This window comes from Bariatricus massiliensis (genome assembly GCF_900086725.1).
GTDB classification, from domain to species: Bacteria; Bacillota; Clostridia; order Lachnospirales; family Lachnospiraceae; genus Allocoprococcus; species Allocoprococcus massiliensis.
The window spans coordinates 1-50126 of record NZ_LT574832.1; the positions used below are offsets into that span (position 1 = coordinate 1).

General features: G+C 39.2%; 48 protein-coding genes, 2 tRNA genes, 1 rRNA gene and 3 pseudogenes. 31 read left to right on the top strand and 23 right to left on the bottom strand.

What is annotated here, in order from left to right; all coding sequences use genetic code 11:
* Positions 1-153: 153 nt before the first annotated feature.
* From BN6465_RS00090 to BN6465_RS00155, 15 genes and pseudogenes are all read right to left on the bottom strand, one after another.
* Positions 154-267: pseudogene (locus BN6465_RS00090) on the bottom strand (helix-turn-helix domain-containing protein); the annotation flags it as partial.
* Positions 268-321: 54 nt separating this feature from the next.
* Positions 322-882, bottom strand: coding sequence for a GNAT family N-acetyltransferase (locus BN6465_RS00095; protein ID WP_066730581.1), 561 nt, complete (start codon positions 880-882; stop codon positions 322-324).
* A complete protein-coding gene (locus BN6465_RS00100) occupies positions 863-1111 on the bottom strand; it encodes a hypothetical protein (protein WP_066730582.1) in 249 nt (82 codons plus the stop codon). The genes BN6465_RS00095 and BN6465_RS00100 overlap by 20 nt, the downstream gene beginning before the upstream one ends.
* Positions 1112-1190: 79 nt before the next feature.
* Positions 1191-1973: a hypothetical protein gene (locus BN6465_RS00105; protein WP_066730583.1), complete on the bottom strand. Its 783-nt coding sequence runs from the start codon at positions 1971-1973 to the stop codon at positions 1191-1193.
* Positions 1960-2688 (bottom strand): ABC transporter ATP-binding protein, encoded by a 729-nt coding sequence (locus BN6465_RS00110; protein WP_066730584.1) that lies wholly within the window; start codon positions 2686-2688, stop codon positions 1960-1962. Before BN6465_RS00110 ends, BN6465_RS00105 begins: the two co-directional genes overlap by 14 nt.
* 381 nt (positions 2689-3069) lie before the next feature.
* Positions 3070-3156: pseudogene (locus BN6465_RS21520) on the bottom strand (Fic family protein); the annotation flags it as partial.
* 222 nt (positions 3157-3378) lie between these two features.
* Positions 3379-3579 (bottom strand): hypothetical protein, encoded by a 201-nt coding sequence (locus tag BN6465_RS21765; RefSeq protein ID WP_066730585.1) that lies wholly within the window; start codon positions 3577-3579, stop codon positions 3379-3381.
* Positions 3580-3838: 259 nt separating this feature from the next.
* Positions 3839-4300, bottom strand: a complete 462-nt coding sequence (locus tag BN6465_RS00120) for a hypothetical protein (RefSeq protein WP_066730586.1) — start codon at positions 4298-4300, stop codon at positions 3839-3841.
* A gap of 56 nt (positions 4301-4356) precedes the next feature.
* The gene (locus BN6465_RS00125; RefSeq protein WP_066730587.1) at positions 4357-4554 is read right to left on the bottom strand and encodes a hypothetical protein; all 198 of its coding nucleotides are present in this window, start codon (positions 4552-4554) and stop codon (positions 4357-4359) included.
* Between the two features lie 267 nt (positions 4555-4821).
* Positions 4822-4895: transfer RNA gene (locus BN6465_RS00130), tRNA-Arg, on the bottom strand.
* Between the two features lie 97 nt (positions 4896-4992).
* On the bottom strand, positions 4993-5868 hold the full coding sequence (locus BN6465_RS00135) for a DUF3881 family protein (protein WP_066730588.1): 876 nt from the start codon (positions 5866-5868) through the stop codon (positions 4993-4995).
* Between the two features lie 22 nt (positions 5869-5890).
* The gene (serS, locus tag BN6465_RS00140) at positions 5891-7171 is read right to left on the bottom strand and encodes a serine--tRNA ligase (RefSeq protein WP_066730589.1); all 1281 of its coding nucleotides are present in this window, start codon (positions 7169-7171) and stop codon (positions 5891-5893) included.
* Between the two features lie 54 nt (positions 7172-7225).
* On the bottom strand, positions 7226-7771 hold the full coding sequence (locus BN6465_RS00145; protein WP_066730590.1) for a DUF4446 family protein: 546 nt from the start codon (positions 7769-7771) through the stop codon (positions 7226-7228).
* A gap of 5 nt (positions 7772-7776) precedes the next feature.
* Complete coding sequence (locus BN6465_RS00150) at positions 7777-8691, bottom strand: ParB/RepB/Spo0J family partition protein (RefSeq protein WP_066730591.1); 915 nt, start codon at positions 8689-8691, stop codon at positions 7777-7779.
* Positions 8692-8693: 2 nt separating this feature from the next.
* On the bottom strand, positions 8694-9461 hold the full coding sequence (locus BN6465_RS00155; RefSeq protein WP_066730592.1) for a ParA family protein: 768 nt from the start codon (positions 9459-9461) through the stop codon (positions 8694-8696).
* Between the two features lie 313 nt (positions 9462-9774).
* Between BN6465_RS00155 and BN6465_RS00160 the strand changes: the two genes are divergently transcribed.
* Positions 9775-10728 (top strand): alpha/beta fold hydrolase, encoded by a 954-nt coding sequence (locus BN6465_RS00160; RefSeq protein WP_264466746.1) that lies wholly within the window; start codon positions 9775-9777, stop codon positions 10726-10728.
* A gap of 33 nt (positions 10729-10761) precedes the next feature.
* On the opposite strand, the gene rsmG is transcribed toward BN6465_RS00160, so the two are convergent.
* The 8 genes from rsmG to rpmH form a co-directional block, all read right to left on the bottom strand.
* On the bottom strand, positions 10762-11475 hold the full coding sequence (rsmG, locus tag BN6465_RS00165; protein WP_066730593.1) for a 16S rRNA (guanine(527)-N(7))-methyltransferase RsmG: 714 nt from the start codon (positions 11473-11475) through the stop codon (positions 10762-10764).
* Positions 11476-11525: 50 nt separating this feature from the next.
* A complete protein-coding gene (gene mnmG / locus BN6465_RS00170; protein ID WP_066730594.1) occupies positions 11526-13418 on the bottom strand; it encodes a tRNA uridine-5-carboxymethylaminomethyl(34) synthesis enzyme MnmG in 1893 nt (630 codons plus the stop codon).
* A complete protein-coding gene (gene mnmE, locus BN6465_RS00175) occupies positions 13384-14763 on the bottom strand; it encodes a tRNA uridine-5-carboxymethylaminomethyl(34) synthesis GTPase MnmE (protein ID WP_066730595.1) in 1380 nt (459 codons plus the stop codon). Before mnmE ends, mnmG begins: the two co-directional genes overlap by 35 nt.
* A gap of 61 nt (positions 14764-14824) precedes the next feature.
* The gene (gene jag / locus BN6465_RS00180) at positions 14825-15649 is read right to left on the bottom strand and encodes an RNA-binding cell elongation regulator Jag/EloR (protein ID WP_066730596.1); all 825 of its coding nucleotides are present in this window, start codon (positions 15647-15649) and stop codon (positions 14825-14827) included.
* Positions 15650-15683: 34 nt separating this feature from the next.
* On the bottom strand, positions 15684-16952 hold the full coding sequence (locus BN6465_RS00185; protein WP_066730597.1) for a YidC/Oxa1 family membrane protein insertase: 1269 nt from the start codon (positions 16950-16952) through the stop codon (positions 15684-15686).
* A 62-nt stretch (positions 16953-17014) separates the two neighbouring features.
* Positions 17015-17227 (bottom strand): membrane protein insertion efficiency factor YidD, encoded by a 213-nt coding sequence (yidD, locus tag BN6465_RS00190; protein WP_066730598.1) that lies wholly within the window; start codon positions 17225-17227, stop codon positions 17015-17017.
* Between the two features lie 72 nt (positions 17228-17299).
* Positions 17300-17638 carry a ribonuclease P protein component gene (rnpA, locus tag BN6465_RS00195; protein ID WP_066730599.1) on the bottom strand — a complete coding sequence of 113 codons (339 nt, stop codon included), beginning with the start codon at positions 17636-17638 and terminating at the stop codon, positions 17300-17302.
* 49 nt (positions 17639-17687) lie between these two features.
* The gene (gene rpmH / locus BN6465_RS00200) at positions 17688-17822 is read right to left on the bottom strand and encodes a 50S ribosomal protein L34 (RefSeq protein WP_066730600.1); all 135 of its coding nucleotides are present in this window, start codon (positions 17820-17822) and stop codon (positions 17688-17690) included.
* A 332-nt stretch (positions 17823-18154) separates the two neighbouring features.
* On the opposite strand from rpmH, the gene dnaA reads away from it, so the two are divergent.
* The 30 genes and pseudogenes from dnaA to BN6465_RS00340 form a co-directional block, all read left to right on the top strand.
* Complete coding sequence (dnaA, locus tag BN6465_RS00210; RefSeq protein ID WP_066730602.1) at positions 18155-19564, top strand: chromosomal replication initiator protein DnaA; 1410 nt, start codon at positions 18155-18157, stop codon at positions 19562-19564.
* A gap of 183 nt (positions 19565-19747) precedes the next feature.
* On the top strand, positions 19748-20857 hold the full coding sequence (gene dnaN / locus BN6465_RS00215) for a DNA polymerase III subunit beta (protein ID WP_066730603.1): 1110 nt from the start codon (positions 19748-19750) through the stop codon (positions 20855-20857).
* 17 nt (positions 20858-20874) lie between these two features.
* Entirely contained in the window at positions 20875-21084 is a 210-nt protein-coding gene (locus BN6465_RS00220; RefSeq protein WP_066730604.1) for an RNA-binding S4 domain-containing protein, read from the top strand.
* A gap of 12 nt (positions 21085-21096) precedes the next feature.
* A complete protein-coding gene (gene recF / locus BN6465_RS00225; protein WP_066730605.1) occupies positions 21097-22182 on the top strand; it encodes a DNA replication/repair protein RecF in 1086 nt (361 codons plus the stop codon).
* A gap of 10 nt (positions 22183-22192) precedes the next feature.
* Entirely contained in the window at positions 22193-24109 is a 1917-nt protein-coding gene (gene gyrB / locus BN6465_RS00230; protein ID WP_154670163.1) for a DNA topoisomerase (ATP-hydrolyzing) subunit B, read from the top strand.
* Positions 24110-24272: 163 nt separating this feature from the next.
* Positions 24273-26771: a DNA gyrase subunit A gene (gyrA, locus tag BN6465_RS00235; protein WP_066730607.1), complete on the top strand. Its 2499-nt coding sequence runs from the start codon at positions 24273-24275 to the stop codon at positions 26769-26771.
* Between the two features lie 322 nt (positions 26772-27093).
* Complete coding sequence (locus BN6465_RS20600) at positions 27094-27240, top strand: hypothetical protein (RefSeq protein ID WP_199882772.1); 147 nt, start codon at positions 27094-27096, stop codon at positions 27238-27240.
* A 141-nt stretch (positions 27241-27381) separates the two neighbouring features.
* Positions 27382-27834, top strand: a complete 453-nt coding sequence (locus BN6465_RS00240) for a DUF2975 domain-containing protein (protein ID WP_066730608.1) — start codon at positions 27382-27384, stop codon at positions 27832-27834.
* 13 nt (positions 27835-27847) lie between these two features.
* Entirely contained in the window at positions 27848-28060 is a 213-nt protein-coding gene (locus tag BN6465_RS00245; protein ID WP_066730609.1) for a helix-turn-helix domain-containing protein, read from the top strand.
* A gap of 40 nt (positions 28061-28100) precedes the next feature.
* Positions 28101-29636: a DUF4153 domain-containing protein gene (locus BN6465_RS00250; protein ID WP_066730610.1), complete on the top strand. Its 1536-nt coding sequence runs from the start codon at positions 28101-28103 to the stop codon at positions 29634-29636.
* Positions 29637-29668: 32 nt separating this feature from the next.
* Complete coding sequence (locus BN6465_RS00255; protein ID WP_066730611.1) at positions 29669-30511, top strand: fumarate hydratase; 843 nt, start codon at positions 29669-29671, stop codon at positions 30509-30511.
* A 13-nt stretch (positions 30512-30524) separates the two neighbouring features.
* Positions 30525-30938 (top strand): annotated as a pseudogene (locus BN6465_RS21530) (C-GCAxxG-C-C family (seleno)protein); the annotation flags it as partial.
* 12 nt (positions 30939-30950) lie between these two features.
* Positions 30951-31523 (top strand): Fe-S-containing hydro-lyase, encoded by a 573-nt coding sequence (locus BN6465_RS21535; RefSeq protein ID WP_066730627.1) that lies wholly within the window; start codon positions 30951-30953, stop codon positions 31521-31523.
* A gap of 30 nt (positions 31524-31553) precedes the next feature.
* Complete coding sequence (locus tag BN6465_RS00265) at positions 31554-32267, top strand: lysophospholipid acyltransferase family protein (RefSeq protein WP_066730612.1); 714 nt, start codon at positions 31554-31556, stop codon at positions 32265-32267.
* Positions 32257-34575 carry a helix-turn-helix domain-containing protein gene (locus BN6465_RS00270; protein WP_066730613.1) on the top strand — a complete coding sequence of 773 codons (2319 nt, stop codon included), beginning with the start codon at positions 32257-32259 and terminating at the stop codon, positions 34573-34575. The genes BN6465_RS00265 and BN6465_RS00270 overlap by 11 nt, the downstream gene beginning before the upstream one ends.
* A gap of 228 nt (positions 34576-34803) precedes the next feature.
* A complete protein-coding gene (locus BN6465_RS00275; protein WP_066730614.1) occupies positions 34804-35505 on the top strand; it encodes a DUF5058 family protein in 702 nt (233 codons plus the stop codon).
* 30 nt (positions 35506-35535) lie between these two features.
* Positions 35536-36222, top strand: a complete 687-nt coding sequence (locus BN6465_RS00280; protein WP_066730615.1) for a hypothetical protein — start codon at positions 35536-35538, stop codon at positions 36220-36222.
* Positions 36223-36240: 18 nt separating this feature from the next.
* Positions 36241-37437 (top strand): M20 metallopeptidase family protein, encoded by a 1197-nt coding sequence (locus BN6465_RS00285; protein WP_066730616.1) that lies wholly within the window; start codon positions 36241-36243, stop codon positions 37435-37437.
* Positions 37438-37605: 168 nt separating this feature from the next.
* On the top strand, positions 37606-37782 hold the full coding sequence (locus tag BN6465_RS20605; protein ID WP_154670165.1) for a hypothetical protein: 177 nt from the start codon (positions 37606-37608) through the stop codon (positions 37780-37782).
* A 131-nt stretch (positions 37783-37913) separates the two neighbouring features.
* The gene (kdpA, locus tag BN6465_RS00290; protein ID WP_066730617.1) at positions 37914-39671 is read left to right on the top strand and encodes a potassium-transporting ATPase subunit KdpA; all 1758 of its coding nucleotides are present in this window, start codon (positions 37914-37916) and stop codon (positions 39669-39671) included.
* 16 nt (positions 39672-39687) lie between these two features.
* Complete coding sequence (gene kdpB, locus BN6465_RS00295; protein ID WP_066730618.1) at positions 39688-41757, top strand: potassium-transporting ATPase subunit KdpB; 2070 nt, start codon at positions 39688-39690, stop codon at positions 41755-41757.
* Between the two features lie 37 nt (positions 41758-41794).
* The gene (gene kdpC / locus BN6465_RS00300; protein WP_066730619.1) at positions 41795-42403 is read left to right on the top strand and encodes a potassium-transporting ATPase subunit KdpC; all 609 of its coding nucleotides are present in this window, start codon (positions 41795-41797) and stop codon (positions 42401-42403) included.
* Between the two features lie 13 nt (positions 42404-42416).
* Positions 42417-44246: a sensor histidine kinase gene (locus BN6465_RS00305; RefSeq protein ID WP_066730620.1), complete on the top strand. Its 1830-nt coding sequence runs from the start codon at positions 42417-42419 to the stop codon at positions 44244-44246.
* 86 nt (positions 44247-44332) lie between these two features.
* Positions 44333-44764 (top strand): potassium channel family protein, encoded by a 432-nt coding sequence (locus BN6465_RS00310; RefSeq protein ID WP_066730621.1) that lies wholly within the window; start codon positions 44333-44335, stop codon positions 44762-44764.
* Positions 44764-45441, top strand: a complete 678-nt coding sequence (locus tag BN6465_RS00315) for a potassium channel family protein (RefSeq protein ID WP_066730622.1) — start codon at positions 44764-44766, stop codon at positions 45439-45441. The genes BN6465_RS00310 and BN6465_RS00315 overlap by 1 nt, the downstream gene beginning before the upstream one ends.
* The gene (locus tag BN6465_RS00320; RefSeq protein ID WP_066730623.1) at positions 45428-46924 is read left to right on the top strand and encodes a TrkH family potassium uptake protein; all 1497 of its coding nucleotides are present in this window, start codon (positions 45428-45430) and stop codon (positions 46922-46924) included. Before BN6465_RS00315 ends, BN6465_RS00320 begins: the two co-directional genes overlap by 14 nt.
* Before the next feature lie 166 nt (positions 46925-47090).
* Entirely contained in the window at positions 47091-48626 is a 1536-nt protein-coding gene (locus BN6465_RS00325) for a DUF4118 domain-containing protein (protein ID WP_066730624.1), read from the top strand.
* Positions 48626-49312: a response regulator transcription factor gene (locus BN6465_RS00330; protein ID WP_066730625.1), complete on the top strand. Its 687-nt coding sequence runs from the start codon at positions 48626-48628 to the stop codon at positions 49310-49312. The genes BN6465_RS00325 and BN6465_RS00330 overlap by 1 nt, the downstream gene beginning before the upstream one ends.
* A 242-nt stretch (positions 49313-49554) precedes the next feature.
* Positions 49555-49642: transfer RNA gene (locus tag BN6465_RS00335), tRNA-Ser, on the top strand.
* Between the two features lie 243 nt (positions 49643-49885).
* Positions 49886-50126, top strand: a 16S ribosomal RNA gene (locus tag BN6465_RS00340); the annotation flags it as partial.

A 50126-nucleotide genomic window follows, 5' to 3' on the forward strand; every position in this document is an offset into this window, starting at 1 on the left:
GCGTTGCCCCCTTTGGAAACCCCCACAAGAAAAGGCGGTACGCTACCCCTCCACGGGGCGCATACCGCCTTTTCTTGTTATCCAGCCCTCCGGCTGTATCGGTTGAGCAAAAGTCCGCGTGGGATTGATGTGGTATCTTTAACTTTGGGAAACTCCAGACTCCCATTTAGATATTGCTGTTCTCGAAACATATAATTCATTTGCAAGTTCTTCTTGCGTCATTCCTTTAGTTTTCCTAAGCTCTTGTAATTTTTCATTAAACTCCAAGGGGTGGTCTCCTTCGCAAATTCAATTTTTCCTCAATGACAAATTGGAAGTTATCTAATACTTAGTGTATGTGTATACATCAACAGTTACAATTTCTTGACCGCCCCAATTTTTTTCTTGCAAAGTAAAATCTTCTTTTACAAATTTATTATTTAATAACACTTTTGATGAATATATATTCTCTGGCATAACAAATGCCTGAAGAGTTGTAATATTAACTTCATTTACTAAATATTCTATCATTAATTTCAAAGCGTTTGTTGCAATTTTTTTATTCCAATAGTCCTCATTTAGACGGTAGCCCACTGTTATTTTATTTTCTTTCTTTTTAAAGTCAAACATTTCTGCTAAACCTACAAGTCTATTAGGGCTATCTTTTAAATAAATCCCTGCAATTATATACTTTTTATTTGCAAAATCTTTTCCGCCAAGATTTTTGATTGCTGTCTCTAATACTTTTTTACTCTTTTTATATAGAAAAGGCGGTATATACTTATACACATTATCATTGTTGCTTATCTCTGACAACGCTGCAATGTCATTTGATTCCATTTTTCTTATAATCACTTTATCGTTTTCTAAATATGGAAATACATCAAATAATTCTGTCATCATAATCTCCTTTAGTTTTTATCAATGCTAAAGTACTGGACACCTTATTTCTTTTACTTTCTAATTTTCTTCCAATTATGTCAAGTAATCCAAATATAATCAGGCTGACAAGTACTGCCCCTAATACTACTGGCTTTACGCTTTCTGTTAAATCTCCAAAAAGCAACATTAGCATAAACTCTGCTCCACCTAAAAGTGTAGAAACTTGAATAATCCTAATAATATATTTCATACTTATATCTCTCCTTCCATAGCTGAAACACTTAATTTTGACAACCTCTAATTTTTTCTCCACATATTGTATTCATGTTTTAATAATTATCAAATGCTCCATATCTCTTTTCATATCGCAAAGCAAACCGGAAACAGACTGTCCCTGCAATCGCCCACAATATATTGACAATAACATATACAAGAATCAGATAATTTGATACTTTATTTCCCAAATAAATGTCTCTTACAATATCGATCCCACTCGTAAATGGTATCAAATATATAACGGACGCCCTTGAAGGTGATATTGCATTTGTTACAAAAAGTAACATTGTTTGTACAACTAAAATTAAAGAGCCCACTTTTTTCTCACATATGCAAATACTCCCAAATATCAGTCCTATTCCGTACATTCCAACAAGTGAAAATAAGCTGACAAATATCGCCAATATAATAATTTTAAGATCGTTACTACTATATCCCACTACCGCATTACCAAAAATAATAATTCCAACGTATGTTACCAAATGGATCAAGCAGCTAATTACTAATTTTATAAACAAGATCCCCTCCATATGAAATTTAGATTGCAGCCTGATTTCAAAAATTCCATGAGACGTTTCGTCGGAGACTGTCCCTACACAATATCCTAAAGCCGCACTCGCATTTTGCCAGAAAATATATCCTATTAGAACTAGAATATATCCACCTGCCTCACTCGTATTATAAAATGATACAAATCCTTGAGTTGACCCCATAAAATAGACAGCGAGAAAGGTTCCTGTAAATACTAGAAAATCCATAAACAATCCTATACGATACTGTAGATATTCTTTTGTATCTAAAATCATCTCCCACTTTATGGCATTAAAATACTTCATTATTGTCCATCCCCCTCCTCTTTTCCAAATAGATTTCTCTTATCTCTTCCGTTCCCATTGCCCGGTCCTCTTCTCCCCCATTTTTTCCCTTGAATATAAAAATATAGTGCTCCACTAACTCATTTAAGAACTCTAGGTCATGGGACGATATTATAAAAGTTTTGTGATATGTCTTCGCCAAATCTTTAATTAAGTTTTTCATTTCTACCTGTGACTCAATATCTAATCCGTTTGACGGTTCATCCATAATCAGGACTTTCATATCAGTACATAGACCACACAATAGCATAGCTTTCTTTTTTTCTCCCGTTGAAAGGGTCTCCACCCTTCTTTTTAAAAACTGGGAGAAATGTAGTTCATTTGCATACTTTTCAATAAGATTCTTTACTTCTTTTTCTTTGCTCCCTTTCATGGCAGCAAAAAACATAATATTGTCATAAACTGTATTTTTATATCGTATTCCTCGTTCTCCTGCTGGAATAAGAACAATATTTTCTTTACACCACTTCATATAATTGTCCTCTTCTCTTACCCGCATGGTCCCAGATGAATAATCCAATAATCCGGTCAATACTTTTAAAAAGGTAGTTTTCCCGGCTCCATTAGGTCCCAGCAATCCATAAATACCATCTTTAGTCAAATCTATTGTTACGCTGAAATCAAAAAGTACCTGTTTGTTTTTATAAAATTTATTAACATTTTTTACTTCAATCATACCTCTCCCCTACACTTTCTTTTTATTCCTTATCAAATTCAAATTTATTGTTTTCATTGTATCACATAACCAAAAGATTTTCTATCCGCATATAAATGATACATCAGTGTATGCCATTGCTTCACGCAGGGCATACTGCTTATCTCTGACAACGCTGGCCTTCCGCTTAGGAGTATGGCTTTTCCGGTATCAAGCAGTTCCCTTATAAGTTTAACTAATCCCTTTATATCCCTACTGTTCCCCAATTACAAATGTTATCTCGTACCTCCACGTTACTCTGATATTAACTAATTTTACCCCGTCATATTAACAAGCAATTAGCAGGGAGCTTACAATAGCAAGAATAGCTTAACCAATTTGACCAAATTAAGTTATGTTAATTTATGAATAGTATTTTTGATTTCTACTTTTTGGTTTATCAGGTATAGTCATTTTAAGTTCACCAGATGCAAGCATTTTATTCAAGTATTATCTTGGCCATATCTTGACTGGGAGATTGGTCATGACGGTTAAGAAGTCCCATATATTTATCACATGTCTTACACAAAACCATTATTCCAGACTTTGAAATCTCATATTCTGGCAATGAGCCGCCATAAACAGCACAAGCAACTTTTATTTTATCAAATCCACGCCCCCCATGCCTCAATCATACCACTTTTTAAAAATACATTTTATCTTCATAAACATTTATCTGAATCGGATTGTAGCTACTATAAATGGATGTTCTGGAAACTCGTCAATCAATAAAAGGGGTATCTCGCTGTCAAAGACTTTGATTTTCTGACCGTATGCACTTTTAACCAGAGTCGTGATTTCTTTTGAAATGTTGGTGCGTGGCATGACCATTGTCATTAAGATACCGTTTTTGAACGTCAACGGGTTTATCATCCATGATGTCCTGCATCACCGTGGAGAGAGTTATGGGAATATCGTCTGGTCTGTTGTAGCCTAAAGCCATTGTAAGATTTGCCTGTGCATCTGCATAAATTAGTAAAACCTTGTTGCCCTGCTTTGTCAGGACGGCTATGTAAGGTTCTTAGAACACAAAAAAGCCGACTGGCTATTTAAACCAATCGGCTATGTATAAACATGTTTTATTAATTTTAGCTCAGTGACAAACTGGAATTTGTAACATTGTGAACTGTGGTTATATGATACGTTCAGCATATATTTCTGCATTTATATACCATTCGCCATTATCTTTTACAGTGATGTTTTCCCAATGAAAACGATTATCTTCTATACTAGTAAAAATCCACTTTCTTTTTTCATCATTGACGAAAGTTAGCATTATCATGTCATCTTGTTTTTTTGCTTCAAGTCGTATTATTTTTCCAGTATAACCATAAGCTACATCCCACGCATGCGTATTGGGATTATAGATACGCAACGATGTCCCATATTCATAATTAGGCAAGATAATAACATCCTGAATAGCCATTCCTTCAAGAACCCATGAGAAATGCCATTCGCCTTTAATTGTAAGAGAATTGCTACTTTCTATATAGTCTATCGACCAACTACCGATAAGTTTTCCAAAATAATTAAATGCTTCTGGTAATGCTTCATTCTTACTTTCACTTGCTAATGCTTCAAAAAAATCCTGCATTGGTAATTCCTCCAGTATAAATAAGTTCTATTACAAATTCTGAATTGTCTTTTTAATTATATCACACACCCACAAGATTTCCTATCCACTTTGACTTTCTTCACAGGTGCTTTTGTCATCTTAAAAATAAGTTCATCAACACAGTCTGTATATCTGCCTTGTTGAATTAGTTCGTTTTTCAATTCCACAAGGCTCTGTAACAAAAATGTTCTTTCTTGGCCATCCACATACAAATAATATTTTTTATCTCTCATAAGTGCACCTCCATCCTTTTTCATCATTATAAAGAAAAATCTATTCAAAGATGCCATGATCAGGACTAATTAATCTTAGAAAGCACCCCTTTGTACTGGCAACTCTCGCCTTTCAAATTAGCAGGAAGGGCATTTCCATTAGCAAGAATCGCTCCTGCTAATCGGAAATTGCTATGGGTTCAAATTTTCTCAGAAAATAGAAAATGCCGAAAACCTTGAAACGAGAAACTGCTTTTCTCACTTCCAGATTTTCGGCGGTGTTCTTAACGTTCCTGAGCGGATTCGAACCGCTGGCCTTCCGCTTAGGAGGCGGACGCTCTATCCTGCTGAGCTACAGAAACATTCAAAATAGCATTATTAACTTTTTCTAAATGATCTTACACAAAACAGTTCATTCATGCAAAATTTATTCTAGCACAAATTCGCTGTTTTGTGAAGTTAAAAATTTATATAACCTTGCAGCCAAATATTAGCCTTAAATCTTCTACCAATTTCAGGCTCCCCAGTTACACTTTTTACAGGCACACATATATCGAATTGAAGCTCATTCACATCGAGAGTCAGTACATAGATTTCTTCCTTTGTCAGCTTATTTTCTACTGTGTCCATATCAAGTATCTCACCGAGAACAGAATACTGGTCGCATTCTACCCCATAAGGCATAAAATAGGTGTCTACGATACTGAAAATATCTTCATCCGCCAAACGCTTTGACACTTGGGAATACGTGTCTATATCATCCAGTGTAAGACTCTCGATTGCCTCGGTGTCCCCCTGCCTTGCGGCGCTCAGCAGCATCATACGGTTTCTTGACTCTTCTTTGCGCATCTGCTCCTGTTCTTTGCTCTTCAGAACGGGGAACAAGACTGTTCCTGATACTGCCAGACCGGCTAGCGTAACGGACGTTGAGCTTTTCGGTATCTGGCCATTCTGCACCTCTTTTATGTAATCCATCCCATTTTGAAGATGGAAAATCAGGCTTACCCCGACTTTCGCATCTTCACAGATACCCACGTAGGACTCTCTGTCAATTCTCCGCTCCACGATAATGTCCGCATAGGATGTAATACCGGTTCCTTCAAAATATGGCAGATAATACTCTCTATCAAATATTTCGTTTTCATCAATCTGACCATAGGAACAGATTCCGATTCCTGTTCCAAACTCTTTCTTCAACTCACAGTAATCCAGATTCTCCTCCAAAGAGATTCTTTCGTACCCGCTGAAGTTCTCCTCGGCCTGATACAAAATTTGATTCCATTCTTTTTCAGAATCAATGTCCTGAAAACCAATTGCCTTAATATATTTATGCACGGTCTATCCTCATCTATTATTATTATCTGATTTCTGATTTGCCGCCCATATACGGCCGAAGCACTTCTGGAATTCTCACAGAACCGTCTTCCTGCAGATTATTTTCCAAGAAAGCAATCAACATTCTAGGTGGTGCAACAACTGTATTGTTTAACGTATGGGCAAAATATTTGCTGCCGTCTGCTCCTTTGACGCGGATTCCAAGCCTTCTGGCCTGAGCGTCCCCAAGGTTGGAACAGCTTCCTACTTCAAAATACTTCTTCTGTCTCGGTGACCATGCTTCTACATCACAGGATTTCACCTTTAAGTCGGCAAGATCTCCGGAGCAGCACTCTAAAGTCCGCACTGGTATATCAAGGGAGCGGAACAAGTCAACCGTATTTTTCCAAAGCTCATCATACCATTTCATGCTTTCTTCCGGTTTGCAGACAACAATCATTTCCTGTTTCTCAAATTGATGAATTCTGTATACCCCTCGTTCCTCGATTCCGTGTGCCCCTTTTTCTTTCCTGAAACATGGGGAATAAGAAGTCAAAGTCTGAGGCAGTGTTTCTTCATCCAACATGGTCTCTATAAACTTACCAATCATAGAGTGTTCACTGGTACCTATTAAATATAGATCCTCACCCTCAATTTTATACATCATAGAGTCCATTTCGGCAAAACTCATAACTCCGGTAACCACGTTGCTGCGAATCATGAACGGAGGAATGCAATAAGTAAAGCCTCTGTCGATCATAAAATCACGGGCATAAGAAATCACAGAAGAGTGGAGTCTTGCGATATCACCCATTAGATAGTAAAAACCATTACCCGCAACCTTCCCGGCGCTCTCAAGATCGATGCCGTTAAATGTCTCCATAATCTCAGTGTGATAGGGAATTTCAAACGCAGGCACTACAGGTTCCCCGTATTTCTGTATTTCTACATTCTCGCTGTCATCCTTTCCTACAGGAACTGACGGGTCGATAATATTGGGGATGCTCATCATGATTTTTTTAATCTGTTCTTCTACTTCTTTTTCCTCCGCTGATAAAGCTTCTACTCTATCCGCATTTGCCTGAACCTGTCTTTTTAACTCTTCAGCTTCTTCCTTTTTTCCCTGAGCCATACAAGCGCCAATTTGTTTAGAAATTTTGTTGCGCTCAGCACGAAGCGCCTCTACTTCCTGCTTAATCTCTCTGTTTTTCTTGTCCAGCTCTATGACTTCATCCACCAGAGGAAGCTTTGCATCTTGAAACTTCTTTTTGATATTTTCCTTTACAACATCTGGATTATTTCTCACAAACTTAATATCTAACATAGTCCTTCTCCTTCTCTTCTCAACTTTCCCATTTCTTTAAACTTTTAATCACTTTTATAAATTCTTTTTCACTACTTCCTGAACATCCGGGTCATAAACTTCTTGATAAATAGCCTGTTCCAGCGACTCTGCCTCTTCGTCCGCCAGTTCTATGTAACTCTGTCCCCTGACGATTTCCTTTATATAAGTATAACATCCCTCGCGGCTGTGCATAGCATTGATAATCCAGCCACTGTTATTTCCGTCCAGCAGAGTGAGGGCGAAGCTCAATTTACCGCCCATTTCATTGAATGCATCGTATTTTACAATACCGACCTTCTGATAATTGCTCTGTATCATATGGAAAATCTCTTTAATATCAAGACGGTTTTTCTTTGCAATATCTGCAATTTCATCCAGTTCATCAAATTTTTCCAGAATGCTCTCCTCAAGATTCTTGCCATCACGGCCTCTCATGAAAGAGGAATAGCTGCTCTTCAGACGGCTGTACTTCATATTTACATTCATATATAATAAAAACATCAATACAATCAGCATAATCAATAGAATAAATATGTAAGCCGGATCTATGCCGATAGCTGTTAATATTTTACTCTCCATTTATTTTATTCTCCTTCACGAATCGTCATAAGTAAATCGAATATACGTTCGAGTTCGTTGTCGGAATAATATTCGATTTCTATCTTTCCTTTGCCATTTGTCTTGTGATTTACATGTACTTTGGTACCTATAATATTTTTGATTTTTTCTTCTAAATCCTCGTAGACAAATGTATTTTTAACTTCTGTCTTAACCGGTTTTTCCTTTTTAGGATTTTTCAACTCTTTTACTAACTTCTCCGTCTCACGAACGCTCAACTTTTCATCAAATATTTTATTGGCAATCATATACTGCTGTTCTTCATCATCAATTGCCAAAAGTGCCCTCGCATGTCCGGTAGATATCATATCATCGATAATCATCTGCTGCACTTTCTCATTCAATTTTAAAAGACGCATAGAGTTTGTCACCGCAGTACGGCTCTTTGATACACGCTCGGCAACCTCATCCTGTTTAAGGTTGAATTCATGAAGCAATTTTCTGAACGCCATGGCTTCTTCAATAGGATTTAAGTTTTCTCTTTGAATATTCTCTATCAAAGAGATTTCTAAAATTTCTTGATTGGTATACTCTTTAATTATGACCGGAACTTCTTTTATTCCTGCCATCTTAGCGGCACGCCAGCGGCGTTCACCGGCTATTATCTCATAATAGTCTTTTCTTTTCTGTACAATTAATGGCTGAAGAATACCAAACTGTTTAATAGAATCTGCCAATTCAAGAAGTGCGTCTTCCTCAAAGTTTTTTCTAGGCTGTTCTCTGTTCGGCTCCACATCATTGATTTTCATCATAATTGGCCCAGAAGATTGGATTTCATCCTTTTTTACATCTTCTGTTCCTCTTCTCGATGTTTTTGCTGATTTATTATCAGGTATAAGACTGTCGAGGCCTTTTCCTAATCCACTACGCTTTACCGCCATACTTACTCTTCTCCTTTATGAATAACTTCATCTGCCAACAACATATAACTTTCCGCTCCCGATGACTTTGGATCATAATAATTAATCGGCAGTCCATGGCTGGGAGCCTCAGCCAAACGTATATTTCTAGGAATTATTGTCTTATAAATCGCTTGATTCAAATTGTCTTTTACATTTTCAACAACCTGTAGTGATAGATTGGTTCTGGCATCATACATAGTGAATACTACCCCTTCCATCTCCAGCCGGTCGTTCAACCGCTCTTTCACAAGATCTATTGTCCTTATTAACTGACTCAGACCTTCCAAAGCATAATATTCACATTGTATAGGTACTAATACTGTGTCTGCTGTAGTCATTGCATTAATTGTTAGCATACTGAGAGACGGCGGACAATCAATTATAATAAAATCATAGTTATCCTTGATTTTATGTACTTCATCACGTAGAATATATTCTTTATTATCAACATCAATTAATTCGATTTCTGCTGCTGACAAATCAATACTGGTGGGTAATACATCCAGATTTTCAAAAACATCCTTCACCAAAACTTGTTCGATAGAAGCCTCCCCAATAATCAAATCATATACTGTATATTCTACTTCATCTTTATTTACACTAAGACCACTCGTCATGTTACCTTGTGGGTCCATATCAACTGCAAGAATCTTTTTGCCTTTTGCTGCCAGACAAGAAGAGAGGTTGATAGCTGTAGTCGTTTTTCCAACACCACCCTTTTGGTTGGCAACAGCAATAATTCTTCCCATAATTTAGTAATACCCCTTTCTAAAAACAAAGTGGATGCTTTTGTTATGCATCCAATTATCCACCATATGTTATCATTATACCACATCATCTTTTTATTATCTATACAATGTTTCACGTGAAACATTATTTTTTACTTTTTTGTTGTTTCATACAATGTTTCACGTGAAACATTTGTTGTATTTTGTAATATTTTTAATAAAATATATTTTTCATATCTCTTTCACCATTAATTGGATTATGTTATAATTGAACAATAAGCTTTACTGTGAACGAGGGATGGTATAACAAGATAATAGAAAGGTGGTCATAATATTGAAAAAGAAACTTAAGGCCTGTGCTATTCTTGCTTCTTTGGCGACAGGTACTATATATGTCATAAATAGAATAATATATTATCTTTCAACGATAGATAATCTTCTTGGCAACACTGAGGGCAATTACTATGAATGGCGCTTCGGAAAAATATTTTACAAAAAGCAAGGAGAAGGAGAGCCTATTCTATTGATTCATGATCTTAATGCTCATAGTTCTGGATATGAATGGAAAAAGGCTGCTTCTATACTGGCAGAACACAACACTGTATATACTATAGACCTTCTCGGATGTGGGCGCTCTGATAAGCCCAATATTACATATACTAATTTTTTGTATGTCCAGATGCTTAATGATTTTATCAAACATATAATAGGTAGAAAAACAGATGTGATTGCAACAGGAGAGTCTGCTTCCTTTGTTATAATGGCATGTAATACAGGGGATGACACTATAGATAAAATAGCGATGGTTAATCCTGTTTCTATGTATGAACTAGCTAAAGTTCCTACAAAGAGAACAAAGACCTTGAAGTTTTTAATAAATATACCTATATTGGGAACATTGCTCTATAATATACTCCAATCACAAAAGTCTTTGAATGAAATTTTCGCGTTTAACTACTTTTATGACAGCGCAAAAATAGATAATACAATCGTAAAAGCATATTATGAAGCAGCTCATACCGATAAAATCAAATCAAAGTATTTGTTTGCAAGTATTAAGGGAAGATTTACGAGAGCAAATATTTCTCCTTGCATCGGCAACATTAATAATAGTATTTTTGTTATATCAGGAAATGGAAATCCTCAATACGAAGAAACTGCAGAACAGTACAAACGCTTTATTCCAGCTATTGAGACTGTTTCGATTCCCGATACTAAATATCTTCCTCAATTAGAAAAACCATATGATTTTGCTGAACAAATTAAAATATTTTTTGATATCAATTAAAAAGAAACCGGTATTTTTTACCGGTTTCTTTTTTTATTTAATTGGTTCTTTGGAAGGAAGCCCAGCTTTTCGTGGGAACTTCTTTCCTGTATTTTTATGTTTATCAATTTTCAAAAGCGAGCGGCTGATATCACTTCCCGGAAGCTGAAATTTTACAATGTCACTCAACTTACCACCTAAAATCTTAATGGCTGTCTTAGACTCATTTACCTCCGCGTCAATGTCACCTGATTTATAAGGTATAAAACTCCCGCTTAATTTTACATATGGCAGACAATATTCGGAGAGGGTTGAAAGATTAGCTACTGCTCTTGATACACAAAGATCATAGCTCTCTCTGTAATTCTCCTTACGTGCAAAATCTTCCGCACGCCCGTGAATTGTGTGGATATCTTCTAAACCTAACTGTCCTATCACTTCATTGAGAAAATTAATTCTTTTATTAAGTGAATCCAGCAATGTTACTTTTACATGTGGAAAAGCAATCTTTAATGGAATGCCTGGAAACCCGGCGCCTGTGCCAATATCTATGATAGTGTCTATTTTATGGATATCTATTATCTTGACTAATGATAAACTGTCTACAAAGTGTTTTTCAATTACTTCTTCATATTCCGTTATACCAGTCAGATTCATTACCTTATTCCATTCAATAAGTAATTCATAATATCTGTCAAACTGATTTATCTGATTTTCTGTCAATGCGATATCCAAATCAGCCAGCTTTTTCTGAAATATTTCACTCATATAAAGGATGTTTCCTTTCAATTAGTATTTTGTATACAATGTACTTATATTTATTTTTGTCCCATATACACTAGCAGCACGGAGATATCTGCAGGGGAAACTCCTGATATTCTGGATGCCTGGCCTATAGAAACGGGACGGTACTGCTTGAGTTTTTGGACAGCTTCTATACGAAGACTGGGTACTTTATCGTAATCCATATTTTCCGGTATTCTGCGGGTCTCCAATTTTTTAAACTGCTCTACCTGTTTTAATTGGCGCTTGATATAACCTTCATACTTAATGTTGATATTGATCTGTTCTTTGATTTCATCACTCAGCGGCCTTCTCTGATAGTCAACTGATTCGAGCAGCTCGTAACTTAATTCAGGGCGGCGTATTAACTCTGCCAAGGTAGTTCCCGATGTAAGCGGCGTGCTTCCCGCACGCTCCAGAATATTCTGCACTTCCTCGCCTGTTCCCATATTCGTATGTTCCAGACGTTCTATTTCTTCTTGAATTATTTGTTCTTTTTCTAATAAGGCATGATAACGTTCTTCAGATATAAGGCCAATCTCATATCCGATTTTGGTCAATCGCTGGTCAGCGTTATCTTGTCTGAGCAGAAGACGGTATTCCGCGCGTGATGTCATCATCCTATAGGGCTCATGACTCTCTTTTGTCACAAGGTCGTCGATCAACACCCCGATATAAGCCTGTGAGCGGTCCAAAATTATCTGCTCTTTTCCCATAATCTCCATGGCCGCATTGATTCCGGCTATCAGACCTTGTGCGGCCGCTTCTTCATAACCAGAACTTCCATTAAACTGCCCGCCGCTGAACAACCCTTTTATATTCTTGAATTCTAGAGTGGGATGCAATTGTCTCGCGTCGATACAATCGTATTCAATGGCATAGGCATTGCGCACGATTTTCACATGCTCGAGACCCGGCACAGTGCGGTACATTGCATATTGTACATCTTCGGGAAGGGAACTGGACATTCCTCCGATATACATTTCATTAGTTTCCAATCCCTCCGGCTCAATAAACACTTGATGCCGGTTTTTGTCCGCGAATTTCACAACTTTGTCTTCGATGGACGGACAATACCGAGGGCCGGTCCCTTCTATCATACCGGAAAATAAGGGAGACCTATCCAGATTATTCTTAATGATTTCATGCGTATGCTCATTCGTATAGGTGAGCCAGCAGGAGACTTGGTCTATCTGCACGTCTTCCGGATTTGTGCTAAAGGAGAAGGGGACAACCCGCTCATCGCCGAATTGTTCCTCCATTTTGCTGAAATCCACACTTCTTCTATCGATTCTGGCCGGTGTTCCTGTCTTGAACCGATACATAGAAATTCCCAATTCCTTCAAACAGTCGGTCAGATAATTGGCAGCCTGAAGACCGTTTGGGCCGGTATTCATACTCACATCTCCATAGATGCATCGCGCCTTCAAATAAGTCCCTGTACACAGTACTACAGCCTTACAATGATAGACTGCTCCGGAATAAGTCTGGACACCGGTTACTTTATTTTCTTCCGTCAAGATATTTACGATTTCACCCTGACGTATCTCCAGATTGTCCTGCTTTTCTAAAGTACGCCGCATCTGCCGGCTATAATTTTCTTTATCTGCCTGAGCACGGAGAGAATGTACCGCAGGGCCTTTTGATTTATTGAGCATTTTTGACTGAATAAAAGTCTTATCTATATTTTTGCCCATCTCACCGCCCAAGGCGTCGATTTCCCGTACAAGATGGCCTTTGGAACTGCCTCCTATATTCGGATTGCACGGCATCATGGCAATACTTTCTATACTGACAGTAAATATGATTGTACTCAGGCCAAGCCTTGCGCACGCAAGGGCGGCCTCACAGCCGGCGTGGCCGGCCCCCACAATCACTACATCATATTTATCATTATTTACCCATGCAGAATTTGCTGAATATTTCATTGACCAAATCTTCTCCTATCGTTTCACCTGTTATACTGCCGAGAGCCTCATACGCATCCATTAGATCGATGGTAAAAAAGTCCTCCGGCATTTGGTTTTCTATACTGTCGTTAACTTTCATAAGGCTTTCATAAGCCGCCTTAAGTGCTGTCTTATGTCTGATATTGGTTATATATACTTGATCGTTAAAAGAGACATTGCCGTGATAGAACATATCTTTTAACGTGTTCTCAAGTTCATGAATGCCCGTTTCCTCTTTTGCTGATATTTCTATCATAGGCTTTTCTATTTTTGTTTTCAACATTTGTTTCGTAATCACTGTGGATAAATCTGTTTTATTGAGGAGGATAATCGCGTTTTTATCTTTAATCATTTCAATTATCTCATAATCATTTTCGTCTAATGGAAGAGAAGCGTCCACTACATAAATAATTAAATCTGCCTGCCCTGCATTTAGTTTCGCCTTATCTACCCCTATTTTTTCCACCAAGTCCTCTGCCTGACGTATTCCTGCGGTATCCATAATATTAAGGGAGATTCCTTGTAACTGGATATTTTCCTCCAGTACATCTCTGGTAGTCCCGGCTATATCGGTCACGATTGCCCTTTCTTCCCCTACAAGTACATTCATAAGTGACGATTTACCGGCATTCGGTTTTCCTACGATAACTGTCTTGATTCCTTCTCTCATGACCCGGCCGTCATCTGCCGTATCTAAGAGCTGTTTGATTCTGAGCAGGTTTTCATCTACCACTACTTTAAGCTTTTTCCCGTATCCGTCAATTTCTATGTGCTCTGGATCGTCGAGTGCTGTTTCGATAAAAGCAGTGTGGTAAATGATATCATTTCTTATAACATCAATTTTTTTCTTAACTGCGCCTTTTAGCTGTTCAACAGAACTTTTCAGAGCATATTCATTTTTAGAATTAATGACATCAATTACTGCTTCGGCCTGCGATAGATCCATTCTTCCATTGAGAAATGCCCTCTTAGAAAATTCTCCGGGTTCTGCCGGGCGGGCGCCATATTTTATAACGGTTTCTAATATCTTTTTTGTCACGTAGACGCCCCCATGACAATCAATCTCCACCGTATCTTCCCCTGTGTAACTGTGAGGCCCCCTCATTAAAAGCACAAGCACCTCATCGATTTCCGCCTCTTCATCCACTATATATCCATAATGTATCGTATGGCTTTTTTCACTTGAAAGCTTTTTTTCCTTCTTTCCCCTATAGATTCGATCGATAATAGAAAATGCTTCTTCGCCGCTCATACGTACAATTCCAATTCCGGATGTAGTCATCGCCGTAGAAATTGCCGCTATTGTATCTGATTTATATCCCATAAATATCTCCTTATTTATAAGGAATGGGAAGTAATTTTTCAATTACTCCCCAATCTTAATTCTATCGTCTGTTCGGAGTTACCACTACGCGTCTGTATGGTTCTTCTCCTTCACTATGTGTGGATACTCTGTCATCTCCTTGAAGAGCAGAGTGAATGATTCTTCTTTCATATGGATTCATAGGCTCTAAAGAAACAGGTCTTCTTGTCCTCTTTACCTTGTAAGCAATTCTTGATGCCAGATTCTCTAAGGTCTCTTTTCTTCTTCTTCTATAGTCCTCTGTATCAAGCTTTACTCTTACATAGCCTTCCTGTGACTTGTTGGCCACACGGTTAGTTAAATATTGGAGAGAATCCAGAGTCTGGCCTCTCTTGCCGATAAGGATACCCATATTAGCACCCTTCATCTCGATACTCAAAGCTCCGTCTTCATCCACTTCAGAAGTAATCTCTACCTCTTCCATACCCATAGCTTTTAAAACATCCATTAAAAAAGCTTCGCAGATTTTCTTTGTTTCTTCTGTTACGGTAGCAACTTCAAGAGATTTTTTTTCTTCATGTACTTCTTCATGTATTTCTTTCTTTACCTCTTGCTTTACTTCCTTTTTAACCTCTTTTTTAACTTCTTTTTTATATTCTTTCTTTTCTTTCTTTGGCTCTTCTTTTATCGTATGATGGAAGACTTCCTTTACCTCGGGCTTTGGCTCTTCTTTTACAACTTTAATGCGTGCCTTGATAACTGCCTGTCTGCTTCCGATGCCCAGAAATCCTGCACTTCCTTTTTCAATAACATCATATTCCATCTGGTCACTTGCAACTCCCAATTGTATGGAAGCTTCTGTAATCGCATCATCTAATGTTTTTGCTGATACTGTAATTTCATTCATAATAAAATGACCTCCTCGCATATTTTGAAAACATTTACTTTTTGCTGTCTTCGTTAAACTGCTTCACCATATTAGCCTTGGATGCTAAACTTCCTGCTTTGGCGTTGGCGTTTGCCCTCTTGGCAGCCGCTATTTTTTCCTCTTTTGCCTTATCAGATTCAATGTTCTTTGCCGGCTCTTTAATATTTCTTACATTCTTCTGAGCCATCTCATTGATATTCTTAGCGTTAACGCCCTTCTTTTCCCTCTTCTTTGCAGCTTTTTCCATGTTCTGCTCAATCAGCTTTTCCATAGGCACTTTAGCAAGATGTCTGTTGATGACAATCTGCTGTATTGTCCTTACGACCGCACTGACAATCCAGTATAATCCGAGACCTGTCGGCAATGTGAAGCACATAAATACTGAGAACAAAGGCATTGTGAGGTTCATTGTCTTCATTGTAGAAGCCATCTGGTTATTTTGATCGTTTCCAGTAGATGCAGCCGGCATCAACTTAATACTAAGATACTGAGTCAAACCTGATAAAATCGGCACAAGAAGAGCCAAGATTCCGATAATAATTGCCCCCGACGCAAAGGAAGTTTTCATTAAATTCCACGGTGATTCAGCGATATTCAGCCCGAGGAAATTATTCATATGCTCAAGCTGTTTCATAGTGCTTTCAATCGTTGTTTCCAATGAAGGGAATTTATCGATCAAAGTATCCCATGTAGTAGTCTGGAATTTGTACAATACGTCAATCAACGTATTTGTCTTTGTATAATCATATCTGGAAGGATCCATAAGGATTGGCTTTGCTTTACCGATACCTTCCATAATTTTCTGCCATCCGTCAGAAGCCATGATTCCACTGATAAGAGGTGCATAAACATCCTTTACCTGACTTACATAGGCCGGTACTCCACGGATAACATACCACATCGCCCAAAGGAACGGAAATTGAATAAACATACTCAAGCATCCGCCGGTAGGAGATACTCCATATTTCTGATAGATCAGCTGTGTCTCTTCCTGCATTTTCTGCATAGAAGCTTGATCTTTTTTGCCTTTATATTTCTGAGAAACTTTTTGAATCTCCGGATTCATCGCAGCGGACATTTTTGAGAATTTCTGCTGTCTGATAGTAAGCGGAATCATCAAAGTATAAATGATGATAGTAAGCAGGATGATACAAACACCTAGATTCTGGACTCCGAAAACTCCGTCCATCACCCGGTAAATGCCGTCCATGATCTTACCGAGAAGCCAGGCAGCCTGTCCGATAATCGGTGTACTCACCTGTGTCAATAAAATACCTTCCATAATTTTTCCTCCATAATGTGATTTACATCTTACGATGTTCGCCCCGAAGTTTGGGCTTGTCTCTAAGGTACCGGATCATACCCTCCTTTAGAAAAAGGATTACAGCGCAATATCCTCCATGCGGACATGAGTCCGCCCTTTAGTGCACCGTATTTATCGATCGCCTCCAAAGCATATTCTGAACACGTTGGAATATAGATACAGTGTGTCCTCGTTTTCAATGGAGACAGATACTTTCTGTAAAACCGAATCAAATATAACAATACATTTTTCATATTTTCCGGACCTCATACATGCATATCCATCTTTTTGACATGCTAGGCCGGCCTCTCTGCCGGTCTGAAAACTTATACCTTATATATATTATGAAGTTTTCCCAAGTGGATGAGCGCGCTCTCAATCTCTCTGTAAGTCTTTTCTTTTGCGTTCGCTCTGGCTATAATGACAATATCAATTCCACATTGGAAGTGTTCTTCTTGTAGTCTGTAGCTCTCTCGGATCAATCTTGTCAGACGATGCCTCACAATGCTGTTTCCTACTTTTTTACTTACCGAAATTCCAACCCGGTTCCGCTGAAAATCATTCTCTAATACATACATGACCAGATATTTATTCCCGTAAGACTTTCCTTTTCTGTAAACAACTTGAAAATCTTTATTTTTTTTTAGCGATTCAGAAAATTTCATTATGGTTTTCCTTATTTTTTTATAGAAGAAAAGGCCACATATATGCGGCCTACGCTGATAATACTTTTCTTCCTTTTGCTCTTCTTGCTGCAAGAACTTTTCTTCCACCTGCTGTGCTCATTCTTGCTCTAAATCCATGAACCTTAGCTCTGGAACGTTTTTTTGGCTGGAATGTCATTTTCATTGATATCCACCTCCTATCCAATTACTTCTTATATTAAATAAGCATGTTTATTTTTTTAAGACATCGCCTTAAATTATAGTAAATAAATGTCCGTAAGTCAAGCAAAACTGCACTTTTTTCCATTTTATTTATCCCCATTTTGTGGATAACTATGTTGAAATTGGTTGAAAACATGTTAATTTTACTTTTTTTAACTCCCATTTTACCTTTAACACGCTCTTTTTTCATGTTGAAAAGTTATCCCAAAGTAATTTCCATTGATTATGCTGCGATTTTAATGTAGAATATAAGTGTATGATTATGCGCACTTGAAGAAAGAATGGAGCCTAGAGATGATTACAATAAAAGAAAAATGGGAAGAAATTATTCAAAAACTAAAAGTGGAGTATTTTTTATCTAACATATCTTTCGAAACCTGGATCCGCCCACTTGAAGTTTATGATATTGTCGATGATACCTTATATCTTTCCATTAATTTCAAAGCAAGTATCGAACATATCCAAAATAAATATCTTCTTCCTTTGAAGGTCTGTATCGCGGAAGTGACAGGAGTGGAATATGATATTAAGTTTATTCCCAAAGATGTTTCCCAATCTGAAATGGAAACTTACCGTCCCAGCGGTGAGACAGAATATAAGGAAGAGATAAAACAAAAACATAAAAAAGTAAATCATATAGCAGAGCAGGCCAATCTGAATTCTAAATATACATTCGATACCTTTGTTGTTGGGGGCAACAATAATTTTGCCCATGCTGCTTCTCTTGCTGTAGCTGAATCTCCGGGCGAAGTATATAATCCGTTATTTTTATACGGAGGTGTAGGACTTGGAAAAACTCATCTTATGCATTCCGTTGCACATTATATTTTGGACAAGGATCCTTCAAAAAAAGTTCTCTACGTTACCAGTGAGACATTTACGAATGAGTTGATTGACGCTATCCGTATTGGTAAGACCGGCAATGAACTTGCTATGACTTCGTTTAGGGACAAGTACCGGAATAATGATGTCCTTCTCATCGACGATGTGCAGTTTATTATCGGTAAAGAAAGTACACAGGAAGAATTTTTCCATACCTTCAACCATCTACATAACGCAGGAAAACAGATTATTATCTCAAGCGATAAGCCGCCAAAGGATATGGAGACTTTAGAAGCACGTCTTCGTACCCGTTTCGAATGGGGGCTGATTGCTGATATTTCTGCGCCTGACTATGAGACAAGGATGGCAATTCTTTATAAAAAAATAGAGATTGACCAGCTGGAGCGTTATAACATTCCAAATGACGTTATCCAATATATTGCCACCAACATTAAATCTAACATCAGGGAGCTGGAAGGTTCTCTCAATAAATTAATCGCTTTATACCGTATTAATAATAATCAGAAGGAAATCGACATTACGCTGGCTTCAGAGGCCTTAAAAGACTTGATATCTCCAGACGAGAACCGCAAGGTTACACCGGAGCTTATTATTGATGTAGTTTCTGAGCATTTTAATATTCCTATAAGCGACTTAAAAAGCAGTAAAAGGAATGCTGAGATTGCAAATGCAAGACAAATTGCCATGTATCTCTGCAGAAAGATGACCGACACACCTCTTAAGACAATCGGGCTTCTACTTGGAGGAAGAGACCACTCTACTGTGAATCACGGTGTGGATAAAGTTTCAAACGATGTGGAAAACAATGAAACATTGAGTAATACTATCAGTATCATTAAGAAAAAGATAAATCCTGTATAAAAGTTATACCAACCTCTTACACATTGGTCTGGAAGAATATCAACAGGCTTATCCCATTCTGAAGTACTTGATTCTTAAGGGGTTAAAGTACTTACCCACATATCCACAGCCCCTATTAAGGATAAGGCGGATTTGTTTTATATATTTTATTTATTTTGCTCGTCGAAAGGAGTTATACACATTATGAAAATCAGATGTAAAAAATCAGACCTTGCCAAAGGAGTTAGCATTGTATCCAAAGCAGTTCCTACTAAGACTACAATGCCTATACTTGAATGTATTTTAATTGACGCTACAACAAATATTATTAAACTTACAGCAAATGATATGGAGCTTGGCATAGAGACAGTTATCGAAGGTGCGATTGAACAAAAAGGTATGATTGCTCTTGATGCCCGTATTTTCTCTGATATCGTGAGAAAGCTTCCCGATAATGATATTATGATTGAGTGTGATGACAATCAGCAGACATTGATTACTTGCGAAAAAGCAAAATTCAATATTTCAGGCAAATCTGGTGAGGATTTTTCTTATCTGCCATATATAGAGCGTGAAGAGCCGATTATCGTTTCTCAGTTCACACTGAAGGAAGTCATAAGACAGACTATATTCTCGATTGCCGATAATGACAGTAATAAATTAATGACTGGTGAGTTATTTGAAATCAATGGGGATGTGATGAAGGTAGTATCTCTCGACGGACATCGTATTTCCATCCGTAATATCGAATTGAAAAGTTCTTACGACCCCAGAAAGGTAGTTGTTCCGGGGAAGACTTTGATAGAGGTCAGCAAGATTTTGTCTGGTGAGGCAGACAGTGAGGTGAGCCTGTATTTTACCAACAATCATATTGTATTTGAGTTCGACAGTACGGTTGTAGTATCCAGACTAATTGAAGGAGAATATTTCCGCATCGACCAGATGCTCTCAAACGATTATGAGACAAAGGTAAGAATTAATAAAAAGGAATTGCTCAACTGTATAGACAGGGCCACTCTTTTAGTGAAGGAGGGCGATAAAAAGCCTATCATCATCAATATTCTTGATGAGGTAATGGAGCTTAAGATTAAATCACAGCTTGGAACTATGGATGAAGAGATTATGATCAGCAAGGAAGGAAAAGATTTGTTGATTGGCTTCAATCCAAAGTTCTTGATTGACGCGCTTCGTGTCATCGAGGATGAAGAGGTCGATTTATATTTCATGAACGCAAAAGCGCCTTGCTTTATCAAGGACGAGAAAGAAAGTTATATTTACTTGATTCTGCCTGTGAACTTCAGCGGTGCAGTATAGAATGTGAAAGGAATATTATGAATACGATTAAGTTAAGAGATGAGTATATCAAGCTTGGCCAGGCTTTAAAGGCGGCCGGACTTGTTTCTTCTGGTATCGAGGCGAAAGAAGTTATTATGAATGGTCTTGTAAAGGTCAATGGAGAAATCGATATGAGAAGAGGAAAGAAACTTTATGATGGGGATATTGTTTCTTTTGACGGAGAAGAGATTAAAATTGAAAAATAAGCTGGTGGGTTTATGATTATCAAATCGTTGAAATTAAAAGATTACCGGAATTATGACTTACTCAATATAGAATTTGATAAATCCACCAATATATTTTACGGTGATAATGCACAGGGAAAGACGAATATTTTAGAGGCGGCTTACCTGTCAGGAACTACAAAGTCCCACCGGGGGACGAAGGATAGGGATTTGATTAGGTTTGGGTGTGAAGAATCTCATATTGAGACTGTGATTGAAAGAAGCGGGGTCCCGTTTCAAATCGATATGCATTTGAAAAAGAGCAGCCCGAAAGGAATAGCAATCAATAAAGTGCCTATAAGAAGAGCAAGTGAATTATTCGGGCTGATGAATTTTGTGTTTTTTTCGCCGGAGGATTTGAATATTATAAAAAACGGCCCTTCGGAGAGAAGAAGATTTATGGATTTGGAGCTATCGCAGTTAGATAAAATTTATCTAAAAGATCTGGCCAATTATAATCGAATAATTAATCAGAGAAACAAGCTGCTGAAGGACGCATGGCAGAGCAATAATCTTTTGGATACGCTGGAAGTGTGGGATATGCAGCTTGTTATTTATGGTAATAAAATAATCGAGAGAAGAAAAAAATTTATAGCTCAAGTAAACGAAATTATTTCTGGAATACATTATAAGCTCACCGGTGGAAAGGAGAGAATTTCTCTTTACTATGAGCCGGGGACGGGAACCCTGCCACTTGAGCAGGCGCTGAAAAAAAACAGGGACAGAGATATTAGGATGAAAAGCACTTCTTCCGGCCCCCACAGAGATGATATTTGTTTTTTGGCTGATAATATTGATATCAGAAAATTCGGTTCTCAGGGACAACAGCGCACGGCAGCACTTTCTTTGAAGCTATCGGAAATTGAGCTTGTGAAACTGCTGATCAAGGATACTCCGGTACTATTACTTGATGATGTATTGTCTGAGTTGGATAAAAATAGGCAAAACTATTTATTGGACAGTATCCATAATATTCAAACGTTGATTACTTGTACGGGATTGGATGAGTTTGTTAATCATCGTTTTTCTATAAACAAAGTCTTTCATGTCCAGAATGGACATGCAGCAAAAGAGAATTAGGAGGATATATATGAGTGCAGAATATGGTGCAGATCAAATCCAAATCTTAGAGGGATTGGAAGCAGTAAGAAAAAGGCCCGGTATGTATATCGGCAGTACATCGGCAAGAGGTCTCCATCATCTTGTTTATGAGATTGTGGATAATGCTGTGGATGAAGCTCTGGCTGGATATTGCGATAATATTCAAGTTTTCATCAATCCGGATAATTCTATTACCGTCATTGACAACGGCCGTGGTATTCCGGTAGGTATTAATCATAAGGCAGGGCTTCCGGCCGTGGAAGTCGTATTCACCGTTCTTCATGCCGGCGGAAAGTTCGGCGGCGGGGGATATAAGGTATCAGGAGGGCTTCACGGTGTAGGCGCTTCTGTTGTCAACGCGCTTTCTAACTGGCTGGAAGTAGAAATATACAGCGATGGAAAAGTATATAAACAACGATACGAGCGGGGACATGTAGTACAAAAGTTAAATATAATCGGGGAATGTGAGCCGGATAAGACCGGAACAAAAGTATCTTTTTTGCCGGACGATACCATATTTGAGGAAACTGTTTTTGACTATGATACGCTAAAACAAAGATTCCGTGAAATGGCTTTTCTTACAAAAGGTCTTCGTATATGTTTTACAGACCTTCGAGAGGAAGAACCAAAGGAGAAGGTATTTCATTATGAGGGTGGAATCAAAGAGTTCGTACAATATCTCAACAGGAGCCGTACTGCATTATATGAGCAGATTATCTATTGCGAAGGTAACAAAGACAATGTAGAAGTAGAAGTCGCGATGCAGCATAATGATTCCTATACAGACAATACTTATGGGTTTGTAAATAATATTACAACTCCTGAAGGTGGAACACATATTGTAGGTTTCCGAAATGCACTGACCAAAACTTTTAATGATTACGCTAGAAAAAATAAACTGCTGAAAGACAGTGAGCCAAATCTTTCCGGAGAAGATATCCGTGAAGGACTCACTGCAATTATCAGTGTAAAGATCGAAGATCCACAGTTTGAGGGACAGACTAAGCAAAAGCTGGGCAACAGTGAGGCACGTGGAGCTGTTGACAGTATTGTAAGCACACAGCTTGAAATCTTTTTGGAGCAGAATCCGGCGGTGGCGAAGGCCACGGTAGAAAAGTCTGTCATGGCGCAGAGAGCCAGAGAGGCGGCAAGAAAGGCCAGAGATTTGACAAGGAGAAAGTCAGCCTTGGAAGGAATGTCACTTCCCGGAAAGCTGGCAGACTGTTCTGACAAAGACCCGGCAAAATGCGAAATCTATATCGTTGAGGGTGATTCAGCGGGTGGTTCTGCCAAGACGGCCCGTGACAGAGCGACACAGGCCATTCTGCCCCTGCGTGGTAAGATTCTTAACGTAGAGAAGGCAAGACTTGATAAAATATATGCAAATGCTGAAATTAAGGCTATGATTACCGCGTTCGGCACCGGAATTCATGATGACTTTGATATTTCAAAGCTTCGTTATCACAAGATTATCATCATGACAGATGCGGATGTGGACGGCGCTCATATCAGTACTTTATTATTGACGTTCCTTTATCGTTTTATGCCCGATTTGATAAAAGAGGGATATGTATATTTGGCACAGCCACCACTTTATAAACTGGAGAAGAATAAAAAGGTATGGTATGCCTACAGTGACGAAGAACTTGACAATATTTTAAAAGAAGTAGGACGTGATACCAACAATAAGATCCAGAGATATAAAGGTCTCGGTGAAATGGACGCAGAGCAGCTGTGGGATACGACAATGGATCCGGAACATAGAATTCTTCTACGTGTTACAATGGACGAGGAAGCCGCGTCCGAATTGGATGTTACATTTACTACTCTGATGGGTGATAAGGTGGAGCCACGACGCGAGTTTATTGAAGAAAATGCAAAATATGTTAATAACTTGGATATCTAGCATAGACAGCGACAAAGCAAATGTGATGAATATAAAATTTTAAGTTTACTTAAAAATTTTATATTCGGCACATTTAGGTTGGCATTAGAAATGCCAACCCATCGAGAAAATCAAAGATTTTCGAGATGGCTTTTCGCGTAAAAACAAATAAAAGGAGATAAAGATGGAAGACAATATTTTTGATAAAGTCCATGAGGTTGATTTGCAGAAGACCATGGAAGATTCTTATATCGACTATGCCATGAGCGTTATTGCTGCACGTGCACTTCCTGATGTAAGGGACGGTCTAAAACCGGTTCAGAGAAGAATCCTCTATTCCATGATCGAGTTGAATAATGGCCCTGACAAGCCGCATCGTAAGTGTGCGCGTATTGTCGGTGATACAATGGGTAAATATCATCCTCACGGTGACAGCTCTATCTATGGAGCATTGGTAAATATGGCTCAGGAGTGGTCCACAAGATATATTTTAGTAGACGGACACGGTAACTTTGGCTCTGTGGACGGTGACGGCGCAGCCGCCATGCGTTATACGGAAGCGAGACTGAGCAAGATTTCTATGGAGATGACTGCGGATATCAATAAGGATACCGTTGATTTTGCGCCGAACTTTGACGAGACTGAGAAAGAGCCGGTTGTACTTCCATCCAGATTTCCTAATCTGCTGGTGAACGGAACTTCTGGTATAGCGGTCGGTATGGCTACGAACATCCCGCCTCATAATCTCCGTGAAATTATCGGAGCGGTCGTCAAAATTATTGACAATGAGCTGGAGGATGTGGAAGAGACTACCATCGAAGAGATAATGGAAGTTGTGAAGGGTCCTGATTTTCCAACGGGAGCTACGATTCTCGGGACAAGAGGAATTGAAGAGGCATACAGAACCGGACGTGGCAAGATTCGTGTCCGCGCGGTGACGAATATTGAGCCTATGGCGAACGGTAAGAATCGAATTGTCGTCACAGAGCTTCCATACATGGTCAATAAGGCAAGATTGATAGAAAAGATTGCTGAGATGGTCAAAGATAAGAGGATAGACGGAATTACAGATTTAAGTGACCAGTCAAACAGGGAAGGCATGCGAATCTGTATCGAGTTGAGACGTGATGTAAATCCAAATGTTATTTTAAATCAATTGTATAAACATACACAGCTTCAGGATACATTTGGCGTTATAATGCTTGCATTGGTCAATAATGAGCCAAAAGTCATGAACATTCTTGAAATGTTGAATCATTACTTAAAGCATCAAGAAGAAGTCGTTACAAGAAGAACAAAATATGAGTTAAATAAAGCAGAAGAACGCGCACATATTTTGGAAGGTTTATTGATTGCGCTGGATCATATTGACGAGGTCATACGGATTATCCGGGCGTCTAAAAATGTCCAGATTGCAAAAGAAGAGTTGACGAAACGTTTTGGATTGAGCGATGCTCAGGCACAGGCTATTGTAGATATGCGTCTGCGTGCATTGACAGGTCTAGAGCGGGAGAGGCTGGAAGCGGAATATGCGGAGCTTCAGAAGAGAATTTCTGAATTGAAGGCGATTCTTGCTGACAGAAAGCTGTTGTTAGGCGTCATCAAAGAAGAGATACTCGTGATTGCCCAGAAGTACGGTGATGATAGAAGAACATCGATTGGTTATGATGAATTTGATATCTCTATGGAAGATTTGATACCGAAGCAAGAAGTGGTAATCGCTATGACAAAGCTCGGATATATTAAGAGAATGACTAATGATACTTTTAAGAGCCAGAATAGGGGCGGCAAAGGTATCAAAGGCATGCAGACTTTGGAAGAAGATTATGTGGAAGAATTGTTTATGACAAATACACATCAGTATATCATGTTCTTTACAAGTACAGGGCGCTGCTATCGTATGAAGGGCTATGAGATACCAGAGTCAGGAAGAACGTCGAGAGGAACTGCGATTATCAATCTTCTGCAGCTGCAGCCGGACGAGAAGATTACTGCCATGATTCCAATCAAAGATTATACTGACGGCCAGTATTTGTTTATGGCGACGAAGAAAGGCTTAGTAAAAAAGACACCTCTTCAGGAATATGCGAATGTAAGGAAAACAGGCCTTGCCGCAATTACCCTTCGTGAAGATGATGAATTGATCGAAGTAAAAGTTACCGATAATACAAAAGACATTATCATGGTCACAAAATACGGTCAGTGTATCCGTTTCCATGAAACCGATGTCCGTTCTACCGGTAGAACGTCAATGGGTGTACGAGGAATGAATCTGAGTGACCGCGATGAAATCGTGGGCATGCAGCTTGATATTCAGGGCGAATACCTGCTTATTGTATCCCAAAAGGGTATGGGCAAGTTAACTGCGATGGAAGAATTCACCGCGCAAAACCGAGGCGGTAAAGGCGTAAAATGTTACAAGATTACCGAGAAGACTGGCAATGTGGTCGGCGTGAAGGCTGTGGACAGAGATAATGAAATTATGATTATTAATACAGATGGCATCATTATTCGTATGGAATGCGAAGGAATCTCTGTTCTAGGGCGGGTGACCTCCGGTGTCAAGTTGATTAATCTGAAAGATAACGGTGAAGTTGCAAGTATCGCTAAAGTGAGAAAAGTAGATAACGTTATGGACGAAGAAGAGTCCGAAGAAATAGAAGATGAAATTACAGAAGAATAAGTAACTGGTGGGAGGATGTCATAAACAATAAAATTGTTTTTAGTGGCATCCTCTTTTTCTTCACTTAGAGAATAAGCATAGAAGGAGAATTGGTTGGAGCTATATCCGAGACTGAAGGAATGACATCAAATCCAAAACTGCGCAGGATAAACAGAATTAAAACAATTTGTTCGTCTCTTGCTATAGAGCAAAATACATTTGAAATATATGAAAAAAATGGAGCTGTTAAACCCATATTCGTTGGAAGACTTATTAAAAGCACATAAATTTATCAAACAATAAGGGTGAATCAACAGATTTTATATGTTTTATGTTGAAGCTGGTGAAAGAAGCCCTGAAAGAAATAAAGCAGGCAAAAAAAGTGGCCGGTAAAGTGACCGATAAAATGACCGATAAAGAATACCAAAGATGGAAATTAGTTAAGGCCTATATAGAAGAAAATAAAGAGAGAAAGTATGATTTAAAATAAGTAAGAAAACTGAGTGCCATACGGTGCTCAGTTTTTTTACTATATCAATATATATTTATTGAAAAACGATAAAAATATATTGCAATACAGGAAATACTGTTATATAATAAATTTCAAGTAAAACGATGGAGGTTATGATTTATGGAATATGAAAAAATTAAAAAGTTTACAAAAGTTTTTCTGGATATCATGTTTTATTCTGGAATTGTAGTTTTGATTACAGTTCCAATCTGGCTTAAATGGGCGGGGAATCATTATTCGAAAGCAATCGGGGAGTATTATATATCCATGTTGCTTATATTTGCTGCATCAGGGATATGCGGTATTTTGATTATCAATGAATTGAGAAAAATGATGCGCACTGTGGTACAAAAGAATTGTTTTGTGAGGGAGAATATTAGAAGCCTGCGGCGGATGGGGAAGGAAAGCCTTTGTATTTCTGCATTTTTTATTATAAAGGTTTTCTTTATACCGACGCCTGCGACCATGATTATTGTATTAGTATTTTTTATAGCAGCTCTTTTCAGCGTTGTGCTTTCTTGTGTTTTTCAAGAAGCAGTAAATTATAAGGAAGAGAATGAATTGACAATTTAAGGAGGCGGGTCTTATGGGAATTGTAATTAATCTGGATGTTATGATGGCAAAACGTAAAATGGGACTTACCGAATTGTCAAAGGAAGTGGATATCACTATGGCTAATTTATCTATCCTAAAAAATAATAAAGCAAAGGCGATACGTTTTACGACTCTGGATGCGGTATGTAAGGCACTGAATTGCCAGCCGGGAGATATCTTGGAGTATGTACCTGATTGTGATTAAGTAGGAACGGCAGTTTTAAGATTGATAGGAGGTTTGTGATATGAATTATAAGGAACAGACAATAAGATCGAATTTTAAATTTTTTGGAGGAATCAGTATTCTATATGGATTGTTATTTGCGTTTTGTATGTATAGGAATTTGTTTGGAGCTACATTTTTAGTTTACGCTATAGCTACAGTCTATGTACTTGATTTGTTCATAAGAAAAGTAGATTTAAAAATAAAAAAAGAAACAAAAATGTATTATATGCTTATAATTGTTTGTGGAATCTCCACCTGTATTACTAGCAATAAACCACTTCAATTTTTAAATTGGTGCTGTGTGATAGGGCTGCTCATCGTAAGTATGTTAGGACAGTTTTTCGATAAATCTAATTGGGATATACCATCATATGTTGTTAATTCGGTTATTTTATTTATTACAACGATAGGATATAGTTTCTTATCTATAAAAGAAACTGAAAACTTCATAAAAAGGGAAGAACGTAGAGAAAATAAAAAAGTTTCTTTTGTCATCATTGGGGTATTGGTTGCTTTAGGAAGTTTACTGATTATACTACCGTTATTGATTAGTTCTGATATGATTTTCCGGAAGGTATTTGAAAGTCTTACCGGCTGGCTGAGTTTTGAAAAAATGGTACCAAACATACAGACAGTATTAGGAATTCTTATAACTGCCTTGCTTGGATTTGTATTGATCTATGGATTTTTTTATGCGTGCTGCCGTGTTGATTTTTCAGGCGAAAGACAAAGAATTGTTGAGCGGTGCCATCCGATAATCGGTATTTCTTTTTCAGCGGTTATTGGAGTTATTTATCTTTTATATTCGGCTATTCAAATTGTATATCTGTTTTTCGGAAATGCGGGAAGCCTGCCGGAAGGAATTACTTACTCACAATATGCGAGAGAAGGATTTTGGCAGTTGGTGGCGGTAGCTGCCTTGAATATAATAATCGTTATGCTGTGTATGTATTTGTTTGAAGAAAATAAGTATCTGAAAATTTTACTTACTATTATTTGCGGATGTACTTTTGTCATGATGGCTTCAGCGGCGTACAGAATGTATTTGTATGTCAGCATATACCATTTGACTATTTTAAGGCTGCTTGTATTTTGGTTTTTGCTCATTCTAGCATTGATTATGGGCGGAGTTATTGTTAGTATATATAAGAAAGGATTTCAGTTAGTACGTTATATTATCTTAACTTCGGTATGTGGCTACTTAATTTTTACCATGGCCCGCCCCGACTATCAGATAGCGAAGTATAATATGGAGCATATACAAGATATGAGAGCGGAAGACTTAAGTTATATGATATACGGATTATCATTGGATGCCGCTCCTGTTATAGCAGAGAAGGCTTATGACTATCTGTCCGGTGATGATAATTATAATATGAAAGGTCAATTATATGACTATTTTCGTACAATCGCGGATAATAATGAAGAAATTTATTTTAGAAAAGCTAATTATTCCAGAATAAAGGCAAAAACGGCTGCTGACGTATATATCAAGGAACATGCCGAAGACAGTATTTATTCTGCCTATTATTATGGAGATTATGAATACCAATAAAATTTATACTTTCAGATGGAAGGAGTACATTTATGCGCACAGTAAATGTCAGTGAGATTACAGAAAATATTAAAGAGATGTGCATTGAAGCGAACCATTTTCTTTCCAGGGATATGGATTGTGCATTAAAAAATGCAATTGAAACGGAAAAATCACCCTTAGGTAAACAAATATTAAATCAATTGCAGGAAAACTTGCAGATTGCTGCTGACGACATGATACCAATATGTCAAGACACAGGAATGGCAGTTGTTTTTCTGGAAATTGGCCAGGATGTACACTTTGAGGGTGGTCTTTTGGAAGATGCTGTAAATGAAGGGGTCAGAAGGGGTTATACAGAAGGATTTTTAAGAAAATCAGTGGTGGGGGACCCTATCATAAGAGAGAATACAAAAGATAACACACCTGCAGTGATACATTATAAAATGACATCAGGTGATAAAATCAAAATAAAAGTTGCACCAAAAGGTTTTGGAAGTGAAAATATGAGCCGGGTATTTATGTTGAAGCCGGCGGATGGTATAGAAGGTGTAAAGGATGCGGTTTTGTCTGCCGTCAGAGATGCGGGGCCTAATGCCTGTCCTCCTATGGTAATAGGCGTGGGAATCGGAGGAACGTTTGAAAAATGCGCGCTCATGGCAAAAGAAGCTTTAACTAGAGAGGTAGGCAGTCATTCCGAGATTCCCTATATAAAGGAACTAGAAGTAGAACTTTTAGAGAAAATTAACTGCTCAGGTATTGGGCCGGGAGGTCTGGGAGGCACTACGACTGCCTTGGCGGTCAACATCAATACTTATGCGACACATATCGCTGGGCTGCCCGTGGGAGTCAATATTTGCTGCCATGTGAACCGTCATGTAGTTAGAACTTTGTAGATGGAGGTGTTGTATGAAAAGAGAAGTTGATATAGAGCTACTGAAAAAAGATGCGTTGGATATATTTTATAAAGGATATGCCTGCTCTGAGTCTGTAATATATGCCATTGACCGGGCTTTTGATGCTGGGATGCCGCAGAGTGCAATCGCCATGTCTTCTGGTTTTCCATGGGGATTTGGCGGCGGCGGATGTCTGTGCGGGGCTATGGCGGGCGGCAGCATGTGCTTGGGATATTTTTTTGGCAAACAGTTTCCGGGAGATGAAAGCGGTGCAAAATGTCAGGCGCTTTCAAAGGAATTATATGACCATTTTAAAGAAAACTTTGGAGCTGCATGCTGCAGGGCTTTAATAAAAGGGAAAGAAAGAAATTCTCCGGAGCGTAAAAAGCAGTGTGAGTCATATGTGGCTGTTGCTGTTGCGAAGACTGCGGAAATTATCATGCGCGAATTAAAAAATATAGAGGATAATCATATATCGGTACCGATTTCAAAAGAAACAGCAAAAAAATTAAAAGCTGGAGACTATGTTTATTTAACAGGTACAATTTATACTGCCCGGGATGCGGCTCATAAACGGATGGATGATGCACTTAAGGGCGGCGAGGCGCTTCCGGTGGACTTAGAAGGCCAATTAATATATTATATGGGCCCATCACCGGCCAGAGAAGGACGGCCAATCGGTTCTGCGGGACCGACGACTGCGAGCCGTATGGATAAATATGCGCCGAAACTTCTGGATCTAGGACTTGGAGGAATGATTGGAAAGGGAAAAAGAAGTCAGGCAGTAATCGATGGTATTGTACGAAATGGCTGTGTCTATTTTGCGGCGGTAGGCGGTGCGGGGGCATTGCTCTCAAAATGTATTAAAAAATCAGAAGTGGTAGCTTATGAGGATTTGGGGACTGAGGCAATCAGAAAACTGGAAATCGAGGACTTTCCAGTCATCGTAGTTATTGACAGTGAAGGAAATAATCTATACGAGACGGCAATTACAAAATACAGCCGCGGATAAAGGTAAGAAGAGGAAAGAGAAGGGGATAAAATGAAACGAATTATATTTATGGTAATCCGTAATATTTTGCTGGTTCCATATATGTGGATAAAGTTATGCTATTACGCTTCACATGTTGACAACTATCCGGAAATCACTCGTTTTAAATTATTGAAGTATATTGTAAAAAGAGCCAATAAGGGCGGAAACGTGACAATAGAGACATATGGTAAAGAGAATATTCCGGAAAAAAGTGGTTTCATGTTTTTTCCGAATCATCAAGGATTATATGATGTTTTGGCAATCGTCGACGCCTGTCCACGTCCATTTTCGGTGGTGGCTAAAAAAGAAGTTGCCAATGTGCCCCTCTTAAAACAGACATTTGCCTGTATGAAGGCATATATGATAGACCGGGACGATGTAAGGCAGTCTATGCAGGTGATTCTTGATGTGACAGAGCAGGTGAAAAAAGGGAGAAATTATTTGATATTTGCTGAGGGAACTCGGTCAAGAGAGGGGAACAAGCTTTTAGAATTTAAAGGAGGCAGCTTTAAAGCGGCCACAAAGGCGAGATGTCCAATCGTCCCAATCGCTCTCATCGATTCGTTTAAGCCATTTGATACAAGCAGCATAGCGCCGGTGACTGTTCAGGTTCATTTCTTGAAACCACTGTATTATGATGAGTACAAAGATATGAAGACGACAGAGATAGCGAAAGAAGTAAAACTGCGAATCGAAACAGAGATTGAAAAGTATGGAAAATAAGGATTTTACTCTAAAATTAAAAGCCTCAGTCAGCGGTAGTTTTCATATTCATGGCGGCATTGAATGTATTTTGGTTATTCGGGGGCAGGTAAAAGTAGTGACAGATATGTGTTCACGTTGTCTGAAGGAAGATGATTTTGTCGTCATTAATATAAATCAAGTACATTCTGTTAGCAGCCAAGAAAATAGTATCGTATTGATTCTAAAAATAGAGCAAAGCAAATTAAGGCAGGAATGTGGTAGTCTTTTTGAAAATAAAATTTTTATAGAAGAGCGTTTAGAAAATGATTCCGGACTTGATAAAAGTTACTTTGAATTAAAACGGATTATGCTGCAGATGTTTGCTGTCAAAATAGAAAAGTCATATGGGTATGAACTTGCAATGAATATGTATTTAGTGACTTTTCTTCATCTTTTATATACTACTTTTTCTGAACATAAATATAGTGAAGAAACAATAGCAGGGCCACATAAAGGACAAATCGGAGAAATATTATCATATATTGATGAACATTACAAAGATACACTTACTTTGGATGAGATTGCGGCACGGTTCTATATGTCTCCCGCGTATTTTTCCCGTTATTTTAAAAAAGCTACCGGAACTGGATATCTTAATTTTTTACAAAATATACGGGTAGAAAAGTCAGTGGTCCAGCTTTTATACAGTAATTCGTCTATTTTAGAGGTGGCATTGGACAATGGATTTAAAAATGCCAGAGCATATTCCAATTGTTTTATTAAACGGTATAATTTAATACCCAGTGTATACCGTAAAAAACATCAGGAAATGTTAGAAGGAAAAATAACGGAAGATTCGGATATTATGCTGTCTGACAGTAGTGGTGAAGATTTGCGGATTGAATTTCTTCGATATATTAAAAGATACGATATAGAATCTGTCATGAAAACAGAACCGGAAGTAAATGTAGAAATATCATTGGATCATCATGGAGAAGAGCAGATACGGCAGAAGGATGTTATATTGCTTATCGACACCCCAGATACTGCTATGAGAATCAATTTTTCACAAGTACCGGAAATAAAAAAGAAACTCAATGCCAAATATGCTTATTTTCAAATTTTGAATTATGAAATCGCGAAAGAGGGCATTACTTATATTGTATCAGAAAATTTGATGATGGCAGTGGAAAGAATTCGGGAAGTTGGACTATTTCCGTTTGTGCGGATAGATTTTGCTGAAAGCAGATTCCATGGGAATAATGGTGAAATTACCAATTACATACATTCGTGTTTGGGAAAAGCATTGGAAGCATTGGCAATACGGTTTACCAGTGATTACAGAAAACATTGGAAGTTTGAAATCGTATGTAGTTTTTTGACTCATGAGCAAAGTGAATTGTTTTATCGTGAAGTGTATCAAACAATCCGCAAATATTATCCGTATTCAGATATTGGCCTATTTGCGGAGACAGACGAGGATAAAAAGGTTCTTGATTCCTTTGAACAATTACTAGAATACTGTATAAGATTGAGTTTTCCACCACAATTTGTTACTTGCCATAGTATTCAAAACCGTATAAAAAGCCGCTATCCAAAAGATACAAGATTTTTTGATAGATCTGCCGATTATCATACAAATACCGTGCAAAATGTATTATTGAGCTGTAAAAAATACGGAATAGAGCCGCCTATCTATTTGACTGTCTGGAATACTTTATCAGGTAAAAATGACGGGGAAATAAGCATGTATGTGCGTACAGCATTGATTTGGGATTCTTTGCTGCGTCTCTGTGATAAGGTGGAAGGAATCGGTTACCGCTTTGCGACCGGTGAAACGTGTCCTTATTCTGGAGAGTATTATGGTTCACTGTTAAACCTTTTTATTTTATATGACGCTAAGATGCCTGTATATTTTGCAGCTGAATTTTTAAAAAGAATGGCAGGAGAAGTGCTGTATCATTCCGATAACGTAGTGGCTACATTCAATAGTAATAGGGAATTGATTGTAGCATTGTGGAATCCCCAATTATTGAATCCTGTACATGCCATCGACAGTAATCTGACAGAAAGTCTTTCTAAAAAGATGAAAATCAGCATTTATGGGTTGAAAAAAAGCGAGTATATGATCAAACGTTTTACGGTAGATACCGATAGTAATGGCGCTTTCTCAAGAATGGCAAGTTCCGGTTATCCTGATTGGCGGGATGAAGATGTACTAAGTTATATGAGAAATATTTCTGTCGGTGATTTAATCGTGTTGAAAAAAAGAGTAATTGACGGTAAACTGGTTTTAGAAAGTTTGGTTCGATATAACGGTATTGTTTTATATGTCATTAAATTATAATTTCTTAAAATAGTGTCTCCACAGATAAAAATATCTGTGGAGATTTTTTAATGTAAAAAAAAAGATGCATCTTTTTAACTGTGTACTCAATTAAATAAAATTAAGTAAAAAATTCGACATAAAAGAACAATAATGTGAAGTGTAGAAAAAAATAAATATGTTATATTTTGTATAACATGCATGTTGTTTCTATGGTTATTTAAAGCAGAAATGTAAAGGAGGTTCCTTATGGGAAAATATCTGCAATTAGCGAATTCATGGCCGGTTTTTCTTTTTTGCCTTGTGCCGATCATAGCTGTTATTTTACAGTCACTTAAATTTATCAGTATTGCAAGAAAAGAAGCAAAATCATTAGGAATGGAAGATGAAAAAATAAAAAAAGTGATGACAAACAGTGCTGTTTTTTCTATTTTGCCGTCTTTGCCTATTATCATCACTATGGCGGCCCTCATGCCGGTACTAGGAAAATTCATACCATGGCTGAGATTATCGGTTATCGGTTCGGCAATGTATGAAAGTATGTGTGCTGACCTTACAATTACTTCGTTTGGATTTTCCGGGCTTGGAAGTACGGACATCACAATCGAAGCGTGGGTTGGAGTCGTTTGGGTAATGTGTATTGTTGCATTAGTTTGGCCTTTATGTAATGTAATTGGACTTCGTGGTTATGATAAGGGAATGAAAAAGATAAGTGGTCCTTTTATGGGGGTTTTGGCTGCGTCATTATTTATGGGAATGATGGGAATCATGGGAATTCCAAAATTTTTAAATTTTGCAGATCCGGTCAGTATTTTGGTGGCTGTAGTTTCTGGTATTTCTGTGTTGATTTTAGAACTTATAGCGAAAAAGACGGGCGTAAAAGTATTGTCGGAATTTTCATTTCCATTGGCTATGATATTAGGAATGGCATCAGCCATGATTGCAAGTTAAACAATAATTGAAAGAAAAGGAGGTAATGTAATGGAAAACAATTCCGGTGGATTTTCCGAATATGATAAGAAAATTCATAAATTTGGACTTATATCTTCTATTATCATTATATTGACATTGGCATGTGTACCGTTGGCGATACAGTTGGTGTCGGGTGTGACTCCAGATGTTGGTAAAGTTTTAGGGGCTATGAGCGGCGCGCTGGTAGTATTTGGCCCCGTTGCTATTATTGAATTTTTGTCTTATACACCTATTTTAGGGGCGGGTGGTATGTACCAGACATGTATCACAGGTAATACAATGAATATGAAACTTCCGGCGGCCCAGAGTGGACAAAAGCTGGCGCAGGTGGAACCCGGAAGTAAGGAGGCGGATGTAGTTTCCGTTATCAGTATTGGTGTTTCTTCTTTGGTCACAATGACTATTATATTTTTAGGTATGTTATTAGCAGCTCAATTAATGCCTATTTTGACTTCCAAAACTATGGCGCCGGCATTTAATAATTTGATGCCTGCTATTATGGGAGCTTTGCTCGTACCGAAAATAAAAAGCGATCCGGCGCTGGCATCTGTTCCATGTATTGGTGCAGCTATCGTTACTGTCGTGCTTGGATATGCGACTGTAACTTCAATGCAGACGTATTTACTGCCGGTTTTTCTTATATTGTCAGTAGCATGGGGATATATCCTCTATAAACGTCGTCAGAAAAAACAGTAGATTAAAAGGAGAATAAAAATGTCTATTTTAGAAGAAGCAAAAAATATCAGTGATATATTAAAAGAGCATCGGCGTTACATACACCAAAATGCGGAACAGCATTTAGAGCTGCCAAAGACAGCGGAGTATGTAATGAATACATTACGTGAATTGGGATATGAACCAGAGCGTGTAGGCAGCAGCGGCGTCATTGCTATGGCTGGAGGAAAAAAGCCCGGTAAAGTATTTTTAATGCGGGCGGATATGGATGCTCTTCCGATTCAGGAAGAAAGCGGTGAGCCTTTTTCCTGTCAGACCGGAAGTATGCATGCCTGCGGACATGACTTTCATACAGCAATGCTTTTGGGAGCAGCACAACTGTTAAAAGCACATGAAGATGAAATCAATGGAACTGTTAAATTAATGTTTCAGCCTGCGGAGGAAACGTTGGCCGGCGCAAAAATGATGATAGATGCAGGTGTCTTGGAAAATCCCAAAGTAGATGCCGCAATGATGATTCATGTGACAGGGTCTATGCCTCTTCCAACAGGAACAATTATGATTCCAGATGCAGAGTCAGGAGCAGCCGCCGCAGATTGGTTCAAAATATCAGTACAAGGAAAGGGTGGCCATGGCGCGATGCCGGATACAGGAGTAGATCCCTTAAATGTATTATCCCATATTCATCTGGCCATACAAGCGATTAATTCCCGCGAAGTTTCTCCGGCGGATGTAGCGGCGCTCACGGTAGGGCAGATGCATGGTGGCGCAACTTCTAATGTAATTCCTGATACAGCCATGATGAGCGGGACTTTACGTACTCTGGACAATAACGTGCGGGAGTTTGTAAAACGTAGAATTGTAGAAGTTTCTGAAAGTATTGCGGCAACTTTCAGGGCAAAGGCTACGGTGGAGTATGAGCGTGGTTGTCCATGCTTTGAAATTAATGAGCCACTGCTTAAGGAACTGTCAGGCTATGCCAAGGAGATGGTCGGAGAATCAGGAGTCTGGGATATGGCAGAGGCCAAAGTAAAAAATAAAAATATGGGTTCCGAAGACTTTTCATGGGTTTCTGTGGAAGTACCAGCGGCTTGTTTTTCCGTTTCTACAGGATCGCCAGAGGAAGGATATCAATACCCTCTTCATCATCCAAAAGCTGTATTTAATGAGTCAGCGTTATCCATTGGAGCAGCATTATATACAGATTTGGCTTTGAAGTGGTTAGATAATAACTAAATTTACTTAACTTAATTGAACAATAAGAGACCATGATACAGCAACACATACGTGTTTGTTTATCATGGTCTGTTTTATTTATATAAACTTTATATCCCCGTCAGAAACCTTGAATGGCATCTTAACGCAGAGTAGATGTAATTTATAGGTGAGAAGGGAAGTGATGTTATGTTGACAAAATACTTAGATAATCATCTGGATAAAATACAGAAAATATATGAAGAGCATCCAATGATTTCGTTTGTTGCCGTAAATATGATGGCGGCAGCCGGTATACTTGGATTGGTGTTTGTTGTCACTTTTCTCGGCGCATTGCCGATATATTTTTTATCAGGTCTGTTTTAACACAGAAATGAGTAATGCGCAACCACTTGGAAGGAGGGTTTATTAATGAATGTAATGCTTGTACTAATTGGAGCGGCAGCAATTTTTTTGCTTGGCTATCTTACCGTAGTACTATTGAGAGGTGACAAGAAATGAGTAATGTAGCGATTCAAATGATTATTTACTGTGTAATTTTAATTGCACTCGCCATTCCGCTTGGAAAGTATATTGGTAAGGTGATGAATGGAGAGAAAGTATTTCTTTCTAGAATATTTGTTCCCTGTGAAAAAGGAATTTACAGGGTGCTTAGGCTCAATAAAAGCGACGAAGATATGGGATGGAAAAAATATGCCGTCTGCTGTGTGGTGTTCAGCATATTTGGATTTGTAATCTTATTTTTTCTTCAAATGTTTCAGAAAATTCTTCCGCTTAACCCGGAAGGAATCGGAGGAACATCGTGGCATCTGGCCTTCAACACGGCATCAAGTTTTGTGACGAATACTAACTGGCAGGCATATTCAGGGGAGAGTACGCTGAGTTATCTGACACAGATGCTTGGATTGACCGTTCAGAACTTTGTTTCTGCGGCTACAGGCATCGCAGTACTCTTTGCGCTGATTCGTGGGTTTATTAAAGTAAAACAAAAAGGAATTGGTAACTTTTATAAAGATATGGTAAGAACTGTACTTTACATATTGATTCCACTTTCTCTCGTTATAGGAATCGTAATAGCCGCACAAGGTGTTCCGCAGACATTTAAAGCTTATGACGAAGTAGAGCTTCTTGAACCAATAGAAGTAGAGAACGAAGACGGTACAATTACGACTGTCACAAAGCAGGTTGTACCTTTAGGACCTGCCGCAAGCCAAATAGCAATTAAACAGCTCGGAACGAACGGAGGAGGATTCTTTGGTGTAAATTCTGCACACCCTTTTGAAAATCCAACTATATTCACGAATTTGTTGGAAATGATTTCTTTATTACTAATTCCGGCAGCATTATGTTTCACTTTTGGGAGAAATATTAAGGATAAAAGACAAGGACGTGCGATTTTTATTGCAATGTTCGTTATGCTTGCAATTGCTCTTGGCATTATTGGCTATAATGAACAGATTGGAACTCCGCAGGCCGCACAAGGGACAACGGTAGCTATGGAAGGCAGCAGTGTTTACAGTGGAGGAAACATGGAAGGCAAGGAGACAAGATTTGGTATTGCCACTTCTGCCACTTGGGCCGGATTTACTACGGCCGCGTCCAATGGTTCGGTCAACTCCATGCATGACAGCTATACACCGATAGGCGGTATGATACCAATGTTGTTGATGATGCTGGGTGAAGTGGTATTCGGCGGCGTAGGATGTGGCCTCTATGGAATGATAGGATTTGCCATATTGACTGTCTTTATAGCCGGATTGATGGTGGGACGCACACCAGAATATTTAGGTAAAAAAATTGAACCGTTCGAGATGAAGATGGCGGTATTTATTTGTCTTGCCACACCAGTAGCAATCTTGATAGGAAGTGGCATTGCTGCTTTACTTCCGGCTACGGTAGGCAGCTTAAATAATGCGGGGGCACATGGATTGTCGGAAGTACTGTATGCATATTCATCCGCAGGAGGGAATAATGGTTCTGCGTTTGCCGGCTTTAATGCAAATACGCCATTCCTAAATATTAGTATCGGATTGGTAATGCTGTTCGTACGTTTTGTACCGATGATTGCCACACTGGCGATAGCCGGAAGTCTGGCTCAGAAGAAAAAAGTTGCTGTGAGTTCTGGAACGCTTCCGACCCACAATGCGATGTTCATAGTTTTATTGATATTCATTGTATTATTGGTTGGGGCACTTAGCTTCTTTCCGGCATTGGCGTTAGGACCGGTTGCAGAATTTCTGCAGATGATTGGATAATGGAGGGTAGTTGACAATGAATAAGAAAAACAACAGTATCTTTGCTGATAAGGCAATTATGAATAGGGCGCTAAAAGATTCGGTTAAGAAACTGAACCCAAAAGTCCAGATAAAGAATCCGGTCATGTTCATGGTATTTGTGTCGGCTATATTGACGTTAATACTGTTTGTATTTGCACTTTTTGGAATCAGAGATGCACAGCCGGGATTTATATTGGCGGTTTCCATTATATTATGGTTTACTGTATTATTTGGGAACTTTGCAGAAGCCATTGCGGAAGGTAGGGGAAAAGCGCAGGCAGATACCCTGCGTGCAAGCAGGAGAGATGTAATGGCAAATAAGATTCCTTCCTCGGAACAAAGACATAAGGTCACGGCAGTACGTTCAGCAGAATTGCGGAAAGGAGACATTGTGGTTGTCTATGCCGGAGAACAAATTCCGGCGGACGGTGATGTGATCGACGGCGCCGCGTCTGTAGATGAAAGTGCGATTACAGGGGAATCTGCACCGGTAATCCGCGAGAGCGGAGGCGACAGAAGCGCGGTAACAGGGGGAACTACGTTGGTATCCGACTGGCTGGTCATAGAAGTGACGAGTGAGCCGGGACAAAGCTTTCTGGATAAAATGATTGCTATGGTAGAGGGAGCATCAAGAAAGAAAACTCCCAACGAACTGGCATTACAACTGTTCTTGGTTGCGTTATCCATAATCTTTTTGTTGGTTACCTGTTCTCTTTACGCATACTCTCTATTTTCGGCAGGACAGCTGGGAAAAGTAAATCCAACTACAGTAACATCGTTGGTAGCGCTTCTAATTTGTCTTGCACCGACAACGATTGGCGCGCTGTTATCAGCAATTGGCATTGCTGGTATGAGCCGCTTGAATCAGGCAAATGTTCTGGCTATGAGCGGGCGCGCAATTGAGGCTGCCGGTGATGTAGATATATTGATGCTGGACAAAACAGGTACAATTACACTGGGAAACAGACAGGCGGATGCCTTTCTCCCGGTAGACGGTGTGTCGGAAAAAGAGCTTGCTGACGCGGCACAGCTTGCGTCTTTGGCAGATGAGACACCCGAAGGACGAAGTGTTGTCGTTTTGGCAAAAGAAAAATTTAATATCCGGGGCAGAAATCTTGAGGAAATGAAGGCGGAGTTTGTTCCGTTCACGGCCAAGACGAGAATGAGCGGGGTGGATTATAAAGATAATGAAGTCCGCAAGGGAGCCGCTGATGCAATCCGGACGTATGTACAGGAAAGCGGTGGTGTTTACAGTAAGGAATGTGACAGAATTGTCAAAGAGATATCCAACCATGGGGGAACACCACTGGTAGTTGCCAAGAATCATCAGATACTTGGAGTGATTCGTTTGAAGGATATTATCAAATCTGGTGTCAAAGAAAAATTTTCTGACTTGAGGAAAATGGGTATCAAAACAATCATGATTACTGGTGATAATCCTCTGACCGCCGCCGCAATAGCTGCAGAGGCAGGTGTGGATGATTTTCTTGCTGAAGCCACACCGGAAGGTAAACTTGACATGATTCGTGATTTCCAGAAGCAGGGACATCTGGTGGCAATGACGGGTGACGGTACCAATGATGCACCGGCGCTTGCACAGGCGGATGTGGCCGTGGCTATGAATACCGGTACACAGGCCGCCAAGGAAGCAGGCAACATGGTGGACTTAGATTCTTCTCCTACAAAGCTGATTGAAATTGTTAAAATTGGAAAACAGCTTTTGATGACTCGGGGGGCTCTGACAACATTTAGTATCGCAAATGACGTGGCAAAATATTTTGCGATTATTCCGGCGCTTTTTATGGGACTTTATCCGGCTCTGGGCGTATTGAACATCATGAGGCTTCACAGTGCGGCAAGCGCAATTTTGTCGGCGTTGATCTATAATGCGCTTATCATCGTAGTCTTGATACCATTGGCGCTGCGTGGCGTAAAATATAGAGAAGTGGCGGCAGACGCACTGCTTAAAAGGAATCTTTTAATATATGGTGTGGGCGGTATTATCATCCCATTTATTGCAATCAAGTTAATAGATATCATACTTGTAATGTTGTTCGGTATTTAGCATGTAGACTATAACATAGAAATTAGGAGTGAGAAAAATGGAAACAAAGAAAAGTAAGACAGTATGGAAAGTGTTGGGCCTATTCCTGATTCTTATGCTAATCACCGGAGTTATTTATCCACTTGTGGTGACAGCAATATCTCAGGCGGCTTTTAAAGAAAAGGCAAATGGTTCGATTATAGAAGTAGACGGAAAAAAATATGGAAGTGTCCTGCTGGCTCAGCAGTTTACCGGAGATGAGTATCTGTGGGGCAGAGTCATGAATCTCGATACATCAACTTATACAGATGAAAATGGAGATACAGTAATGTACGCGGGTCCAACAAACTTGACGCCGGCCAGCGAAGATTATGAGAAGTTGATTGCCAAACGTGTGGAAAAGTTGAGGAAGGCAAACCCAGAAAAGGCGGATGAGGAGATACCAGTGGATTTGGTGACAGTATCAGGCAGTGGTCTGGATCCTCATATATCCCCTGAGGCCGCGAAATATCAAGTTGAGAGAATTGCTGATACACGGGGAATGGAACCAGAAGAGGTACAGAAGATTATAGACAAATATACGGAAGGAAGGTTTTTTGGAGTGCTTGGTGAAAAAACAGTCAATGTACTGGAGGTAAATTTGGAGCTGGAAGGAATATTAAAATAGCAGGGGATAACAAATGGCCGGAAAAAAGACACTTGGAAAACTAAAGATTTACTTTGGATATGCGGCGGGTGTCGGCAAGACCTATGCTATGTTGGACGCGGCAAAAGGGGATATAGAAAATGGTATTGATGTAGTGGCAGGCTACATCGAACCCCATGACCGTCCAGATACAATGGCACTTTTGAGAGGATTTGAGACGCTTTCGCCCCAAATACTAGAATACAAGGGAATAGAGTTGAAAGAGCTTAATCTGGATGCCGCGCTGTTTAGAAAGCCGCAGCTCATATTGGTTGATGAACTGGCCCATACGAATGCACAGGGATGCCGTCATGCCAAGCGGTATCAGGATGTTCAAGAACTTCTGGAGGCGGGAATCGACGTTTACACTACGGTGAACGTGCAGCATTTGGAAAGCTTAAATGATATTGTGGCGTCGATTACGCATGTGACGGTAAGAGAACGGATACCGGATTCGGTTTTTGACAGTGCAGATCAGGTAGAATTGGTGGATATTGAACCTGCTCAGCTTATCAAAAGGTTGGAAGAAGGGAAAATATATAAGAAGAATCAGGCCAACCGGGCGGCACAAAACTTTTTCCTTGCCGAAAATCTTACGGCATTGCGTGAAATTGCGCTTAGAAGGACGGCCGCCAGAGTAAATAAAAAGGTGATGGAGGACAGGGCAGTACGTGTCGGAGCAGATTATTTTACAGGAGAACATATTGTTATTTGCATCTCGCCATCACCTACAAATATGAAAGTAATCCAGACGGCTGCCAGAATGGCAAATGCTTTTCAGGCAGAGCTTACAGCATTATTTGTTGAGACTCCGGAATATGAGCAGGTGGATGAAAAGATAAAGCAGGCCGTCTATAATAATATCCAGCTGGCAAAACAATTTGGAGCTAAGGCATCTATCGTCTATGGAGATAACATCGCATATCAGATTGCGGAGTATGCAAAAGCAAATGGAATTTCAAAGGTGGTTCTTGGCAGAACTGGATTTGCGGCACGGCGTTCCCTTTTTTTAAAGAAAAGTCTGATAGAGAAGTTAACATCCTATGCGCCTAATCTTGATATGTATGTGATTCCTGATGCCAATGCTGTCAGAAAGACAAAAAGAAAAACAGATAAAAAATTAGGTAAAAATTGGAAAGATGTTCCAAAGGCAGCAGTTATTTTAACTTTGTGCACACTGATTGGATTTGGTGCTTATTTATTTTTTATTGGGCCTAGGTTTACATTTCAGGCTTCAGAACCCATTTATCCATTTACTTTTCTAGTAATAGGTGCAGCTTCTTTATTGATTAGTTTTCTGACCTTAAAATTAAGGATACAGGGGAGGCAGGAGGCGCTGAAGTCAAGGCGTACAGAGATTCTTTTGAATACAAGCTGGAAATTGAGACGTGCCATGGGGGCAGAAGAAATTCTAAAAGAGGGGGCATGCCAGACAGCCGCACTTCTCGGAAAAAGTATTATCATCTACAACACAATAGATGGAGAAATGAAAAGGGTGGAGATGGTATTTCCAAAAGATATGCCGGTCGTGATTCGTAAGAATGATATTATTACGATGATGACAGAAGAAGAAAGGGCGGTGGCAGTCTGGGTGATGAAGTCAAAACATAAGGCGGGACGCACGACAGATACCCTTCCCAGTTCCCAAGGTTATTATTTCCCTGTTATGGGAGAAGAGAGAGTTTTTGCCGTCTATGGGGCGGCACTTGGAGAAGGAGAGAAAATTAATCCCTTTGAAAAAAATATATTAAAGGCAATTATCAACGAGACAGCCTTTGCAGTAGAAAAATATGTAATCCTTTCTGAGCAGAATAAATCATCTTAACATAATCTTTATGCTGTCTTTATACTTTCCAAATAGAATCTTTATTCCTTGGGTGCTACAATGACGCTATTAAGGAGAGTGATAAAATGTTGTTTCAAAAAGTGAAGCTCGTTATTGTAGTAGGGTGTGGAAGATTTGGCGCGGCACTAGCAGGTTGTCTCTGTGAGAACGGCTGCGATGTAGTTGTTATTGATAAAGACCCAGAAAGCTTTGACATGTTGCCTGAGAGTTACAGTGGTTACCAGATTGCTGCCGACGGGGCAGATATAAATATATTGGAAAATGCGGGAATCGGCAGGGCTTACATGGTGATAGGGGCTACAGGGTACGACTGTACCAATAATATAGTATGTCAGGCAGCCTCCAGAATCTACCATGTACCAAATGTATATATGAGACTGACCGACCCAAATATGGAGAAAATAATTCAGGGATATGGTATTCAAGTCATTTACCCGTTCCGTCTTTCTATGAGAGAATTTGAACGTCTGAGCGGTATAGAAGTGGAGGCGGTCTAATGAAAATCGTAGTCGCAGGAGGACGGGCAAAGGCTGATTTTCTTATACAGTCTCTAGTAGATAAAAAAAATCAAGTAGTGGCAATCAATGACGGAGAAATGTACTGTAAATATCTGGCAGGCAAATATGATATCCCGGTGGTTGAGGGAAATCCATGTAAAAAAGATGTGCTGGATGACGCTGACATTACAAACTTTGATGTCTGTGTGGCCCTGCGCCCTGATGACGCTGAAAATCTGGCTATCTGCCAGATGGCATCTAAAATCTACCAGATCAAAAAAACAATCTGTACGGTCGCCAACCCTAGAAATGTAGAGTTATTTAAGGAATTGGGCGTGACTAACGCGATTAGTGGTACATATATGGTAGCTTCTGTGATAGAAAAGGCATCGATGGTGGATGAACTTGCCAAGACGTTGGATTTGGAAGATGGTTCTGCGGTAATAACAGAATTGGCCGTAAAAAAAGAATATCCAATATGTGACGAAATGGTCATGGATGTTAATTTTCCGGATAATGTGATTATCGGATGCATAGTAAGAGGAAAGGAAATGACAGTGCCCAACGGTTCTTTTGTTGTCAGAGAAAAGGATAAATTAGTGCTTATCTCTTCGCTCCAAACTCAAAAAGAAATGCTTAAGGTAATCACAGGAGGGGACAGCCATGCTTCATTATAAGAAAAAGTCTTCCGGTCTTGTCCTGATTGTGCATTATATTGGGGCGGTGGCAATCGTTATCGGATGCATTCTTCTTGTGCCTCTTATTATGCTCATTCCTTTTCCGCAGGAAATCGGGGAAGCAAAATATTTTATTATTCCGGGCACCCTATGTATTGCGGCCGGATATTTTCTTTTTCATATGAGAGAAGAAAAGTACAAGTGGAAAAATTACAAGAATAAAGAAAATATTATTGTCACATTGGCTTGGATTATGGTCATACTTTTGAGCAGTGTCCCGTTTGTGCTTACAGGTAAATATAATTTCACCCAGGCTATTTTTGAATGTACCAGCGGTTACAGTACGACGGGGCTTTCGGTAGTGGATGTGGCAAAGACCTCCCATATATTTCTATTTTTTCGCAGCGTTATGCTGTTTGTAGGAGGTATTGGTCTGGTTCTGGTCGTGATTACAGTACTTTCAGACCGCTATGGCATGAAGCTTTTTGAGGCGGAGGGGCATTCAGATAAAATGGTACCCAACCTTCTCCAGTCAGCAAGGGTGATTTTTCTTATCTATTCTGGTTACATAGCAGGGGGGACCGTACTTTATATTGCCTTTGGCATGAATTGGTTCGATGCAGTGAATCATGCTGTGGCGGCTATTTCGACAGGGGGTTTTTCTACACAGGCGGAAAGCATCGGCTACTATCACAATACTGGCATAGAGGTTGTAACGATTGTACTGATGTTTCTAGGGGGGACCAATTTTATGGTACATTTGGCTCTCCTAAAAGGAAAATTCAGAAAAGTTTATACGGACTGCGAGTTTAGATTTTCACTGTTTGTCTATCCTCTGTCAGCAGTTCTACTGGCTGTATTGGCTGGATATCCGGCAGCGAAAAATATGTCAGAGGGCGTACGTATGGGGCTGTTTCAAGCGGTGTCGGCTATGTCCACCACTGGTTTCCAGACAGTAGATTCTTTTAAAAGCTGGAGTTCTCCTATGATTTTCATCATGATTATGTTGATGATGATAGGAGGAGGGGCAGGATCAACAGCGGGAGGAATCAAACAATATCGTGTATCTATTGCGGTAAAAGAAATTTTCTGGAATTTAAGAAAAAAAATCGGCAATAAAAGGACTATCGTTCCTGAAAAAATTACCCGATGTGGAGAACCTATTGAAGTGGACGGGCAGTTATACCGCAGCAACATGGACTTTATCTTTTTATATATTATTTTTATGGGGATAGGAACGATGATATTTACCTGCTTTGGATACTCTGTGCAGGATTCTATGTTTGAAATGGCTTCATCTTTAAGCACGGTAGGCCTGTCGATGGGGATTACGGGATATGATGCACATCCATTGATTTTGTGGACTTCTACTATAGGAATGTTCTTAGGTCGTCTGGAGATTTACATTGTATTTATTACTGCGGCCAGAGCATGCATAGGTATAAAGAATAAATTGAAACATACATTATCGACTGTAGTATAATAATTGCACATGCGTGCAATCAAAGGCGATTGCATCGCCTTTATGCCGTAAAACGGTATGTTATACCGGCAAGCCACCACTTGAAAAGTAAATGGCGCGAAGCGCCGCTTCCTTTTCTGAGTTTGTGGTATAATGAACGCAATGTGCCAAGTGCGGAGGAATGAAGATGGAATGGCAGAAAAAAATAGTATATTATATGAAGAAAATTATCGTTGTGGCAATTGTGATTGGTCTGGTCACTATGTTTTCTTTTGTTCTTTACTCTATGGGAATACGCGCTGAGAATATTCTCATGGTCTATACGTTTGGTATCCTTATTATCATCATGGAGACAAAGAGGTACGAATTTGGTATTGTTTCCGCATTTGTAATGGTAGCATTGTTCAATTATTTTTTCACAGAGCCACGTTTTACACTGCGTGTTTATGATAGAAATTATCTGATATCTTTTATTATTTTTCTGATAGTCTCAGTTATAGTTACCTCTCTGACTATCAAGATACAAAAACAAGTTCAAGAGTTAGAGGAAGCTCAGAGATTTACTAATATCATGTATGAAGTGAGCAGCGGCTATCTCCATGTATCCGGGCTAAAGCAGGTGGCAAAGTACGGGATTGAATGTCTGGAGAATATCCATCAGTGTAGGTATATTATCTTTGTAAATGAAGGTAGGAAAAATAAGAGAATACCTTACAGCAATTTTGAAGAGCAGATACCGGATGAAATTATGAAAGCGGCAGAATGGAGCTATAAACAATCCTCTGTGTGTGGGAAAGGGACTAGCGATTACCCATGTATAGACTACTATATGATGCCCATTGTCAGTAAGGGCATTACATTTGGTGTGCTGGCGATGGAAAATGAGACACAGCCGGTCAGGAACAAGGAGAAACAGATACTGGATTCTATCGTCTCTATAATTGCCATGGCTATGGACAGAGAATGTGCCAATGAGGCAGAGCAGGAAAGTAAGCTTGCTTCTGAGAGAGAGTACTTGCGAAATAATCTGCTTCGTTCTATTTCGCATGATCTGCGTACACCGCTGGCAGGAATTACCGGCAGCGCAAGTTTCCTTATGGAAAGCTATGATGAAATTGATAAAGATAGCAGAGAAACGCTGTTGAAAGATATTACGAATGATTCAATCTGGCTGGCCAGAATGGTTGATAATCTTCTCAATATGACACGAATCCAAGAAGGCAAGCTTAAAATTCACTATGAGGAAGAAGTTGTGGATGATATCGTAAGCGAGGTCAACAGCCGTGTCCAGCGAAGGCTTGGAAACCGACGCCTGCTCATAAAAACGCCTGCAGAATGTCTGTCGGTTCCAATGGACGGTCAGTTAATTATACAGGTTCTGGTAAATCTGGTTGAGAATTCTATCAAGCATACGAACAACGACGGAATCATTCATCTTGAAGTAGAAAAGATTGTGATAAAGGAAAAGAGAAATGCGGTTTACGCCAAATTTGCTGTAGAAGATGATGGCACAGGTATCGCGAAAGAAATACAGGAGCGAATGTTTGAAAGTTTTGTTACGTCAGATACTGAAAAGGGGGCAGACTGCGGAAGAGGTATGGGATTGGGATTAAGCATAGCCAGTGAAATCGTGAAAGTCCATAATGGCATGATTGGAAGCTATAATAATCATTCAAAAGGGGCAACAGTATACTTTCTGATTCCCATGGAAAGGGGCAAATAATGACTAAAGGACATATTCTAGTTATAGAAGATGATAAAAGTATCATAAACTTCCTGACAATATCTTTAAAGACAAATAATTATAAAGTAGATGTGGCAGAGAATGGACTCAACGGAATGTCTTTGTTTTTTACAAATAAGCCGGACATGGTTCTTCTGGATCTGGGTCTGCCGGATATAGATGGAACTGAAGTGATTAGGCAGATTAGGATGTCCTCTAATATACCTATCATTGTAATCTCGGCAAGGGGGCAGGACGAGGAGAAGGTGGAAGCGCTGGACTTAGGGGCCGATGACTTTGTGACTAAGCCCTTTAGTATTCAGGAGCTTATGGCACGAATCCGTGTGGGTTTCCGAAAAGTCATGCCGGACAACACCATTCAAAATGTTTTTGAGTCAGGGGGATTGAAGATTGATTATGAGATGAGGCAGGTTACGGTAGATGAGGTTCCCGTGCATTTGACACCAATAGAGTATAAAATATTACTTCTTCTTGTGAAGAATTCGGGGAAAGTATTGACGCACCGTTATCTGCAAAATGAAATATGGGGATACACAGATGAAAAAGAGTTCCAATCCTTGAGAGTATTTATGGCAAATATACGTAAAAAGATTGAGAAGGATACAAATCATCCACAGTATATTGTAACGGAGGTTGGAGTCGGATATCGTTTTGTTGGAAATTGAAACTCGGACATACAGTGTAAGGCGGCCGTATAAACAGTTCGATAGAAGTCAATATATAGGAAGAAAGAGGGATTTCTTCCTATATATTGAAGCATTAAAAAAACTTGTAATTTTTTTAAATAAATAGTAAAAAAACCGTTGACACAGGTCGACTTCTTTTGTATAATAATCCATGCACTGTGAAATTCGGGAAATAATTCCTGTAAAGAAGCAGTAAAATATGGATTAAATATTCAGGCTGTGGAGAAATACTCAAGAGGCTGAAGAGGCGCCCCTGCTAAGGGTGTAGGTCGGGTAACCGGCGCGAGGGTTCAAATCCCTCTTTCTCCGTTTCATTTGAAAACATGTTTGAAAAAATATCAAAAAAAGATGTTGACAAATGCCAAAGGATATGATAATCTATTAAAGCTGTCGCTGAGACAGAACAAAGAACTTTGATAATTAAATAATAGACAACAACCCTGAAAATTCTTTAAAGAGATTTTTTCAGAACAAGGACATCATAATGATGTCGACCTAGAACAGTAAACAGGAACAGAATTGCCAAGCGATTCTTGACTGGATACAAACACTTTTAACGAGAGTTTGATCCTGGCTCAGGATGAACGCTGGCGGCGTGCCTAACACATGCAAGTCGAACGAAGCACTTGAACTCGATTTCTTCGGAAGGAAGGTTCTCGTGACTGAGTGGCGGACGGGTGAGTAACGCGTGGGTAACCTGCCTCATACAAGGGGATAACAGTTAGAAATGGCTGCTAATACCGTATAAGACCACAGCACCGCATGGTGCGGTGGTAAAAACTCCGGTGGTATG

What these genes read in the sequence shown, in the direction of transcription:
- BN6465_RS00155 (WP_066730592.1), bottom strand. Translation starts at nt 9,461, where the DNA reads ATGGGAAGAATTATTGCTGTTGCCAACCAAAAGGGTGGTGTTGGAAAA.
- BN6465_RS00145 (WP_066730590.1), bottom strand. Translation starts at nt 7,771, where the DNA reads ATGGAGAGTAAAATATTAACAGCTATCGGCATAGATCCGGCTTACATA.
- BN6465_RS00095 (WP_066730581.1), bottom strand. Translation starts at nt 882, where the DNA reads ATGATGACAGAATTATTTGATGTATTTCCATATTTAGAAAACGATAAA.
- BN6465_RS00270 (WP_066730613.1), top strand. Translation starts at nt 32,257, where the DNA reads ATGGAAAATAAGGATTTTACTCTAAAATTAAAAGCCTCAGTCAGCGGT.
- BN6465_RS00120 (WP_066730586.1), bottom strand. Translation starts at nt 4,300, where the DNA reads ATGCAGGATTTTTTTGAAGCATTAGCAAGTGAAAGTAAGAATGAAGCA.
- BN6465_RS00240 (WP_066730608.1), top strand. Translation starts at nt 27,382, where the DNA reads ATGGAATATGAAAAAATTAAAAAGTTTACAAAAGTTTTTCTGGATATC.
- jag (WP_066730596.1), bottom strand. Translation starts at nt 15,649, where the DNA reads ATGAATGAAATTACAGTATCAGCAAAAACATTAGATGATGCGATTACA.
- rnpA (WP_066730599.1), bottom strand. Translation starts at nt 17,638, where the DNA reads ATGAAATTTTCTGAATCGCTAAAAAAAAATAAAGATTTTCAAGTTGTT.
- gyrA (WP_066730607.1), top strand. Translation starts at nt 24,273, where the DNA reads ATGGAAGACAATATTTTTGATAAAGTCCATGAGGTTGATTTGCAGAAG.
- BN6465_RS00305 (WP_066730620.1), top strand. Translation starts at nt 42,417, where the DNA reads ATGGCCGGAAAAAAGACACTTGGAAAACTAAAGATTTACTTTGGATAT.
- BN6465_RS00330 (WP_066730625.1), top strand. Translation starts at nt 48,626, where the DNA reads ATGACTAAAGGACATATTCTAGTTATAGAAGATGATAAAAGTATCATA.
- BN6465_RS00250 (WP_066730610.1), top strand. Translation starts at nt 28,101, where the DNA reads ATGAATTATAAGGAACAGACAATAAGATCGAATTTTAAATTTTTTGGA.
- BN6465_RS00265 (WP_066730612.1), top strand. Translation starts at nt 31,554, where the DNA reads ATGAAACGAATTATATTTATGGTAATCCGTAATATTTTGCTGGTTCCA.
- BN6465_RS00150 (WP_066730591.1), bottom strand. Translation starts at nt 8,691, where the DNA reads ATGGCGGTAAAGCGTAGTGGATTAGGAAAAGGCCTCGACAGTCTTATA.
- BN6465_RS00245 (WP_066730609.1), top strand. Translation starts at nt 27,848, where the DNA reads ATGGGAATTGTAATTAATCTGGATGTTATGATGGCAAAACGTAAAATG.
- BN6465_RS20605 (WP_154670165.1), top strand. Translation starts at nt 37,606, where the DNA reads ATGTTGACAAAATACTTAGATAATCATCTGGATAAAATACAGAAAATA.
- BN6465_RS00255 (WP_066730611.1), top strand. Translation starts at nt 29,669, where the DNA reads ATGCGCACAGTAAATGTCAGTGAGATTACAGAAAATATTAAAGAGATG.
- BN6465_RS00110 (WP_066730584.1), bottom strand. Translation starts at nt 2,688, where the DNA reads ATGATTGAAGTAAAAAATGTTAATAAATTTTATAAAAACAAACAGGTA.
- dnaN (WP_066730603.1), top strand. Translation starts at nt 19,748, where the DNA reads ATGAAAATCAGATGTAAAAAATCAGACCTTGCCAAAGGAGTTAGCATT.
- BN6465_RS00125 (WP_066730587.1), bottom strand. Translation starts at nt 4,554, where the DNA reads ATGAGAGATAAAAAATATTATTTGTATGTGGATGGCCAAGAAAGAACA.
- kdpC (WP_066730619.1), top strand. Translation starts at nt 41,795, where the DNA reads ATGGAAACAAAGAAAAGTAAGACAGTATGGAAAGTGTTGGGCCTATTC.
- BN6465_RS00275 (WP_066730614.1), top strand. Translation starts at nt 34,804, where the DNA reads ATGGGAAAATATCTGCAATTAGCGAATTCATGGCCGGTTTTTCTTTTT.
- BN6465_RS00285 (WP_066730616.1), top strand. Translation starts at nt 36,241, where the DNA reads ATGTCTATTTTAGAAGAAGCAAAAAATATCAGTGATATATTAAAAGAG.
- rsmG (WP_066730593.1), bottom strand. Translation starts at nt 11,475, where the DNA reads ATGAGTGAAATATTTCAGAAAAAGCTGGCTGATTTGGATATCGCATTG.
- BN6465_RS00105 (WP_066730583.1), bottom strand. Translation starts at nt 1,973, where the DNA reads ATGAAGTATTTTAATGCCATAAAGTGGGAGATGATTTTAGATACAAAA.
- BN6465_RS00185 (WP_066730597.1), bottom strand. Translation starts at nt 16,952, where the DNA reads ATGGAAGGTATTTTATTGACACAGGTGAGTACACCGATTATCGGACAG.
- BN6465_RS00325 (WP_066730624.1), top strand. Translation starts at nt 47,091, where the DNA reads ATGGAATGGCAGAAAAAAATAGTATATTATATGAAGAAAATTATCGTT.
- mnmE (WP_066730595.1), bottom strand. Translation starts at nt 14,763, where the DNA reads ATGGGATATAAATCAGATACAATAGCGGCAATTTCTACGGCGATGACT.
- mnmG (WP_066730594.1), bottom strand. Translation starts at nt 13,418, where the DNA reads ATGAAATATTCAGCAAATTCTGCATGGGTAAATAATGATAAATATGAT.
- BN6465_RS21765 (WP_066730585.1), bottom strand. Translation starts at nt 3,579, where the DNA reads ATGATAAACCCGTTGACGTTCAAAAACGGTATCTTAATGACAATGGTC.
- BN6465_RS00315 (WP_066730622.1), top strand. Translation starts at nt 44,764, where the DNA reads ATGAAAATCGTAGTCGCAGGAGGACGGGCAAAGGCTGATTTTCTTATA.
- BN6465_RS00100 (WP_066730582.1), bottom strand. Translation starts at nt 1,111, where the DNA reads ATGAAATATATTATTAGGATTATTCAAGTTTCTACACTTTTAGGTGGA.
- dnaA (WP_066730602.1), top strand. Translation starts at nt 18,155, where the DNA reads ATGATTACAATAAAAGAAAAATGGGAAGAAATTATTCAAAAACTAAAA.
- BN6465_RS00320 (WP_066730623.1), top strand. Translation starts at nt 45,428, where the DNA reads ATGCTTCATTATAAGAAAAAGTCTTCCGGTCTTGTCCTGATTGTGCAT.
- BN6465_RS21535 (WP_066730627.1), top strand. Translation starts at nt 30,951, where the DNA reads ATGCGCGAATTAAAAAATATAGAGGATAATCATATATCGGTACCGATT.
- gyrB (WP_154670163.1), top strand. Translation starts at nt 22,193, where the DNA reads ATGAGTGCAGAATATGGTGCAGATCAAATCCAAATCTTAGAGGGATTG.
- rpmH (WP_066730600.1), bottom strand. Translation starts at nt 17,822, where the DNA reads ATGAAAATGACATTCCAGCCAAAAAAACGTTCCAGAGCTAAGGTTCAT.
- BN6465_RS00220 (WP_066730604.1), top strand. Translation starts at nt 20,875, where the DNA reads ATGAATACGATTAAGTTAAGAGATGAGTATATCAAGCTTGGCCAGGCT.
- yidD (WP_066730598.1), bottom strand. Translation starts at nt 17,227, where the DNA reads ATGAAAAATGTATTGTTATATTTGATTCGGTTTTACAGAAAGTATCTG.
- BN6465_RS00310 (WP_066730621.1), top strand. Translation starts at nt 44,333, where the DNA reads ATGTTGTTTCAAAAAGTGAAGCTCGTTATTGTAGTAGGGTGTGGAAGA.
- recF (WP_066730605.1), top strand. Translation starts at nt 21,097, where the DNA reads ATGATTATCAAATCGTTGAAATTAAAAGATTACCGGAATTATGACTTA.
- kdpB (WP_066730618.1), top strand. Translation starts at nt 39,688, where the DNA reads ATGAATAAGAAAAACAACAGTATCTTTGCTGATAAGGCAATTATGAAT.
- serS (WP_066730589.1), bottom strand. Translation starts at nt 7,171, where the DNA reads ATGTTAGATATTAAGTTTGTGAGAAATAATCCAGATGTTGTAAAGGAA.
- BN6465_RS00280 (WP_066730615.1), top strand. Translation starts at nt 35,536, where the DNA reads ATGGAAAACAATTCCGGTGGATTTTCCGAATATGATAAGAAAATTCAT.
- kdpA (WP_066730617.1), top strand. Translation starts at nt 37,914, where the DNA reads ATGAGTAATGTAGCGATTCAAATGATTATTTACTGTGTAATTTTAATT.